55 protein-coding genes (1 of these 55 only partly in view) are annotated in these 57,319 nt (G+C 44.2%); 37 read left to right on the forward strand and 18 right to left on the reverse strand.

Going from position 1 to position 57,319, the window contains the following annotated elements:
• A protein-coding gene (locus L1D15_RS01810; protein WP_239874478.1) for a DMT family transporter crosses the window boundary here: on the forward strand, positions 1 to 119 show its 3' end. Its footprint begins 793 nt before the window's first position; the window shows 119 of its 912 coding nt (coding positions 794-912); the start codon falls outside the window, past its left edge; it ends in the stop codon at positions 117 to 119.
• Positions 120 to 127: 8 nt separating this feature from the next.
• Here the strand turns inward: L1D15_RS01810 and L1D15_RS01815 are convergent, their stop codons facing one another.
• Positions 128 to 727: an alpha-ketoglutarate-dependent dioxygenase AlkB gene (locus L1D15_RS01815; RefSeq protein ID WP_239863807.1), complete on the reverse strand. Its 600-nt coding sequence runs from the start codon at positions 725 to 727 to the stop codon at positions 128 to 130.
• Between the two features lie 197 nt (positions 728 to 924).
• Here L1D15_RS01815 and L1D15_RS01820 point away from each other — a divergent pair, with 197 nt between their 5' ends.
• The 8 genes from L1D15_RS01820 to gntR all read left to right on the forward strand — a co-directional run bounded on the left by L1D15_RS01820 (position 925) and on the right by gntR (position 9,227).
• Positions 925 to 2,298 carry a diguanylate cyclase gene (locus L1D15_RS01820; RefSeq protein WP_239874479.1) on the forward strand — a complete coding sequence of 458 codons (1,374 nt, stop codon included), beginning with the start codon at positions 925 to 927 and terminating at the stop codon, positions 2,296 to 2,298.
• A gap of 85 nt (positions 2,299 to 2,383) precedes the next feature.
• Positions 2,384 to 2,818, forward strand: coding sequence for an Mpo1-like protein (locus tag L1D15_RS01825; protein WP_239863809.1), 435 nt, complete (start codon positions 2,384 to 2,386; stop codon positions 2,816 to 2,818).
• A 267-nt stretch (positions 2,819 to 3,085) separates the two neighbouring features.
• Complete coding sequence (locus tag L1D15_RS01830; RefSeq protein WP_239875102.1) at positions 3,086 to 4,102, forward strand: TRAP transporter substrate-binding protein; 1,017 nt, start codon at positions 3,086 to 3,088, stop codon at positions 4,100 to 4,102.
• Positions 4,103 to 4,167: 65 nt separating this feature from the next.
• The gene (locus L1D15_RS01835; RefSeq protein WP_019274236.1) at positions 4,168 to 4,725 is read left to right on the forward strand and encodes a TRAP transporter small permease subunit; all 558 of its coding nucleotides are present in this window, start codon (positions 4,168 to 4,170) and stop codon (positions 4,723 to 4,725) included.
• On the forward strand, positions 4,718 to 6,034 hold the full coding sequence (locus L1D15_RS01840) for a TRAP transporter large permease subunit (protein WP_019274237.1): 1,317 nt from the start codon (positions 4,718 to 4,720) through the stop codon (positions 6,032 to 6,034). The genes L1D15_RS01835 and L1D15_RS01840 overlap by 8 nt, the downstream gene beginning before the upstream one ends.
• 85 nt (positions 6,035 to 6,119) lie before the next feature.
• Positions 6,120 to 6,620, forward strand: a complete 501-nt coding sequence (locus tag L1D15_RS01845; protein ID WP_239874480.1) for a gluconokinase — start codon at positions 6,120 to 6,122, stop codon at positions 6,618 to 6,620.
• The gene (gene gndA / locus L1D15_RS01850; RefSeq protein WP_239874481.1) at positions 6,617 to 8,110 is read left to right on the forward strand and encodes an NADP-dependent phosphogluconate dehydrogenase; all 1,494 of its coding nucleotides are present in this window, start codon (positions 6,617 to 6,619) and stop codon (positions 8,108 to 8,110) included. The genes L1D15_RS01845 and gndA overlap by 4 nt, the downstream gene beginning before the upstream one ends.
• 115 nt (positions 8,111 to 8,225) lie before the next feature.
• Positions 8,226 to 9,227 (forward strand): gluconate operon transcriptional repressor GntR, encoded by a 1,002-nt coding sequence (gene gntR / locus L1D15_RS01855; protein WP_239874482.1) that lies wholly within the window; start codon positions 8,226 to 8,228, stop codon positions 9,225 to 9,227.
• Positions 9,228 to 9,512: 285 nt separating this feature from the next.
• Here the strand turns inward: gntR and L1D15_RS01860 are convergent, their stop codons facing one another.
• Positions 9,513 to 11,042, reverse strand: coding sequence for a DUF3612 domain-containing protein (locus L1D15_RS01860; protein ID WP_038158333.1), 1,530 nt, complete (start codon positions 11,040 to 11,042; stop codon positions 9,513 to 9,515).
• A gap of 161 nt (positions 11,043 to 11,203) precedes the next feature.
• On the opposite strand from L1D15_RS01860, the gene L1D15_RS01865 reads away from it, so the two are divergent.
• The gene (locus L1D15_RS01865) at positions 11,204 to 11,779 is read left to right on the forward strand and encodes a hypothetical protein (RefSeq protein ID WP_239863814.1); all 576 of its coding nucleotides are present in this window, start codon (positions 11,204 to 11,206) and stop codon (positions 11,777 to 11,779) included.
• A 392-nt stretch (positions 11,780 to 12,171) separates the two neighbouring features.
• A complete protein-coding gene (locus L1D15_RS01870; protein ID WP_239863816.1) occupies positions 12,172 to 13,986 on the forward strand; it encodes a M4 family metallopeptidase in 1,815 nt (604 codons plus the stop codon).
• Positions 13,987 to 14,092: 106 nt separating this feature from the next.
• Here the strand turns inward: L1D15_RS01870 and L1D15_RS01875 are convergent, their stop codons facing one another.
• The 7 genes from L1D15_RS01875 to L1D15_RS01905 form a co-directional block, all read right to left on the reverse strand.
• Complete coding sequence (locus L1D15_RS01875; protein WP_239874483.1) at positions 14,093 to 14,344, reverse strand: DUF2999 family protein; 252 nt, start codon at positions 14,342 to 14,344, stop codon at positions 14,093 to 14,095.
• 72 nt (positions 14,345 to 14,416) lie between these two features.
• Positions 14,417 to 14,671: a Rho-binding antiterminator gene (locus tag L1D15_RS01880; protein ID WP_239863818.1), complete on the reverse strand. Its 255-nt coding sequence runs from the start codon at positions 14,669 to 14,671 to the stop codon at positions 14,417 to 14,419.
• A gap of 2 nt (positions 14,672 to 14,673) precedes the next feature.
• Positions 14,674 to 14,988 (reverse strand): cupin domain-containing protein, encoded by a 315-nt coding sequence (locus L1D15_RS01885; RefSeq protein WP_239874484.1) that lies wholly within the window; start codon positions 14,986 to 14,988, stop codon positions 14,674 to 14,676.
• Between the two features lie 4 nt (positions 14,989 to 14,992).
• On the reverse strand, positions 14,993 to 15,289 hold the full coding sequence (locus tag L1D15_RS01890; RefSeq protein ID WP_239874485.1) for a Dabb family protein: 297 nt from the start codon (positions 15,287 to 15,289) through the stop codon (positions 14,993 to 14,995).
• A 119-nt stretch (positions 15,290 to 15,408) separates the two neighbouring features.
• A complete protein-coding gene (locus L1D15_RS01895) occupies positions 15,409 to 15,816 on the reverse strand; it encodes a VOC family protein (RefSeq protein WP_239863820.1) in 408 nt (135 codons plus the stop codon).
• Positions 15,817 to 15,979: 163 nt separating this feature from the next.
• A complete protein-coding gene (locus L1D15_RS01900; RefSeq protein WP_239863822.1) occupies positions 15,980 to 16,528 on the reverse strand; it encodes a DUF924 family protein in 549 nt (182 codons plus the stop codon).
• A gap of 76 nt (positions 16,529 to 16,604) precedes the next feature.
• Positions 16,605 to 18,065 (reverse strand): PLP-dependent aminotransferase family protein, encoded by a 1,461-nt coding sequence (locus tag L1D15_RS01905; protein ID WP_239874486.1) that lies wholly within the window; start codon positions 18,063 to 18,065, stop codon positions 16,605 to 16,607.
• 86 nt (positions 18,066 to 18,151) lie between these two features.
• Between L1D15_RS01905 and L1D15_RS01910 the strand changes: the two genes are divergently transcribed.
• The 3 genes from L1D15_RS01910 to L1D15_RS01920 all read left to right on the forward strand — a co-directional run bounded on the left by L1D15_RS01910 (position 18,152) and on the right by L1D15_RS01920 (position 20,259).
• On the forward strand, positions 18,152 to 19,063 hold the full coding sequence (locus tag L1D15_RS01910; RefSeq protein WP_239874487.1) for a DMT family transporter: 912 nt from the start codon (positions 18,152 to 18,154) through the stop codon (positions 19,061 to 19,063).
• Between the two features lie 65 nt (positions 19,064 to 19,128).
• Complete coding sequence (locus tag L1D15_RS01915) at positions 19,129 to 19,404, forward strand: hypothetical protein (RefSeq protein WP_239863827.1); 276 nt, start codon at positions 19,129 to 19,131, stop codon at positions 19,402 to 19,404.
• Positions 19,405 to 19,476: 72 nt separating this feature from the next.
• Positions 19,477 to 20,259 carry a transporter substrate-binding domain-containing protein gene (locus L1D15_RS01920; protein WP_239874488.1) on the forward strand — a complete coding sequence of 261 codons (783 nt, stop codon included), beginning with the start codon at positions 19,477 to 19,479 and terminating at the stop codon, positions 20,257 to 20,259.
• A 34-nt stretch (positions 20,260 to 20,293) separates the two neighbouring features.
• Here L1D15_RS01920 and L1D15_RS01925 read toward each other — a convergent pair whose 3' ends face one another.
• Entirely contained in the window at positions 20,294 to 20,842 is a 549-nt protein-coding gene (locus tag L1D15_RS01925; RefSeq protein WP_239874489.1) for a hypothetical protein, read from the reverse strand.
• 288 nt (positions 20,843 to 21,130) lie between these two features.
• On the opposite strand from L1D15_RS01925, the gene L1D15_RS01930 reads away from it, so the two are divergent.
• On the forward strand, positions 21,131 to 23,413 hold the full coding sequence (locus L1D15_RS01930) for an ATP-binding protein (RefSeq protein ID WP_239874490.1): 2,283 nt from the start codon (positions 21,131 to 21,133) through the stop codon (positions 23,411 to 23,413).
• A 52-nt stretch (positions 23,414 to 23,465) separates the two neighbouring features.
• Entirely contained in the window at positions 23,466 to 24,095 is a 630-nt protein-coding gene (locus L1D15_RS01935) for a UDP binding domain-containing protein (protein WP_275658272.1), read from the forward strand.
• Positions 24,096 to 24,126: 31 nt separating this feature from the next.
• Here the strand turns inward: L1D15_RS01935 and L1D15_RS01940 are convergent, their stop codons facing one another.
• Both L1D15_RS01940 and L1D15_RS01945 read right to left on the reverse strand, forming a co-directional pair.
• On the reverse strand, positions 24,127 to 24,588 hold the full coding sequence (locus L1D15_RS01940) for an RDD family protein (protein ID WP_239863834.1): 462 nt from the start codon (positions 24,586 to 24,588) through the stop codon (positions 24,127 to 24,129).
• Between the two features lie 217 nt (positions 24,589 to 24,805).
• Positions 24,806 to 25,069, reverse strand: a complete 264-nt coding sequence (locus L1D15_RS01945) for a DUF3012 domain-containing protein (RefSeq protein WP_239874491.1) — start codon at positions 25,067 to 25,069, stop codon at positions 24,806 to 24,808.
• A 294-nt stretch (positions 25,070 to 25,363) separates the two neighbouring features.
• Between L1D15_RS01945 and rbsD the strand changes: the two genes are divergently transcribed.
• The 7 genes from rbsD (at position 25,364) to L1D15_RS01980 (ending at position 33,032) form a co-directional block, all read left to right on the forward strand.
• Entirely contained in the window at positions 25,364 to 25,783 is a 420-nt protein-coding gene (gene rbsD / locus L1D15_RS01950) for a D-ribose pyranase (protein ID WP_239863835.1), read from the forward strand.
• 24 nt (positions 25,784 to 25,807) lie between these two features.
• Positions 25,808 to 27,313 carry a ribose ABC transporter ATP-binding protein RbsA gene (gene rbsA / locus L1D15_RS01955; RefSeq protein WP_239863836.1) on the forward strand — a complete coding sequence of 502 codons (1,506 nt, stop codon included), beginning with the start codon at positions 25,808 to 25,810 and terminating at the stop codon, positions 27,311 to 27,313.
• Positions 27,310 to 28,293 (forward strand): ribose ABC transporter permease, encoded by a 984-nt coding sequence (gene rbsC / locus L1D15_RS01960; RefSeq protein WP_239874492.1) that lies wholly within the window; start codon positions 27,310 to 27,312, stop codon positions 28,291 to 28,293. Before rbsA ends, rbsC begins: the two co-directional genes overlap by 4 nt.
• Before the next feature lie 58 nt (positions 28,294 to 28,351).
• Positions 28,352 to 29,230, forward strand: coding sequence for a ribose ABC transporter substrate-binding protein RbsB (gene rbsB, locus L1D15_RS01965; RefSeq protein WP_239835369.1), 879 nt, complete (start codon positions 28,352 to 28,354; stop codon positions 29,228 to 29,230).
• Between the two features lie 136 nt (positions 29,231 to 29,366).
• Positions 29,367 to 30,287: a ribokinase gene (gene rbsK, locus L1D15_RS01970; RefSeq protein ID WP_239874493.1), complete on the forward strand. Its 921-nt coding sequence runs from the start codon at positions 29,367 to 29,369 to the stop codon at positions 30,285 to 30,287.
• A 22-nt stretch (positions 30,288 to 30,309) separates the two neighbouring features.
• Positions 30,310 to 31,314 carry a substrate-binding domain-containing protein gene (locus L1D15_RS01975; protein WP_239874494.1) on the forward strand — a complete coding sequence of 335 codons (1,005 nt, stop codon included), beginning with the start codon at positions 30,310 to 30,312 and terminating at the stop codon, positions 31,312 to 31,314.
• A 167-nt stretch (positions 31,315 to 31,481) separates the two neighbouring features.
• On the forward strand, positions 31,482 to 33,032 hold the full coding sequence (locus L1D15_RS01980; protein WP_239874495.1) for a response regulator: 1,551 nt from the start codon (positions 31,482 to 31,484) through the stop codon (positions 33,030 to 33,032).
• A 10-nt stretch (positions 33,033 to 33,042) separates the two neighbouring features.
• On the opposite strand, the gene L1D15_RS01985 is transcribed toward L1D15_RS01980, so the two are convergent.
• Positions 33,043 to 34,974 (reverse strand): ATP-binding protein, encoded by a 1,932-nt coding sequence (locus L1D15_RS01985; RefSeq protein ID WP_239874496.1) that lies wholly within the window; start codon positions 34,972 to 34,974, stop codon positions 33,043 to 33,045.
• 128 nt (positions 34,975 to 35,102) lie between these two features.
• Between L1D15_RS01985 and L1D15_RS01990 the strand changes: the two genes are divergently transcribed.
• A complete protein-coding gene (locus tag L1D15_RS01990) occupies positions 35,103 to 36,071 on the forward strand; it encodes an ABC transporter substrate binding protein (protein ID WP_239835364.1) in 969 nt (322 codons plus the stop codon).
• Positions 36,072 to 36,127: 56 nt separating this feature from the next.
• Here the strand turns inward: L1D15_RS01990 and L1D15_RS01995 are convergent, their stop codons facing one another.
• The gene (locus L1D15_RS01995; protein WP_239874497.1) at positions 36,128 to 38,050 is read right to left on the reverse strand and encodes a DEAD/DEAH box helicase; all 1,923 of its coding nucleotides are present in this window, start codon (positions 38,048 to 38,050) and stop codon (positions 36,128 to 36,130) included.
• 552 nt (positions 38,051 to 38,602) lie between these two features.
• Between L1D15_RS01995 and rnb the strand changes: the two genes are divergently transcribed.
• Positions 38,603 to 40,600 (forward strand): exoribonuclease II, encoded by a 1,998-nt coding sequence (gene rnb, locus L1D15_RS02000; RefSeq protein WP_239874498.1) that lies wholly within the window; start codon positions 38,603 to 38,605, stop codon positions 40,598 to 40,600.
• A 125-nt stretch (positions 40,601 to 40,725) separates the two neighbouring features.
• On the opposite strand, the gene L1D15_RS02005 is transcribed toward rnb, so the two are convergent.
• Complete coding sequence (locus L1D15_RS02005; RefSeq protein WP_239874499.1) at positions 40,726 to 41,325, reverse strand: hypothetical protein; 600 nt, start codon at positions 41,323 to 41,325, stop codon at positions 40,726 to 40,728.
• Positions 41,326 to 41,439: 114 nt separating this feature from the next.
• Positions 41,440 to 41,739, reverse strand: coding sequence for a YfcZ/YiiS family protein (locus L1D15_RS02010; protein ID WP_239835360.1), 300 nt, complete (start codon positions 41,737 to 41,739; stop codon positions 41,440 to 41,442).
• 508 nt (positions 41,740 to 42,247) lie between these two features.
• Here L1D15_RS02010 and L1D15_RS02015 point away from each other — a divergent pair.
• Positions 42,248 to 42,709, forward strand: a complete 462-nt coding sequence (locus L1D15_RS02015; protein WP_239835359.1) for a TetR/AcrR family transcriptional regulator — start codon at positions 42,248 to 42,250, stop codon at positions 42,707 to 42,709.
• Between the two features lie 54 nt (positions 42,710 to 42,763).
• Here L1D15_RS02015 and L1D15_RS02020 read toward each other — a convergent pair whose 3' ends face one another.
• Positions 42,764 to 44,320 carry a PAS domain-containing methyl-accepting chemotaxis protein gene (locus L1D15_RS02020; RefSeq protein ID WP_239874500.1) on the reverse strand — a complete coding sequence of 519 codons (1,557 nt, stop codon included), beginning with the start codon at positions 44,318 to 44,320 and terminating at the stop codon, positions 42,764 to 42,766.
• Positions 44,321 to 44,557: 237 nt separating this feature from the next.
• Between L1D15_RS02020 and L1D15_RS02025 the strand changes: the two genes are divergently transcribed.
• The 10 genes from L1D15_RS02025 to L1D15_RS02070 all read left to right on the forward strand — a co-directional run bounded on the left by L1D15_RS02025 (position 44,558) and on the right by L1D15_RS02070 (position 55,708).
• Positions 44,558 to 45,481 (forward strand): protoglobin domain-containing protein, encoded by a 924-nt coding sequence (locus L1D15_RS02025; RefSeq protein ID WP_239863846.1) that lies wholly within the window; start codon positions 44,558 to 44,560, stop codon positions 45,479 to 45,481.
• A 15-nt stretch (positions 45,482 to 45,496) separates the two neighbouring features.
• On the forward strand, positions 45,497 to 45,850 hold the full coding sequence (locus tag L1D15_RS02030; RefSeq protein WP_239835356.1) for an STAS domain-containing protein: 354 nt from the start codon (positions 45,497 to 45,499) through the stop codon (positions 45,848 to 45,850).
• Positions 45,851 to 45,853: 3 nt separating this feature from the next.
• Positions 45,854 to 46,276: an ATP-binding protein gene (locus L1D15_RS02035; protein ID WP_239863848.1), complete on the forward strand. Its 423-nt coding sequence runs from the start codon at positions 45,854 to 45,856 to the stop codon at positions 46,274 to 46,276.
• On the forward strand, positions 46,277 to 46,861 hold the full coding sequence (locus L1D15_RS02040; protein ID WP_239874501.1) for a SpoIIE family protein phosphatase: 585 nt from the start codon (positions 46,277 to 46,279) through the stop codon (positions 46,859 to 46,861). It abuts the gene before it with no gap.
• Positions 46,854 to 50,021: a response regulator gene (locus L1D15_RS02045; protein ID WP_239874502.1), complete on the forward strand. Its 3,168-nt coding sequence runs from the start codon at positions 46,854 to 46,856 to the stop codon at positions 50,019 to 50,021. The genes L1D15_RS02040 and L1D15_RS02045 overlap by 8 nt, the downstream gene beginning before the upstream one ends.
• On the forward strand, positions 50,014 to 51,144 hold the full coding sequence (locus tag L1D15_RS02050; RefSeq protein ID WP_239874503.1) for a two-component system response regulator: 1,131 nt from the start codon (positions 50,014 to 50,016) through the stop codon (positions 51,142 to 51,144). Before L1D15_RS02045 ends, L1D15_RS02050 begins: the two co-directional genes overlap by 8 nt.
• Positions 51,145 to 51,321: 177 nt before the next feature.
• The gene (locus L1D15_RS02055; RefSeq protein ID WP_239874504.1) at positions 51,322 to 52,326 is read left to right on the forward strand and encodes a response regulator; all 1,005 of its coding nucleotides are present in this window, start codon (positions 51,322 to 51,324) and stop codon (positions 52,324 to 52,326) included.
• Positions 52,326 to 52,769 carry a PAS domain-containing protein gene (locus L1D15_RS02060; protein ID WP_239863853.1) on the forward strand — a complete coding sequence of 148 codons (444 nt, stop codon included), beginning with the start codon at positions 52,326 to 52,328 and terminating at the stop codon, positions 52,767 to 52,769. Before L1D15_RS02055 ends, L1D15_RS02060 begins: the two co-directional genes overlap by 1 nt.
• Positions 52,770 to 52,839: 70 nt before the next feature.
• Positions 52,840 to 54,318 carry an NAD(P)H-hydrate dehydratase gene (locus L1D15_RS02065; RefSeq protein ID WP_239874505.1) on the forward strand — a complete coding sequence of 493 codons (1,479 nt, stop codon included), beginning with the start codon at positions 52,840 to 52,842 and terminating at the stop codon, positions 54,316 to 54,318.
• Positions 54,319 to 54,661: 343 nt separating this feature from the next.
• A complete protein-coding gene (locus tag L1D15_RS02070) occupies positions 54,662 to 55,708 on the forward strand; it encodes a GMP reductase (RefSeq protein WP_239863856.1) in 1,047 nt (348 codons plus the stop codon).
• 418 nt (positions 55,709 to 56,126) lie between these two features.
• On the opposite strand, the gene L1D15_RS02075 is transcribed toward L1D15_RS02070, so the two are convergent.
• Entirely contained in the window at positions 56,127 to 56,465 is a 339-nt protein-coding gene (locus L1D15_RS02075) for a hypothetical protein (protein WP_239874506.1), read from the reverse strand.
• Between the two features lie 318 nt (positions 56,466 to 56,783).
• On the opposite strand from L1D15_RS02075, the gene L1D15_RS02080 reads away from it, so the two are divergent.
• Positions 56,784 to 57,254 (forward strand): GNAT family N-acetyltransferase, encoded by a 471-nt coding sequence (locus L1D15_RS02080; RefSeq protein WP_239874507.1) that lies wholly within the window; start codon positions 56,784 to 56,786, stop codon positions 57,252 to 57,254.
• Positions 57,255 to 57,319: the final 65 nt, after the last annotated feature.

Consider the following 57,319-nt stretch of genomic DNA (forward strand, 5'->3'; position numbering starts at 1 on the left):
TTTATAACGAGCGTTATAACTCGTACCAAGTATTGGGGCTAACTCTGATTATTGCAGCCAACATTGCCTGTGTTGTGTTACCTAAGTGGCTAAAAAGTAAAAGTTTAAAAGCCGCATAAAGCAAGGGCTAGTAGATCATCCTGAAAGTCAGGTTTATTCTTTCTCCAATCTGTTGATTGGTTTTCGGTAAGCTGTGTTTCCAGAAGTGTTGCATTTCACCTGCCATGATTAATAGGCTGCCGTGAGACAACTCTAAACGGTAAGTTTGTCCTGTGTGAATGTGTTTCAGTACGAAGCGACGCGTGGCTCCTAGACTAAGTGATGCGATGGTCGGATTGCTTCCAAGCTCTGGTTCATTATCCTGGTGTGCTCCCATCGAGTCCTGGCCGTCTCGGTATAAATTGAGTAATACCGAGTTAAAAGGTTGACTCGCAACGTCTTCACATCGTAATTTGATCGAGTCTAGTGTTTCTGTCATGGGTATCGCTGGCATGGTTAAGCCGGAGTAAGTGTAAGCTTTATCGCCGTACCAAGCTTGCAAACGGGGTTGTTTGACCATACGTCCAAACAGCTGTATTTCTTCTTGTGACCAAGGTGTGACCTGCTTAAGGCAGGACATCAAACTATTGGCTTCATTGGGTGGCATAAAGTCGTTAATCCACAACAAACGGCCATTGGGCAGTTCTATCCACCTTTGTTCATAAGGTAGAGCATTAAACAAATCCAAAATTCACTCTCTTATCAATAATTTTATCTTTAATCGATGAAAACTTACCCAAGTTCATGTAGTTTTTATGTAAGTGCTAAAACAATAGCCATAATAATAATTATATACCTCTAACAGGTTAGGACTAGAAGCAGTACTTTCATTAGTATTGAAATCTGGTTCAACCAATGTGTTAGAGAGCTTGATCTGGGGGTGGAATGAAGTATCGATTTAGCAGTCGTGGGTCCGTTTTTTTGATGGCACTGACACTGCTTTGTTTTGCAACAGGACTGATAGAGTGGGCTGACCGTAGCCAAAAAAACTTCCTAAGAGGTAGCCTGCTCGATAAAGCAAAAGAGGAGCTGTCTATTGTTCGCTCAGAATTAGAGTCAGCTATTGTGTACGATATTTTTGCTGTGAATGATCTCACAGCATTGGTTGCAGGTCACCCTAGCTTCGAGTATTCAGGGTGGGATTTACTCGCTTCCAGTATTATGCGTAAGGCCAGTCACATCACGATTATTGGTTTAGCACCAGATGATGTTATTAAATACATTTACCCGTTAGAAGGAAACGAAAAAGCATTAGGACTTGATTATCGGACCGTGCCAAGCCAATGGCGGACAATAAACAAAGCCCGTGAAATTCAAGAAATCTTCATTGCTGGCCCCGTCAATCTGGTACAGGGAGGGAGGGCTTTGATAGCGCGTATTCCTATTTTTACCGATCCGCTTTATAACCGTGACTATTGGGGGGTATGCAGCGTTGTTATTTCCCTCGAGACTTTGTTTATTGATGTCGGCGTGGAAGAGTTATCCTTCAAATACAATATAGCGATGCGCGGAGTGGATAGCTCTGGGCAGGATGGGGAAGTTTTCTATGGTTCGCAGAGTACTTTTAATAATGCTTTTGCGACTGAAACTGTTCATTTCCCCTATGGTAGCTGGACGATTGGAGCCTCGACGAAGGACGATTTGCTGCAACAGAGTGAATGGTACCGAGTACATGTTGTTCGTCTGCTAGGTTACCCAATGGTCCTAGTTCTTTTGATTGCTTTTGTCGCAATTTATCGCCTTTACCAAGCTGCAGATCAGCGTTCCTTGCATGATGAGTTAACATCTCTACCTAATCGAAGGTATTTCATGTACACCCTTGAAAGTCATTTTGAGGCTGTGTCTCACTCTGAGAAAGGCGAGACGTTTGCCATCCTCAATGTAGACCTTGATAAATTTAAGCTGATTAACGATACCTATGGCCATGTGGCAGGAGATAAGGTGTTGATTGCCGTAGCAGAAAGGATTAAGAGCGTGCTTAGATCTTCAGATGTGGTAGCCAGAATCGGAGGGGATGAGTTTTTGATCATGTTGCCTCGGATGTCTGTCGCTAGTGATGTAGATGTTCTTAATATTGAGCTACAGAGAGCCATTTGCCATACACCTGTTATCTATGAGCAACACCTTATTAATATCCACGTCAGTGTCGGTTATGCGATGTATGTTCCTGAGTTTAAAAATGTAGATGATATGTTGAAAGTCGCTGATGCCAGAATGTATGAGGAAAAACGCCGTCAAGCTCAGCGTAGCGGAATGTAATCACGAATCTCTCAGTATAGGTCAGCAGAACCTCTGAATTCGTGCTATAGACAATACTATAAGATCATGATTTAGAGAGATAAGAATGCGAGATCTGACCCAGTGGCTAAGTGATTATGGTGAGAGCCATCAAAATCCAGTGAACCAGAAAATCCACAAAGTAGCAGTGCCAGGGATTTTCTTATCCATTGTTGGCTTAATCTGGTCAATTCCATCGATTTCGTTTTTTGGTTTTACCTTAAACTGGGTTTGGGTTGCGATGCTACCTGTCATGATTTTCTACTTTAAGCTGTCGCTGAGCGTATTTCTTATGATGCTTGGTTTTACATTGGCGTGTATTTCTTTGATCTGGTCTCTGGAAATTCTTCAGGTGCCCGTGCTCCTCGTTTCGCTGATCTTATTTGCCGTATTGTGGATGTTGCAGTTCATTGGACATAAAATTGAGGGTAAGAAGCCTTCATTCTTTGAAGATCTTCTTTTTCTTCTTATCGGTCCTGTCTGGGTATTTCGCCAGAAATAGCACACCCTTTTTTAACAAAACGTTTGTCTCTAACAGTCCCTCAACTGTTGGAGCGTCGTATGTGTTTTAGCTCACACTTCTTCTGCTCTTAAGCCATCTTACTATTAACAAAATTGAAATTTGTGACTTTTGTCATGGAAAACGTTTTCTTGTTACCGGTAACATTGGTGTTAAAGTTACCGGTAACATAAAATAATAAGCCGGTTTCATACCGACAGCTTAAAAGCTGTATTGGAATAAATGAAACAATCTAAGGACACCCCTACTATGAAAGCGATGACAAAACCTTTGCTTGCTGCCACTTTGACAGGACTTTTTGCGACTTCGGCCTTGGCCGCTGACTTTAAACTGAAGATTCAGTCTTCTGACCCATCTGGTGATTTGAACTTTAAAGTTCAACAAAAATGGGCAGAGCGCGTAGAGAAAATGTCGAATGGCCGAATTGACATCGACCTTCTACCAGTAGGGGCAGTGGTGAAACACACTGAAACTTTAGGCGCGATCAAAATGGGTATTCTAGATGGGCAAGTGACAGCAACGGGTTACTTCTCGGGTAAGGATCCTGCTTTTGGCCTAATTGGTAACATGGTCGGTGCATGGTCAGATACGACCCAGCTTCTGCAGTACATGAACTACGGTGGCGGTAATGAACTGATGACTGAGCTTTATGCACCGTATGGTGTGAAGTTTGTTGGTGCTTCAACAACGGGCGTTGAATCTTTTATCTCGAAAAAGCCGCTCAACGGTGTCAATGATTTGAAAGGTTTGAAATTACGTGCGCCAGAAGGTTTGGTTCAGCAAGTGTTCGCCGCTGCCGGTGCAACACCTGTAAACCTACCTGGCTCTGAAGTCTTCACTGGTTTGAGTAAAGGTGTTATTGATGCAGCGGACTATACGGTATTTTCAACCAACCAAAAAGCGGGCATGAATGATATTGCTACGCACCCAGTTCAACCGGGTTTCCACTCATTACCACTTATCGATATTTCTGTATCTCAGAAGAAATGGGACAAGATGCCTGAAGACTTACAAACTATTCTTCAAACTTCAGTCCGTGATTTTTCTTACGACATGACAACTCAGTTGAAAATGGCGGATCAGGCTGCAGTGAAAGAAGCACAAGCGAACCCATCCATCACTATCCATAATTGGTCTGACGAAGAGCGTAAGAAATTCCGTGAAATTGCTAAGTCTCAATGGAAAGTGTTTGCTGAGCGTTCACCAAATGCGAAAAAAGTGTATGACTCAGTGACTGGTTTCCTAGAAGAAAACGGCCTTCTTTAAGCTGAACATGTGTTCTAGCTTCTCTCTGGAGGGCGTAGCCCTCCTTCTTTTTGGAATTGATTGGTATGAATGACAACGTCCCACATCCACCTCAACAGCAGGATGAGCAACCGAGAAACTTTCTCGACAGAGCCATTATAAAAATCAGTAATTTGCTCAGCTGGTTATTCATCTTCACTGTATTTATTTCGTTTTATGAAGTTCTGATGCGTTATGCCTTTAACGCGCCAACAACTTGGGTTCACGAAACGGCGTCCTTCATTGGTGGTTCACTGTTTATTGTTGGAGGTATCTATGCCTTTGCCGCTAATAAGCATGTGCGAGTGGTATTAATTTACGATTCTGTGTCCGAACAGACACGTAAATACCTCAATATTGTTCACCATCTCGTGGGGCTGGCATTTGCTGGCATGCTGGCTTACGCGTCTTTTGCGATGGCGAAAGAATCTTGGTATGCCCCGTGGGGTGAGCTTCGCCTTGAAACATCGGGTTCTGTACTGAATGCACCTTACCCAGCTTTACTCAAGGGCCTGATTTTTGTCGTCCTTTGTATTCTTGTTATCCAGTTTGTCTTACACCTCATTCAGGAAGTTATGGGGCTAAGGAAGAATAACGATGTTTGATTTATCTTCTATTGGCATCGCATGGGGTAGTGTACTCATGCTGGTGATGATGATTGCCTTGCTGCTCACAGGTATGCAGTTGGCCTTTGTCACAGGCTTTGTCGCCATTTTCTTCACTCTTTGCTGGTTTGGACCAGATGCACTGCCTTTGATCGCGAGTCGCACTTACAGTTTTGCCTCAGGTTATGTGTTCCTTGCGGTGCCTATGTTTGTTCTCATGGCGGCGCTGCTTGATCGATCAGGCATTGCCAGAGACTTGTTTGACGCGATGAAATCTGTCGGCCGTAAAGTACGCGGTGGTGTGGCTGTGCAAACCTTGCTGGTGGCGGTTCTTCTAGCCTCAATGTCAGGCGTGATTGGTGGAGAAACGGTCCTGCTTGGTATTCTTGCTTTACCGCAGATGCTACGTCTTGGTTATGATCGAAAATTAGCGATTGGTACCACCTGTGCAGGCGGCGCACTGGGCACTATGCTTCCACCAAGTATTGTTCTGATTATCTATGGTATGACGGCGAGTGTATCAATCGGTGATTTGTTCAAGGCTTCTTTCTTACCTGCATTTATTCTTGCTGGCTGTTACATCGCTTACGTATTAGTACGCTGTAAGCTCAATCCTTCATTAGCCCCTATTCCAAGTGATGGTGATGAAGAAGATGAAAGGCAAGTTAGCTACTTCAAGGCTCTGTTTTTCCCGCTGTTGTCTGTAGCGGTTGTCCTTGGGAGCATTTACACCGGTGTCGCCTCTGTAACTGAAGCTTCTGCACTGGGCGTTGTGGGTATTATGATTTCAGCAATCATTCGTGGTGAAATGAATATCAACATGCTCAAAGAGAGTGCAATCGCAACCATGCGCACTTGCGGCATGATCATGTGGATTGGTATTGGGGCGAGCGCATTAGTTGGAATCTACAACTTAATGGGCGGTATCGACTTTGTTGAAGAAGTCATTCTTGGCCTAAGTGGCGGTAGCCCTCTCGCGACATTGTTGATCATGATGGTAGTTCTACTGGTTCTTGGTATGTTCCTTGACTGGGTTGGCGTTGCACTGCTGACTATGCCGATTTTTGTGCCGATTATTACCAGTTTGGGTTATGACCCAGTTTGGTTTGGTGTGGTGTTCTGCCTCAATATGCAGGTTTCATTCTTATCGCCTCCGTTTGGGCCGGCAGCATTCTATCTTAAGTCCGTCGCACCAAAAGACATCAGTTTAGGGGAAATCTTCAGCTCACTATTGCCATTTATTGGCCTGCAGATCTTCGTATTAAGCCTAGTGATTATGTTCCCAGATCTCGCTATGTGGTGGAAATAACCGCAAAGCATTTTGAATTAGTAAAGTATTGAAATTGGTATTCACAGCCTTCTGATAATTGGAAGGCTAAGGATAGTATTACCCAATGAAAGTGAAGAAAATATTAGTAATGGGCGTTTCGGGTTGTGGTAAAAGCCTGATTGGTAAAGAGATTGCCGATAAGTTATCTCTGCCTTTTTATGATGGTGATGATTACCATCCAAAAGCCAATGTGGAGAAAATGGCGCAAGGAATTCCACTGGATGATTGCGACCGCCTAGGCTGGCTAGAAACGCTAAACCGAATTTACGTAGAGAATGATGCTGCGGTGATTGCCTGTTCTGCACTCAAACCAGCTTACAGAGATATTCTTCGTCGTAACAACCCGCAACTGGCTATCGTCTATTTGAAAGGTGACTTCGATACTATATGGTCTCGACACAAGCAACGTGCTAACCATTATTTTAATGGCGAAGCGATGCTCAAAAGTCAGTTTGAAGCCTTAGTTGAACCAAGCGACGATGAAGCTTTGTTTGTCGATATTGCGTCGGATGTCGATACCGTAGTGAAATCAGCGCTTATTGCGCTGAAGGAGCGAGCGTTATGAGCCAGTCAAACATTGCGATGATTGGACTTGGTGTGATGGGTAAAAGCCTTGCGTTGAATCTACTTGATCATGGCTTTAATGTCACTGGGTTTGATATTGATGAAGCTAACCGTCAACGGGCTGTATCCGAAGCGGATCTCGTTTCATGCATTGCCAGCAAAGGTCAATTTGTTGCGGCGTCGAATCTCTCTGAGTTACTGAAGACTTTGGAAAAACCACGTGTGATTGCCTTGTCTGTTCCAGCCGGAGAGATTGTTGATAAGGTGATTGATGATTTACTCATTGCTGGTATCGATAGCGAAGATATTGTGATTGATACCGGTAACAGCCTTTGGACGGATTCTGAGCGCCGAGAGACTCACTACCAGGGCAAATTGCGTTTCTTTAGTACTGCGGTTTCTGGCGGTGAAGTCGGGGCTCGAACAGGGCCGGCTCTTATGGCTAGTGGTGACCCAGCAGCTTGGGAATATGTGCGTCCGATGTGGGAAGCGATTGCCGCCAAAGTGGATGAAAAAGGTCTGCCAGTCGAACAATTTGGACAAGGTGAATCATGTGCAGCATACCTAGGGCCTGCGGGAGCTGGGCACTACGTTAAAATGGTTCACAATGGTATTGAATACGCTGATATGCAGCTTATCTGTGAAGCGTTTCATTTCATGTCCGATGTTCTTGAGATGTCTGCAAAAGAAATCAGTGCAGTATTTTCAAGTTGGAACAAAGGTGTCCTCAATAGTTACTTGATGGAAATCAGCGCAGAGATATTGCAGACAGAAGATCCAGTAACAGGAAAACCGTTTGTTGACGTGGTGCTTGATAAAGCGGGCCAGAAGGGGACTGGGCTGTGGACGGCGTTGAACAGCCTACAAATGGGCGCTCCTGCACCGACCATTGCTCAAGCGGTATTTGCCCGAGCGCAAAGTGCACAAAAACAACTAAGAGTGAATGCGGCAGCAGTACTAAAAACGCACACCAAACCTGCGGGTGGCTTCGACAAGCAACCTATGCTCAATGAGCTACACGACGCATTATACTGCGCCAAACTCGTGGTATACGCTCAGGGTTTTGACCTGCTGAAGACAACCTCTGTTGAAGAAGGCTGGAATCTAGATTTTGGTGATATTGCTAAAATTTGGCGAGCAGGGTGTATCATCCGCGCCATCTTTTTACAGGACATCACCAAGGCCTACCAAAATGAACCTGAGTTGGAACACCTTCTATTCGCCGATGTTTTTATCGAGCAAATCGCGCTGAGATCATGTGGCTGGCGAAGCAGTGTGTCTAATGCGGCTATTCATGGCGTACCAGTGCCGGCTATCTCTTCTGCATTGAGCTATTTCGACTCGCTCCGTTGCGGTGTTTTACCGGCGAATTTGCTTCAGGCTCAGCGAGACTACTTTGGAGCGCATACCTATTCCAGAGTGGATAAACCAGAAGATGAAAAGTTTCATTTAACTTGGAGTGAGCCAAACAAAACGCAACTCACGGTGTAAAAACAGAGCGTTCGCTGCAAAGCGAGCGCTTTTTTGTTATCTGAACCAATAAATTCGTTTTGTTTTATGAGTAAAATGTTACCAGTAACATTAAAAGCAGAAAGAAACATCATCAATGGCCAATAAGAAAAAACGCCCTACGTTGCAAGATATTGCAGATAAAGTTGGGGTGACAAAAATGACTGTCAGTCGTTGTTTGCGCGACCCTTCTCTTGTCTCTCAAGCAATACAAGAAAAGGTTAATCAGGCGGCGGAAGAGTTGGGATATATTCCCAACCGCGCACCGGATATTCTGTCCAATGCGAAGTCGAATGCTATCGGTGTGCTGGTTCCTTCTTTAACTAACCAGGTTTTTGCTGAAGTGATACGTGGTATTGAATCGGTGACCACACCAGCAGGTTACCAAACGATGATCGCACACTACGGCTACAGTGAAGAGCTTGAAGAAAAGAGCATTGCTTCTCTGCTGTCGTATAACGTTGATGCCATTATCCTCTCAGAGAATATCCATACCGACAAGGCCCGCAAGATGCTGGAAACCGCATCAATCCCTGTGGTAGAAATCATGGATTCATTCTCGCCTCGCATTGAGCAGGCTGTTGGGTTTGACAACAGGCTTGCGGCTCGAGACATGACAAAAGCCATGTTAGCGCAGGGAAGAGAGAACATTGCGTATTTTGCTGCGCGGATGGATGAACGGACCCGACTAAAGATGGACGGTTATCAGCTGGCACTTCAAGAGCAGGGAAAAGTGCCAGTTACTCTCCAGACGGAGGAAGCTTCGTCGTTTACCTTGGGCGCTAAACTATTAGGTGAGCTTTTACAAAAGCACCCTGAGGTAGACGGTATCTTCTGTACTAATGACGATTTAGCTATTGGTGCTTTGTTTGAATGCCAGAGACGTGGAATAAAGATCCCAGAACAAATGGCGATTGCTGGATTTCATGGTCATGACATCAGTCAGGCAATGACGCCAAAACTAGCGACAGTGATTACGCCACGTGAAGAGATCGGCCAAGTTGCAGCACAGCAATTAATTCAACGCCTTAAAGGTGTTGAAAGCTGGAAAGCGAGTATTGATTTGGGATATCAAATCGAATTAGGAGAAAGCGTGTAATTTGCAAAATGCATTTGTTTGATATTTGCATTTTGCAATTAAGTGCAATTTAGAAATGGATTATGCGTATGGTTTTCATGCATCTGATGCAGAAGTGAACAAAAACAATGGTTTTTATTGATAATTAAAGTTGGCACGCTTCATGCTTTAGTAGTGATGACCCTTATTAAGCCGAGGGTCACCTAGCCAACTGACGTTGTTAGTGAACCTTATTTTTTGTTCACATTCATATATAGCCAATCACGATTATTGTGATTGGCTTTTTTTCTTTTAGGCCCTTACAACTCACATCAGTACATTTTCCTGACATCCGTTATAGCAGCTTGGTTTTCGAGGGCACACAGCGCCTCTGGAACAGATCACCCTTGCGTCGGTCTGAATACCTCGCTCAATCCAGTTAATATTGAGAATCTTGGCAATCGTGGTGAATTCTCTCTGGATATGGCGAGGAATCGAAGCACTACCGCCGTTATCAACACACAAAGATTTCAGTTCTTCGGCGATACTGCGTGAATCACCACCTTGAGCATCTATCGCTGGGTTCAAATCGATACCCGCGCAGAGAACTCGATTGTTGCCCGCAGGATCTGTCATGTTGACTGACTCACAGCAGTAGATTCTTGGCTCGTCACCAACATTGAGAATAGAGATTTGCGCTGAGCTGCCGTTTTGAGGCTCAGAAAGCCTTCTGAATACCGCCCAGTGCTGACAAGGGTCGTTAACCTTACGCATGTTTCCCCAAGGAAGTGGGATGCCATTACCGCGATAAACCGCTTTTAGTTTGTTCTGGCCATAGGCATCAAAGTAATGCCAGTGTGGATAAGGTGACACCACCGTCATTCGGCGCATTGCTACAGAAGGGGAAACCCCTGCTTTGAGGTGAACATCAATCTCGTAACCGCTACGGTCGAGCAACTGGCGGAAAGGCACCTTTGGACATAACAGAGCACCAGCAAAAAAGCTCGATTCAAAATCTCGCCATGCTTGTAAAATATCCTGAGAGTTGAGATCTGAGGTTGGTGCGGCTTGGTTGTGTTCTTCCCAGCTATTGGCGTGACCAACAGACAAGACGCTCTTTAATCCCTCTTTACTATGCAGGACACAATGGCCGATGTAGACGGCCAAATCGTATTTCAGGCGAGTCGGGTATTGTTTCAGAATCTCGTTTAAATAGATAAAACCAGGCGGTTCAAAGAAAGAGGTCACGACCTGCTTTGCGCTGACTCCAAGCTCATCGACGATATCTTGCGGTGGGCGTGACACCCAGCGTATCGTTAGCCCCATACTACGAGCAATATCCATTAGATCTTCTGCAGACAAATTAAGGCGTTTCAATCCGACTTCTTCCGCAGCACGTTCTAGATCAGGAAAGTGGTTTTGGTTGCTTTCCTGATGGGCACGGATCAATAAGTGAGCAAACTGGCGGCCAGTAATACCGGTTTGAGAGAGCATTTCTGGAATAGCAATTTGTAGAATCTCATTAGAGAAGAGGAAGCTTGGCTCAAGTGCCATTCCACTAATGCCACCTCTATTACCTTTATCAGGTGTGATGTCGGCCTGCTCAGGTTCATCATCCAGAAACCAGGTCGGATCTTTTTGGAAGACTTCAGCGATGACCTCCAACATATCAATACTAGGGACACGCTTCCCACGCTCAATCATTGATAGATAGGAGACAGAAGGGGCGTATTCTGGATTAACCCGTATACAGCGAGCCGAGAGATCTTCCATGGTTAAATGGTTGCGTTTACGTAGGTTTCGAATCTTGGTCCCTAAAAAGTGGGACTGACGAATTAGACTTTTTGACAGCATCATTTTGTAAAATTCACATTGTAAAATTTTTGTTGTGAAATTGTAGTCAAAATTTCACTAGTATACAAAGTAAGCAAAGTCACAAATCTGCAAACAGTTAAACGCAAGTTTGAAATATTTGCTCTAGGACAGAAAAGTTGTGAAATATCCGCGAGGGAAACACTATGAATATGCTTACTTTCGATAAAACAGAAATCCAAAAACAAGACAAGCCATTTATCGCTGAAGCAGTCTTCGCGGTAGAAAAGATGAATTCAAATCAAACCACCGAGAAGCAAGTAAAAGCAAAACAACTGCTAGATCGTTTATTTCCACTTGAGAGTGGATCACATAAAGATGTTACTGCATATGTTATCGACTATCGCCATGTAATGGCTTATTTCAAAGATGGTAGTCACAGTGGTTTGAAGCACTCTAAACACTTTGTTGCTTACACTGGTGAGAAAGAAGACCCTGAATCTATCTTGTTTAGAGATGGTACAGGAAGCCATGTTGAACTGACATTCGGCAATCAAAAAGGCACAGGCTGTGTCGAGTTGGTTGAAATTGATGACATCCAACTAGAGACCTGCACTATGTTTCCTCAGGAAAGCAGTGAAATTTCCGCGATGCGCCATTGGATCAGCTTGGTGAAAGGGGATGAGAAAGGCAAACCACGTGCATGTACTGAAGCAAAAGAGTATACGGCAAAGAATGGTGACGACTATGATTTGGAGTGCTGCTACACACTAAGTCGCTAATCTAACTACAATTTGTTATGTCATTAAGGCTCTACAGCGTGTAGGGCCTTTATTATATCTGATGTTCTGTAAATTTATGAAATGAAAAGGAAAAAAGTGACTGAGCATCACGTGTCACTAATGATAAAAATATGTCCTCTTTTGATTGCATAAAATTATCATTAGTTGGTATCTGTTTGTTTTTATGATCACTTTCTGATCGAATTTTCTTTAATTAAAATTTTAATGAGTAATTGGTGTGGATTTTTGTTGCCACCTAATAAATTATTTTTCTGTATGTAACTTGCTTGAATGTGTGGCTATCACTCATGTTATTGGTGCGATTTATCGCAGAGATACTTCCTATTGAGCCGTTGGGGAGAAGGATTTTATACCAATAACAGGAAAGTAAAATGAAACAACGTCAAATGCTTTATCTGATTGCTGCTGGATTAGGAGCTAGCCTACCAGCAACAGCCGCAGAGATGGTTAAAGTTGAAAATGATGCATTACTACAGCAAGTGTTAAACGCTCAATCAAACAGCGTCGTCCCATTGGAAACCGGCTTCGCTGAAGTGAAACGAGTTGTTTTGCCGAATGGTAAAGTGAAGGTTCGTTATCAACAAACCCACATGGGTCTTCCGGTGTTCAACACCTCAGTGGTCGCCACTCAGACAAAAAGCAGCCAGAGTGAAGTTTACGGCGTCATGGCACAGGGAATCAGTGGTGACTTGGCAACTGTTGCCCCCACTCTGGATGAGAAACAAGCGCTCGCAGCAGCGAAAAACGCATTTAAGAAGCACTCTCTCGGGGCTTCTGATGCTCCGTTCGAAAACTCCCAATCGAAGCTGATGGTGTGGCTTGATGACTCTCAAACCGCAAAAGTCGTTTACATGGTAGACTTTTTTGTTGCGGCAAAGGTACCAAGACGCCCATTCTACTTGGTTGATGCTACAACTGGCGAAGTGCTGAAACATTGGGAAGGCATAAACCACGCTCAAGCGACAGGTACAGGCCCTGGTGGTAACGAAAAGACAGGTCAATACAACTACGGTACGGACTATCCGGGTTTTATTGTCGATAAAACAGGTACAACCTGTACGATGAATACCCCAGCGGTAAAAACGGTGGACTTGAATGGCGGTAAGTCAGGCAGCTCAGCATTTAGTTACCCATGTAGTGATGATACCAACTACAACGACCACAAATATGTGAATGGTGCGTATTCGCCTCTCAATGATGCGCATTACTTTGGTAAAGTTGTTTTTGATATGTATCAAGACTGGATGAATACATCACCGTTAACTTTCCAGTTAACCATGCGTGTTCATTATGGAACTGACTACGAAAATGCTTTCTGGAATGGTTCATCCATGACATTTGGTGATGGCAAGAACACATTCTACCCGCTGGTTGATATTAACGTAAGTGCACACGAAGTGAGCCACGGTTTTACAGAGCAAAACTCAGGGTTAGTGTATTCCAACATGTCAGGTGGTATGAACGAAGCTTTCTCTGATATCGCAGGTGAAGCAGCGGAATTCTACATGAAAGGCTCGGTTGACTGGATTGTAGGTGCGGACATTTTTAAGTCTGAAGGTGGTCTACGTTACTTCGATCTGCCATCAAAAGACGGTCGCTCTATTGACCACGCTTCTCAGTACTACGATGGCCTAAATGTTCACTATTCAAGTGGTGTGTATAACCGAGCATTCTACTTGTTGGCGAACAAAGCGGGTTGGGACGTACGTAAAGGTTTTGAGATCTTTACATTGGCTAACCAGCTTTACTGGACGGCGAACAGCACATTCGACGCAGGTGCATGTGGTGTAGCAAAAGCAGCAGCCGATATGGGTTACAACGTGTCTGATGTTGAAGAGGCATTTACTACAGTAGGCGTAAACGCATCTTGTGGTACACCTTCTCCAAACGTTCTGGTAAAAGGCACTCCAGTGACTAACCTATCAGGCTCTAGTTCTTCTGAAACGTTTTACACGTTTACGGTAGATTCTGCGTCAAGTGTTGTTGTTTCTATCTCTGGTGGTACTGGTGATGCGGACCTTTATGTTAAAGCAGGTAGTCAACCTACAACTGGCAACTATGACTGTCGCCCATACCGTTACGGTAACAGCGAACAGTGTAGCTTATCAGCAACACCGGGTACGACTTACCATGTAATGCTAAGAGGCTACTCTAGCTACTCAGGCGTGACATTAAGATTAGATTAAAAACACAACTTCTTAAGTGAAAGGGCCTGCGATTGCAGGCCCTTTGTTTTTATTTAGGCTTTATTCCCATAAACCGAGAACATGAAGCCGACTATTTAGTCTTAGTCTAGTTCTGAAGTTTTGCTTTTGCTTCTTCGACTTTAGAGAAGTCTAACCCAAGCTCTTCAACGGCTTCCTTGATGAGAGCAGGGTTTTGCATCACTTGGCCCATAAGAAGTTGTAGCTTCTCTTGTGGCAGACCAAGTTGGCTGAGGGTGGCCATTGCTGCTAGAGGGTTTTGGGTCAATGTCTGAAACAGTTCGTTGATTTGCTCGTCGCTGATGTCGTTCTCTTTCAGCGTCTCTAAAATTGGGTTCATCGAAATACCTTTTAACCACTAATTGAATAGAAGGGCAGTTTAACATCAAGCCGGTTGGCGTTGTAGAGTCAGCTAACTGACTTGAGTGAATATTACCTCTGTGAAATGTGGGTTCTCTATGAGAGCTGTCATGGATACCAAACTTTCAGTAGGTACGTGACGATCGCCTGTAGAGGATACTATAACGATACACTCTCTGCGGTGTTCATCGTAGCTAGTGGTTTTTGCTTTGCCTTCAACAATCTGGCCTGACTCCATTACCAACCGAACAGGGATATGGTAAAGACAAGCTATTTCGATGTAATCGTATTGGTTACAAGAGATCATGCTCAGTCCTTATAAAAGATGGCAAGCCAGATCGTTTCTTCATCTGGCGTGGTGTAGCTGACTCTATGCTTAGTATGGGCCGGGATCTTGAGATGGTCACCGGCCCTCAGCTCAACTTCCTCTCCGTCAAGGTACTGGAGGCGAGCATAGCCTGTTAGCACCACGACCCATTCATGTTCGTCTTGATCATACCAAAAATCTGGCTGGGAACTTTGCCCCTTCGAGACGATGCGCTCAAGACGAAAAGAATGACCAGACAGAAGGTCTTCAAAAACTTCTTCTGATAGATCGTCAGGGATGGATTGCAGAAGGTTCATTGCGCTATACGGTGTAATCAAATACAACAATGTCTTCTAGGATAGGCCTGAAGATGTCTTTCAAAGCCTCATGTTCAGGATGTGGCAAGTAATGGTTGCGACCATCTTCATCAGAAAATGTCATCATTACACAGTGTGTGTAATGCTTGTTTTTTCCTTCTGGGCTGTCGTTGAGCCCCCACTCTACGCTATCGACACCTTCGACTTTGGTTGTCATAGATAGGAAAGACGCCTTCAGATCTTCCACCTGTTGTGGTGTAGTATCGGGTTTAAACTGAATGAGAAGAATATGTCTGATCATGATTATTCCTGAAGTAAGTGTGCTCTATATTTTTTGAAGAGTTTGCCACTTTGCGATTAGCAAAATGGCAAAACTGAAAGTTAGTTTGGTGATTGGAGCATAGTAGTTATTCTATACTGCTATGGCGTTAGTTTTGCCTTGAGCTCGACCACATTGCCTTCTGGGTCATAGACATAGATTGAACGACTGAAGCCTTGTGCCCCATAACGCTCGGCAAACGGTTCGTAATTTAGACCACATTGATCGAGGTAGCTCAGCAGTTCATCTTCTTCGAACGGGGCAATTTGTAGGCAGAAGTGATCGACATTACGGCCATTCTGGCTGGGGGCCTTGCCTCCTAGTTTACCCAGCTCACTATTAACACGAACAAGATCGATGAGGGCGTCACCAGCTCGGAGCTGTGTTAGGCCCAGTTCTGGAAGTTCCCGTTCAATAGGGCAATGAAAGATGTCTTGGTAGAAGTGGAGCATATCTTTAATCTTGTTTGTTCGTAGGACGACGTGATCTAATCCTTTTACTTCAATCATATTTGGCTACTCCATAGCAATCAGAATAATCATTCATACGCTAACACAAATTAAGCTGGTCAGAAAATAGAGCCCTGTTAATGACTTGCTTTATAAAAAAGGGCTTTACTGCCCATCATTAAGCGCTGTGATGGGCAAAATGCAAGTTGAAAAACCAATAGGATCAAAAGCTAGAGTCTGGCTGAGTTAGAAACTCAATTTCTTCTTCAGTACTTTCGCGACCTAGTATTTTATTTCGATGTGGGTAGCGGCCAAATCGGTCAATGATGACTTTATGCTTGATTTCGAACTCGTAGTTGTTTTCCATTCCTGGCGCTTGAAATAATTCCACCGCACGTTCGTGGATTAAGGCAGATTCACTGTGCATGAAAGGCATGTAAAGAAAAGCGCGCTGCTGGGGCGTTAATTCAGCGTCTTTTCCTAAAGCGATAGCTTCTTGTGCTAATGAAAGAGCAAGAGGATCTTGCGCGAAAGCACTCGGAGTCCCTCGGTAAATATTACGTGAAAATTGGTCGAGTACTATTACTTCAGCTAGGCGACCTAAAGCATTGGTTCGCCAGCTGTACAGTTCGCATTGGGCTGCACGCTTTATAAGATCGCCGAAGCGTTGTTGAATCTTATTGTCTATAGTTTCACTACTAATGAACCAATCTTTTGGCTCTAATTCCTCAAACCAAAATGACAGTACTTCCTCTGCGGTGATTGGAGTCATAGTGTTTGTCCTTGTGATGAATAGGCTTGTATGTCGTTTCAATATACGAGAGAGATAACTAAATTTAAATGTTTGATCAGAGGTTTATTGCTGTTTCTTTTTCACTGTGACGGGTGAACTGTTGATAGACCAGCTTTGCGAAAAGTTCGAGACCTCGCTGCCATACTAAGTTATCTTCAAAATTGGCGCAGCTTAAGCGAATGCAATGGCTAAACTGACCTTCCGTGGCAAAGACCGTGCCGGGTAAGATGCTGATTCGGTGCTTCTTACATTGCTGATAAAGTTCAAAACTGTTTACCGACTTTGGTAAAGCCAACCAAACTAGAAAAGAGCCTTGAGGCTGGGAAAGATGATAGTGGTTTTTCAGTTCAGAGTATTGATTTAATGCCTCTGTAAGCTGCTGGCTGAAACGCCGTGTGTTGTGTTGATAGATGCGTTTCATTTTATTAGTGTGCTGACGATATTTACCACTAGAGAGAAATTCTCCTACCGCGGATTGCATCAAATTAAGGCTACCCATGTTATCGCAGATCAGATACTTCTCAATTGCAGAGTGATATTGACCCGCAAGAATCCAGCCAATTCGCAAGCGAGAATCTAATACTTTCGATAGTGAATTTACGTAGATGACACGATCTTGAGTATCGAGTGTCTTTAAAGGGGGGATTCCATCATCGAAGGTAAGTGCGCCAAACACATCGTCCTCGATAATTGGAATATCCCGAGAAACTTTGAGTAGCTCTAATCGTCTTTCTTCTGGGATCCGAGAGCCAGTTGGGTTAGCAAAGTTGGGGGTGATAAGAATCACTGCGATAGGCCATTCTTGTATTGCATTGGCTAACGCTTGTGGATCCATTCCGTGGCGGATACAGCTAGGAACTTCAACGACTTGCAACCCAAGAGATTCCATTAAAAGTAAGTTGCCAAAATAGCAGGGAGACTCTACAGCTACAATATCTCCAGGTTTAGTCAAGGCTCGTAGAGCAAGGCTGATAGCTTGCTGGGCACCGTGCGTAATGGCAATGTCATCCAAGCTGGTTTCTACTCCGAGGTCGCGGCTGATTCTAGATAGTTGTTTAATCAGTTTCTTGTTGCCCGGCGGTAATTGATAGTGGCTGGGCATATGGCTCTGTATTCGGCTGTGGCGACCGATTTCGGCATAAAGTGTTTTGATCGCTGGCGCGTTAATGTTTGGATGAGCTGAGCCCGTTGGTAAAAGTTCTTTTTCCTCCGGATAGCTAAGTATCTCTCTGGAAACGGACAGTAAGTCGACTGATTGCGGTTGGTGTCGCTGTGTTTGCGTTGAGCGCAAGGCTTTAACACGATAACCAGACTTTGGTACAGCATAAATGAGTTCAGCGGCTTCCATCTCCTGATAAGCACGAATCACGGTATTTTTGCTGACATTGAGATCTGCACCCAACTGTCGGATAGAGGGAAGCTTGTCATCGGGTTGATATACACCTTTGCTAATTGCCAGCCGTATATGCTGTTCCACTTGTGTGAACTTCTTGTCGGTTTGAAAATCTGTACCCATTTAAAATTCCTAATCTGTGTCTTTTTGTATTTTCTGTCCCTTATTAAAGTAGCGCTAATTAAAGTGTAAGAGCCAGAGGAAATCACATGTTGGTGAAGTTGATCCCGTTTGTATTTGTCGTGCTTTGGGCATCGGGCTTTGTTGGAGCAAGATTTGGCTTGCAGTACGCAGAACCGGCGACATTATTGACGCTACGTATGTTGGCAAATGTTGGATTCTTTTGGTTACTGGTTACCTTGCTTCGACGGTCCATACCGAAGGGAAAGTTATTCTGGCACAGCTGTATGGTCGGTGTTTTGATTCATGGTTTTTATTTGGGTGGCACTTATATAGCAATAAAACTCGGTATGCCGGCTGGTTTGAGTTCATTGTTAGTAGGAATACAACCCATATTAACTGCGGTATTACTGGTCGTCTTCCAGCGGGAGTACTTCAAGCTTTCGCAGTGGTTTGGTTTAGCCTTGGGATTCGTTGGTATTAGCCTTGTACTGATAGGCAAAACCCAATGGCAAGATGAAACCCATAAGGTGGTGGCAATTGGCTTGTGTATTCTCTCTTTAGTTGGTATTACGCTAGGTACTCTTTATCAGAAGCGTTTCTGTCAAGGTGTCGATATGGTGGGTAGCGCTTTGATTCAGTATTTAGCAGCGGGATGTGTATTTCTGCCTTATGCGATGAGCTTTGAAACTATGCAGGTTAACTGGACGCTTGAATTCATTCTAACGTTAGTATGGTTGGTGGTCGTACTCTCTTGCGTCGCCATATTATTGTTGCTCTATATGGTGGAAAATGGCGCATCTTCAAAGGTTGCATCGGTGTTTTACCTTGTACCACCGATGACAGCAATACAAGCATGGTTCATTTTTGATGAGTCGTTTGATCGCTTGGCCATGTTAGGGTTTGCGCTAGCAGCTCTCGCTGTTTATCTCGTTGTTAAAGTGCCCAAACATCAATGCCCGAGTAAGCCGCGTTCAAATATGGCAACCAGTAATTCTTAGTGGGTATTGGCAGCCCTTTCTCGAACTTTATAATGCCTGTTTCAGAATGACCACCATGACAAGCTATGAATCAAAAGCCAGATAGAGTGAGTGCTATGCTTGCTATCATAGAACAAGTGAAGCAGGAACTACCCATTTACGCTCCAGAGACATTTATTTGCGGCTCAAAGGGGAATTGTGTGGGTTGCCCTAAAAAATTGTTAGAGTTGCTAGATTCCGAACTGTGTTATTGGGAGTCTGCGATAGCCCGAGGTATTATTCCACAATTCGATGAAATTCGTCGTTTCGGCAAAATGTGTACTGGCGTTCGTCGCGGGTTGAAGCGTAGCGGCTTACTTTAATTGCTCTATTTTCTTTAGAACTCCCATTTGGTGGACTAAATTTATAAAGTACTCACTAGCGGGAAGTTTGTCATGAAGCGAATAATTTCTCTTCAGTCACTAATTATTGCGTGGTCAATATTCTTTTCTTCGGTCTCTGTCTCCGGTTCAACAGATGACCTACGCGAGCTTTCTTATTTCACCGAATCTTATCCTCCTGCAAACTATATTGAAAATGATCAGATTACAGGATATGCGGTCGAAATTCTGCGTGCAGCAAGCAAAATGGTAGGCGAAGAAGTTGAGTTGTCACAAGTGACTTTACAGCCTTGGGCTCGTTCCTATAGAACTGTCCTAACGCGGGATGATTCAGTGTTATTTTCTACCACTCGCTCCGAGCATCGAGAGCCTTTATTTCATTGGGTTGGACCAATAGCAGAGATACAGATTGTCGTGATGGCTCGTAAAGACGCCGGTATTAGCATCGATAAACCGATGGATATGGCGAATTATCGCATTGGCGTTATTAGGGATGATATTGGGGAGCAGACATTGCTAGCCATGGGGCTACCTAGAAATTCGATGCAAGAAGCCAATTATGTCACCACCTTAGCAGAACAACTGATGAAAAAGCGGATTGATCTTTTCGTATATGCGCATCGTGCAGCCATATGGTGGGCTAAGCAGGCAAATGTGGATCCTGATCTCTTTGAGTCAGTGTATGTGGTCAGAGAGGGGCAGGTCTATTTCGCATTTAATGTAGATGTAAAGCCAGAAGTCATTGCTAAATTGCAGAAGGGTATGGATATGCTCAAAAGCACGAAAGGAGAGTCTGGTCAGTCTTTGTATCGAGAAATTATGGAAAAATATGAATAACAAAAATGCAGCTATTTAGCTGCATTTTGAGATTTTAGACTTTAGCTTTTTTTACGAAATACGGATTGTCGAATTTCTTTTCCGGGCCAAGCTCTGATTTGACCAATCGGTTCCAAAGTGCTTTATCGAAGCCACCTTTAGGGATGGACGGATATAATGTTTCTTCCTCTTCACGAGCGTAGCGTAGAAATTCCTTTTTCTTAATTTGGTTGTATTTGCGTGCCACGTGGTTATGTTTAGAAATCCATTCGAGTTTAAATTGGAGTAATGCAGGCTCGGCTTCTTCGATAGGCATACGTGTTAAATAAATACGTTTGTAGGAAACTTTCCTGTCCACCATGGTTCTCATCGCTGTCTGGATATACTTGCCATGATTGGTAATCGAAATGTCTTCTTTGTCGAACAGACTTACACTCCAGCCTGTCGGAAAAAAATTAGGCTTACGATATTGCTTATTCCGTGTTTCTATCGCCTGATGTAGCACCAAATCCGAAGTGCCATTAAATGTTTGCTGCCATTTGGCTATGCGAATTTGAGTCGCGGTCGGCAAACGATAGATATGAGTAAACTTATCTTGGTCCATAAATGAATACACTAATTGCTTCTAGTTTATGAGAAAGCCTATTTCAAAGGTAAATGAACTGAGTGGAGCTTCGAAATAGGGAAGAGTGAGATGAGGTATGCACCCACAACAGCGATAGTTTAGTGAAATCTTAAACAGGCTGCCACACTTTATTGGTCAATTTTTGGTAAAGACCTGTTACGGCTTAAATGTGCGTTTTGAAAATTATAACCCTTAGGTATCAGTGTGGAACGTCATTGACTACGCTACGCTTACTGGTAAGTAGGGAATATAACTCTAAAGGTAAGTATGGCTGGGACAGACTTTATGTCTCTTCTGTGGTTGCTAGTTTGCACGTGTATCGCCTTTTTCATGCAAGCTGGTTTTACTCTGATAGAAACAGGCTGTGTTCGTGCGAAAAACTCTGTTAATGTCGCAATGAAGAACATGGCTGACTTCCTAGTCGTGTCTGTGGTTTATGTGCTGGTCGGTTTTCATTTAGCTCAAGGTCGCTCACTACTGTCATTCGATACTTTCCCACTTGCGGCTGATGATTTACCTGTTGTGATGTTTAATCTGATGTTTGTTGCAACAGCGGCCACTATTGTCTCTGGTTGTGTTGCGGAGCGGATGAGTTTTCGCGGCTACATTTATGCTTCTGCGTTTATAGGTATTCTCACTTATCCGGTAGTGTCGTATTGGACGTGGAATCCAAACTCTTGGCTTTATACATTAGGTTTTCAGGACTTTGCTGGCGGTGCTACTGTTCACGTTGTGGGTGGAATGATTGGTTTAGTCGGTACTATGATCATTGGCCCTCGTAAAGACCGGTTTATTAGCCCTCAACAAGTCAATGAAATCCCATCCTATAACCATACGTTAGTCACAATAGGCGTATTTCTTATGGTATTTGCATGGTTAGGGTTCAATGGAGGAAGTTTCTACCAGTTTGACGCCCGTGTGCCAGTGGTACTGTTTAACACCCTGCTATGCGGTGCCGTTGCAGGGTTTGTGACGCTTATGCTTGTTCATCGGTCTCAGCATGTCCCTGTTTTTGTTACTTTGAATAGTGTTTTAGGCGGCTTAGTCATCGTGACAGCAGGCGCAAATATCTTAAGTACTTTCGAGGTGGTTCTGCTCGGAATATTGGCATCCTTCACCGTTTATTACGGAGAAAGAATACTTGTCGCCTTGCGTATTGACGATCCCGTTGGTGCTATTCCTGTCCACCTTTTCTGTGGCATGTTAGGTGTCCTTTATACAGGGTACTCATTGAGCCTAACTCAAAATGGTGATCTATTGTGGGATGTGGCGGTGCAAGTTATTGGTCTATTGGCCATTTTGCTTTGGGCTGGTGCGAATTCCTATTTATGCTTCCGGCTATTGAAATGCTTCCATCTTGATAGAGTCTCTCCTGAAGATGAACAGTTGGGTTTGAATGTCACTGAACACGGGGTTCAAATGAGTTGGCTGGAGACCTTAAGAGTGATTGAAGACATTAGCCGAGATGGTGATTACTCTAAGCGTGTCCCTGTTGAGTTTGGTACGGAAGCTGGAGATGTTGCCATTTCCTTTAATCGCTTGATGGACAGACTGGAAGCGAATATTGAAGTTTTACACCACGTAGCAAAAGGAAATCTTGATGATGTTGCCGTGGTTCCAAGTAGCGATAAAGATGTCATGGCTAATTCACTTCATTCGATGATCGTCAGCTTACGCTCTTTAATAGATGAAGTCGAAGATGAAATCGAAAATCAGGCGATGCAAATTGAAACCAGTGAACACTCCATTCAGACGCTGATTGAGAAGTTTAAGCGCACTCAAGACCAGCTGATGGAAGCGGAGAAAATGTCTGCTTTGACAGGAATGGTTGTCGGTGTTGCTCACGAGCTCAATACGCCGTTGGGTATTTCAGTCACAAGCCTTTCGGTACTCAGTGAGCAACTTGATGAAGTGGCCAAGAAGTTTGTTCAAAAAACCATCACGACGGAGGATTTGAATCGGTTCCTGACTGTGGCGAATGAGTGTGTTGAAATGGTTGTGAATAATGTCGAACGTTCTGTCGATTTGGTCAGCAAGCTGAAACAGATCAACCAAAAAATGACCACAGAGGAACCAAAACTGGTCGATTTAAAGCAGATGATTATCGATGCTGTACTCCATGTGAATGAGACACTCTTGGATAAATCCATTGACGTCGATATACAATGTGACGAGTCACTTCAGGTCTTTTTGCCGCCGATATCACTTCAGTGTGTGATTGAAGAGCTACTCAACAACAGTGCACTTCATGGCTTTAATGGTGAAGGGCTAAGTCATGAGCGGGTTATCATCGTTAATGCCAAAGAAATCAATGGCAAAATTAATATTGTAATTGAAGACAATGGCGTTGGGATCACACCCGAAAATCAAAAGAAAATCTTCCAACCTTTCTTTACTACGTTGAGAGCTAGAGGAGGGACTGGACTCGGTCTACACATGGTTTATAACATTTGTACACAAAAATTAGCGGGTGCGATTAATGTTCAAAGTGAAGTGAATAAAGGCACTCGGATTGCCCTTTCTCTGGATCCTCTGTCTGCTACTCAGTGAGTCAACGAACTATCATCAACTGTAAAAATACTGCCGCAAAACCTTAAGCGTCATGTCACGTTTGCTCAACAAACTGAACATCAGTGTGATAAACATTGGTGTGATGATGAAAGTAGCAATTTTTGGTTGTGGTTATGGCGGTTCATGTTTCCCGAAAGACATTCAGGCATTGATCAAAACCTCTGAAAGCTTTGGTTACAGTAGTGAGATTCTAAAAGCTGTAGAGAATGTGAATTTCTATCAGAAACGCAAGTTGTTTGATTTAGTGCAGGCCCATTTTGGTGGTAGAGAATATCTACGCAACAAGACATTCGCCTTGTGGGGGCTGGCTTTTAAGCCGCGTACCAATGATATGCGTGAAGCGCCTAGCCGTGTTTTGATGGAATCATTATGGGAAGCGGGCGCCAAGATTCAAGCTTTTGATCCCAAAGCAATGGAAGAGGCGCAACGAATTTATGGCACTCGCTCAGATTTGAGCTTGATGGGAACCAAAGAAGCGGCTTTGAGTGGGGCTGATGGGCTTATCATTTGCACCGAATGGCAGAATTTTAAAGCGCCGGACTTCGATTTCATTAAACAGGTGCTTAAGCAAGCAGTGATCTTTGATGGCCGAAACCTGTATGAGCCAGAACGCCTTTCGAGTCGAGGAATTCAATATTACTCTATAGGTCGTCCTGCGTAGCCAATGACAGAAGGGGGATTCCCCCTTCTGTTTAGCCAAGAAATTGTGTTTGTTTTACAGGTTCGGTTACTTTGCGCACGACAACCGTTTTGGCGATCAAGTCATGCCAACCTTGTTTCTTTCCATTAAAAGCAATCCAAATAAAACCGAGACAGAGTGGAATTGCACTGACGTAGTAAGCGAGATAACGAAGGAGTGACTTAGACAATGTCAGTCGGTGGCCTGTTTCTTCATCCAATACCTCCAGCTTGAGTGCCATTTTTCCCGGAGTTGCGGAGCGGTAGACCCAAAATGCGACAGTCGCAATGAGAGGGCAAACCCAATTGAGCACCAGATCCCAACCACCCAGCAGGAAATCATCTGAGCTCCAATAGAGTTCCCCATAAACCCAGTGCATAAGTGGTGTAATGAGGAGTAACAGTAGTATCGTGTCGATGATTGATGCCGCTAAGCGGATCCAAAAACCTGCGTATACCATGGATGTATTGTTCATTTTTTACCTTCTAGCCAGTTGCCGAGCCTAACGATAGATAGACTTGATGGTTTTATTGTCATTAATAGCAAAGGGAATGTATCAGAAGTTGAGGGAGAAGTATTCTCCCTACAATTAATCAGATACCCGCTGATAAACCTGTCTATTGAGCTATTGAGCTATTGAGCTATTGAGCTATTGAGTGGTCAAATACTCAGAAACAGATCGGTGAGTTCTGCTAAAGGATACAGTGCTTGGCGTAGCTGGTGGCTTCATTTGCAGTCCAGTCGCCTTTTGGTTTGTCTGATACGCTCTGACACCAAGCTTCACTGCCAACTGTATTCTGAAATACACAGTGCTTGGCAAAATCTAATGCCCCTTGTGCATTCCACTCACTTTTGGGCTTTTCTTGCATATTGTCACACCAATCTTGTGTGCCGACTTCGGCTTTGCAGGCGTTCAAAGCGAAACCAGTAGCAAGGATGACAATTAGTCTCTTCATTGTTTTTCTCTGTAATTTTGTTTGCGACACTATACCTAAAATCATAAACCAAGTGTGTAAATTACGAGTGATAAGTCGCACTTTAGATGCTTTCTAAACGTTAAATTCGGTGAATTAGGTCACTGTTTGGTGCTGTCAGAAACATCAATTAAAGATCCGTTTCACACTCTATGAATGAGACTCTCGCAAAAATGCCGGTAGAGCTTATGATTTCATCGAAACGTTTCGATGAGTTTTTTGTTAATAAAAGTTAAGGTTATTGCAGTTTGAACGTGCATTCGATAGGTCAATGAAATGAAAAAAAGTACCCTGATAAATTCTGAACTTTCCTACTTGGTCGCATCACTAGGCCATACTGATGAAATCACGATATGTGATGCTGGCCTGCCAATCCCAGAGCAAGTTCAGCGTCTAGACCTAGCCTTGACCCATGGGGTTCCGAGTTTTCTAGAAACGGTTCGAGTAATTCTTTCAGAATCACAGATTGAAGGGGTAGTGATTGCAGAAGAGTTTGCGTCTGTTAGTCCAACACACCATGAAGCTTTGATTTCGGAACTGCGTGTTGAAGAGGAAACGACAGGAAAAGCAATCACAGTGACTTATGTATCACATGAAGAATTCAAAACACGCACGCAACATAGCCGTGCTGTTGTCCGAACTGGTGAATGTACACCTTATGCGAACGTTATTTTTCAAGCGGGCGTTGTGTTTTAAGCCGTTTGAGACTGAGGACCAATTATGACTCAAGCTATCCTACAACTGAGCGAAATTGAGAAGGCATTTCCCGGTGTGAAAGCTCTGGATAAAGCCAGCCTGAACGTTTACTCCGGAAAAGTTATGGCTTTGATGGGAGAAAATGGCGCGGGTAAATCCACTTTGATGAAGGTGCTAACTGGGATCTACAGTAAAGATTCAGGCAGCATTCATTACCAAGGTCAACCAGCTGCGTTTAATGGCCCACGCGATTCACAGGAAGCTGGCATCAGTATCATTCACCAAGAGCTTAACCTGATCCCTGAATTGACCATCGCTGAAAACATTTTCCTTGGCCGAGAATGTACAGGCGTAATGGGGCGTATTCTGTGGGATAGGATGTACGCCGAAGCCGACAAGCTTTTAGCGAGGCTCAATGTTAAGCACAGCTCTAAACAATTGTTGGGTGAGCTCAGTCTCGGTGAGCAGCAAATGGTAGAAATTGCCAAAGCGCTGTCATTTGAATCTAAAGTCATCATTATGGATGAGCCAACGGATGCGCTAACCGATACAGAAACAGAGTCTCTGTTTAGCGTGATTCGCGAACTGCGTGAACAAGGCTGCGGCATTGTTTACATCTCTCACCGTTTGAAAGAGATCTTTGAAATCTGCGATGACATCACAGTGCTTCGTGACGGAAAGTTCATTGGAGAGTGCTCTGTAGCGTCTACCAACGAAGATGGACTGATTGAAATGATGGTTGGTCGTAAGCTAGATGAGCAATATCCACGTATTGACGTTCAACACGGTGACATCTGCCTTGAAGTGATTGGGCTAACGGGATCTGGCGTTCACGATGTCAGTTTTAAACTCCAGCGTGGTGAGATACTCGGTGTCTCGGGTTTGATGGGGGCTGGACGGACTGAGTTGATGAAAGTTATCTATGGCGCTCTACCCAGTGAACGCGGGGTAATCAATCTGAATAACAAAACCATCAACCCAGTGAGCCCACAAGATGGCCTTGCTAACGGTATCGCTTATATCTCTGAAGACCGTAAGGGTGACGGCTTAGTCTTAGGCTTGTCAGTAAAAGAGAACATGTCGCTTTGCTCTCTGGATAAGTTAACCAAAGGTGGTCGAATTCAGCATAGCGATGAAGTGGTTGCCGTAGAAGACTTCATCAAACTCTTCAACATCAAGACCCCAACTCGCGATCAGATCATTGGCAATCTATCTGGTGGTAACCAGCAGAAGGTGGCGATAGCGAAAGGTCTGATGACTAAACCTAAAGTACTGATCCTTGATGAGCCCACCCGTGGTGTCGATGTCGGTGCAAAGAAAGAAATTTACCAGCTCATCAACAAATTCAAAGCCGATGGCATGAGTATCATTCTGGTTTCTTCAGAAATGACGGAAGTCTTGGGAATGAGCGACCGCATCATCGTGATGCATGAAGGCCGCATTAGTGGTGAGTTTGATGCCAAAGACGCCGATCAGGAGAAGTTGTTGGCGTGTGCAGTAGGCAAAGAAATAAATGAGGAAGCAGCATGAGTACTAATACCATGAGCAAACCAAACGAAGCGGGCAGCAAGAAGCTGTTCAGCAAAGAGTGGCTGATTGAACAAAAGTCGCTCATTGCACTTATCTTCCTGATTGTTGTTGTATCGTTCCTTAACCCCAATTTTTTTACGGTCGATAACATTCTTAATATTCTGCGTCAGACCTCCGTAAACGCAATTATTGCAGTAGGTATGACGTTGGTTATCTTGACCGCAGGGATTGATCTGAGTGTCGGCTCGGTTCTGGCCTTATGTGGTGCCTTTGCCGCCAGTTTGATCGCTTTGGAAGTGCCTGTATTGGTCGCGGTTCCAACAGCCTTGTTTGCTGGAGCGGCACTGGGTGCGATCAGCGGTATCATCATCGCCAAAGGCAAGGTGCAAGCGTTTATCGCAACACTGGTAACCATGACCTTGTTGCGTGGCGTCACTATGGTTTACACCGATGGTCGTCCAATTTCGACAGGCTTTACCGATACCGCTGATGCTTTCGCATGGTTTGGTACAGGTTACGCTTTGGGCATTCCGGTTCCAGTATGGTTGATGGTCATCGTTTTCGCTGCGGCCTGGTACCTACTTAACCACACGCGCTTTGGCCGCTATGTGTATGCATTAGGTGGTAACGAATCTGCGACACGCCTATCTGGCATCAACGTTGATCGCGTTAAGGTTGGTGTTTACGCTATATGTGGCCTGTTGTCTGCACTGGCAGGCATCATTATCACATCTCGTCTTTCTTCTGCTCAGCCGACGGCTGGTATGGGCTATGAACTGGATGCCATCGCAGCCGTTGTACTCGGTGGTACTAGTCTGATGGGCGGTAAGGGCCGAATCATGGGTACATTAATTGGTGCGCTCATCATCGGCTTCCTCAACAACGCTCTGAACTTGCTCGACGTTTCATCTTACTACCAGATGATCGCTAAAGCTGTGGTTATTCTGCTGGCTGTACTGGTCGACAACAAGAACAAGTAATTCATAAAAAGGCTTGGAGGTAAGTACTCCGAGCCACCCTACACAAGGACTAAACACAATGAAAAAACTCGCAACTCTTATCTCTGCTGCACTTCTTTCATCCACCGTTTCTGTTTCGGCGCAAGCGCAGGATACGATGGCTATCGTACTGTCAACGCTAAATAACCCTTTCTTCGTTACGATGAAAGATGGTGCTGAAGCGAAAGCGAAAGAGCTGGGCTATGACCTGATTGTTCTTGATTCACAAAATGACCCAAGCAAAGAGCTATCAAATGTGGAAGATCTCACGGTACGTGGCGTGAAGGCAATTCTGATTAACCCGACAGACTCTGATGCCGTTTCCAATGCAATTCGCATGGCTAACCGCTCAAAGATCCCTGTATTGACACTAGACCGTGGTGCAAGTCGTGGTGATGTCGTTAGCCATATTGCTTCTGATAATGTGATTGGTGGTGAAATGGCAGGTCACTTCATCATGGAAAAAGTGGGTGAAAAAGCAAAAGTGATCCAGTTAGAAGGTATTGCGGGTACATCAGCTGCGCGTGAACGTGGTGAAGGCTTTATGAACGCAGTGAAAGGCAGTGAGATGGAGCTGCTGGCCAGCCAGCCTGCTGACTTTGACCGCACCAAAGGCCTAAATGTAATGGAAAACCTCTTGGCTGCTAACCCAAATGTGCAAGCTGTTTTTGCTCAGAACGATGAAATGGCACTGGGTGCTTTACGTGCTGTTCAAGCATCAGGTAAAGACGTGATGATTGTTGGTTTTGATGGCACTGAAGATGGTATTGCAGCAGTGAATCGCGGCAAACTGGCGGCAACAGTCGCACAACAGCCAGATCTGATTGGCTCACTGGGGATCGAAGCTGCAGACAAAGTACTGAAAGGTCAGGCTGTAGAAGAGTACATCCCAGTACCACTTAAAGTGATTGCCAAGTAATCGTTATTTTGCCCTTTTCTCCATTTTCAACCTGTCGTTTCGGGGAAGAGGGTAAATAAGCTTGCGCTTTTGCGAGAGTGCAAACTTATTATTCCCGTTCCAAATTATAAGGTTCAATTGAACCGAGGATAACCGTATGAATAAGTTAGTGGTATTAGGTAGTGTTAACGCTGACCATGTTCTCCAAGTGCCTTCTTTTCCTCGCCCGGGCGAGACGTTACATGGTCGCAATTATCAAGTTATCCCTGGTGGTAAAGGGGCAAACCAAGCCGTAGCGGCTGCCCGATTAAACGCAGATACTGGATTTATCGCCTGTGTTGGTGATGATGCGTTTGGTATCAACATTCGTGAAAACTTCAAAATGGACAACATCAACATTGCTGGCGTCAAAATGCAGCCAAATTGTCCGACTGGAATTGCCATGATTCAGGTAGCTGAAAGCGGTGAGAACAGTATTTGTATTTCTGCAGAGGCGAATGCGAAGTTGACTGACGACGTGATTGAAGTTGATCTAGAGCGAATCCGTCAGGCCAACTATCTTCTTATGCAGTTGGAAACGCCGATGTGTGGCATTGAAAAAGCCGCGAAAGTCGCGAAAGCGTCTAGAACTAACGTCATCCTTAACCCAGCGCCTGCGCGTGAGTTATCGGATGAGCTGCTTGCTTGTATTGATGTGATTACCCCAAATGAGACTGAAGCAGAAGTGCTTACTGGTGTGACGGTTATCGATAACGAGTCAGCCCAAGAAGCAGCAAATGCACTTCACCGTAAAGGTATAGAAATCGTATTGATCACGCTCGGGGCTAAAGGAGTATGGCTAAGTCAGAATGGCAGTGGTGAACTAATCCTAGGCTTCAGAGTTGAAGCAACAGACACAACCGCTGCAGGCGATACCTTTAATGGGGCCTTAGTCACTGGTTTATTGGAAGATTTACCACTAGAATCGGCGATAAAGTTTGCTCACGCTGCTGCGGCCATTTCCGTCACACGTTTTGGCGCACAGACTTCAATCCCTAGTCGAGCTGAAGTTGACGCTTTTCTGGAGCAATACAGTTAGTCAAAGATAAGGAGATAATTACATGGCTACAATGAAAGATATTGCCCGGCTCGCCGGTGTTTCCACTTCAACTGTCAGTCATGTCATTAATAAATCTCGTTATGTGAGTGAAGAAATCTCTGAGCGGGTGAACAAAGCTGCTCAGGAACTCAACTATACGCCTTCCGCGCTTGCACGTAGCCTTAAGATGAATCGTACCAAAACCATTGGTATGCTCGTGACCACTTCGACGAACCCCTTCTTTGGTGAGGTCGTGAAAGGGGTTGAACGTAGTTGCTATCAGCAAGGGTATAATTTGATCCTTTGTAATACTGAAGGGGATAACGAACGCATGCGTGAGTCGATCAACACCTTATTACAAAAGCGTGTAGATGGCTTAATTTTGATGTGTTCATCATTGGAAGGTGAACGTATCGATGTCTTCGAAAAGTACCCTGATATTCCTGTTGTTGTCATGGACTGGGGACCGATGTTATTTACCAGTGATAAAATTCAGGACAACTCGCTACGCGGTGGCTACATGGCTGCTAAGCATTTGATTGAAGCTGGTCATAAAGAAATAGGTTGTATAACCGGTCCTTTGGTTAAACACCAAGCACAAATGCGTTACGAAGGTTATAAACGTGCGTTAATTGAAGCGAGCTTAGAATTTAATCCAAATTGGATTATTGAAGCTGACTTTGAATGTGAAGGCGGCCATGAGGCCTTTATTAAAATGCATGCCAAAGGCCCGCTTCCAAGCTCTATATTTGTGTGTAATGACATGATGGCAATGGGGGTGATCAATGCGGCTAATGAAAAGGGGATTCGTATTCCTCAAGACCTTTCTATTGTCGGTTACGACGACATTCAAATTTCTAAGTTCATGACACCAGCGTTAACTACCATCCATCAACCTAAATATCGATTAGGTAAAGCAGCCGTTGAAGCATTGCTTAAAAAACTCGATGGTGGCGAAACAGAGCCACAAGTCGTTCAACTAGAACCTACACTCATTGAGCGTAAAACTGTATATCAAATTCAGTAAATGAAAATAGTGGCCACCCGAGCTATCTGATGTTCAAATTTGCTGAGTTATCAAAAACCTGAGCCTACCAACAAAAAAGCAACGGTTTGATTTACTAGGTAAGCCTTTTCTATAAGTTTGTGCTAAACCTTAAGTTAGAGAAATGTAATTAAGGGGTTAGACAAGAAATGGAATTGTTTGCGGACCATCGACAGTCAGAACAGCCTGAAATCAGTGAAGATAACCGTGCTGCTGAGCGTTTGGCTCCACCGTGGAAAGTGCTTCTCATTGATGATGATGAGCAAATGCATCAGGTGACGAAACTGGCTCTGTCAGATTTTGAGTTTGAGGGCAGGTATCTCGATCTCATCTCTGCCTATTCCGCAGCAGAAGCGAAAGACATTTTCCGAGAATCTGATGATATCGCACTTGCTCTTGTCGACGTGGTGATGGAAACAGAACATGCGGGCTTGGAATTAGTCAAATATGTTCGTGAAGAGCTAGGTAATGGCTTGGTTCGCCTTGTTTTGCGAACAGGGCAGGCAGGGCAAGCACCGGAAGATACGGTGATTCGTGAATATGAAATCGATGATTACAAAGAAAAAACCGAACTGACGACACAAAAGCTGAAGACCTTACTTTACTCTATGCTTCGCTCTTATCGGGATTTGTGTCTGATTGAGCAGCAAAAAAAAGGCTTAAGCAAGGTGATAGAAGCTTCAGCCTATGTTCAAAACACCAATACTTTGCAAGCTTATGCGACTTCAGTGTTGGAGCAACTGACCTCATTACTCAAGCTGGATCAATCTGCTCTTTACTGCATTGTGCAACCAAGACCGAATGGTGAAGAATCACGTGCTTTAACACTTGCTGCCACGGGGAGTTTCGTCGATTACTACAGTGAATGCGCCTTTGAAAAGTTACCAGAAGTAGTGGCAGAACGATGCAAGCGGGTTTTTGAGGGGCAGAAGTCTGAGAATTTTGGTGATGCCTATGTGCTCTATACGCATGACGATCAGGGTGTCGATTGCATCTTATATGTGAATGTCAGCAGAGAGTTGACCGAGCTGGATATGCAGTTGCTTGAAATCTACATGCAGAACATAGGGCTGACTTTTGAGAATCTCAGTTTGATGCTTGATATCCGTGAAACGTCCAAAGAGTTGGTTTACAACTTAGCAAATGCGGTGGAAGCGCGCAGTAAAGAGACAGGTGCCCACGTGCAACGTGTTTCTCTTTTCAGTGAAAAGTTGGCCTTGCTATATGGTTTAAGTGAGTATGATGCTTCAATGATTAAACATGCCTCACCTCTGCATGATGTGGGTAAAGTTGCGGTTCCGGATTCTATTCTGCATAAGCCCGGAAAACTTAATGCAGAAGAGTGGGAGATCATGAAAAAGCACGTCGATTATGGTGTGGATATTCTCAGTAAGTCAAAGCGTCGACTGATTACTGTTGCTAAGGAAATTGCAGGCTATCACCATGAAAAGTGGGATGGCACTGGGTACCCAAATGGTTTGTCTGGCTTAGATATCCCGGTCACCGGAAGAATTACGGCATTAGCTGACGTGTTTGATGCATTAGGGTCTAAACGCAGCTACAAAGAACCATGGAGTGATGAAGATATTATGGTCGAACTGGTGGCGCAAAAGGGCAAGCATTTCGAACCAGAGCTGGTTGAATTACTTGTTCAGCACTGGGATGAATTCATCGAAATCCGTAATTCGCTTCCTGACTAAAGCGCTACTTTTATTCGGATTCTGAAGGTAAGTTCATTGGCAAAATGAGCTTGAACATTACACCTTCTCCTGGTTGAGAGCTGAATTCCAGCTCTCCTTTTAATTTTTGTTTGACTAAGTTGAACACCAAGTTTAACCCGAGTCCTGAGCCACCCAGCCCTCGTTTGCTTGTATAGAAAGGTTCAAATATTTTTTGATGGAGTGACTCTTCAACCCCACTGCCGTTATCACGATATTCAAACAAGACCATGTCATCAACTTGATAGAAATGAATTCTGATCGCCGCATTAGGCTGCTGCTCAAAGGCATGATTGATACTGTTCATCACTAAGTTGGAAATAATCTGCGTTAGTACACCGGGTAAGCTATTCATTAAAATGGTGTTATCTCCTGTCAAAAGAGGTTCGACAGGGATCTTGCGAGTTTCAGGGTGTAAGCTGGCTAATAGAGCTTCCAATACTTGCTGTACATTAAATTGAGAACGTGCTTCGGAGACCTGATCTACGGCGGTTTGTTTGAAGTCCTTAACCAGTTTGGCAGCGCGGCTTAAGTTGTGTTCCAACATTTGGCTGCTGTCTGACATCCGTTTCATTAATATTTCAAACTGACTGCTGGTCAAAGTTTGTGCGGCAAACGCGGCGTTGAGTTGACGTGTCGCGTCTCGTATTACTGATGTTGCAGTTACAGCGATGCCGAGTGGCGTATTCACTTCATGTGCGACCCCTGCAACTAACCCACCGAGTGCAGCTAACTTCTCTGATTCAACTAACTTGTTTTGCGCCTCTTGTAACTGCTCCATACTTTGTTTGAGGTCCAAGGTTCTGGAAGCCACCATACGCTCAAGGTTTTGGTTGAGTTCTTCTAGCTCAATCTGGGTTAATTTAAGCTCGGTGATATTGATTGCCGTGCCTCGAAAACCTAAGAAATGACTATTCTCATAGCGGGCTTTGGCTTGGAATAGAAGGTGTCGAGTGATGCTGTGGATCGTGACACTTTCTTCAACTTGAGTGAAGTCATTGCGCTTTGCAATGGCTTTATGGAGTTTTGTCGCTTCTTGCAAATCAGGAATATCAGAGAAGCTAAGTCTATGAACCGTCGTCAGCCCGAGGACTTCTTTCATTGGCTCGGAACAGTAGGTGAGTTGTCCAAGCTCATTGGTTTCCCACAGCCAGTCTGAAGAGACATGAGTAAAATCGGCCAAACGTTCTTGCTCTTCTTTGATGTTGTTGTAGAGAAGGGTGATATTGCTACTGATCTTGTTTGCACCTTCGCCAAGCCAGTCGAGCTCATCGTTTTTCTCGGTTATCCAACGCTTGTGTTTTAAAACTAAAGGTGGGCTAGGATGACGAGGGTTAAAGGCTCTCAAATATTGTGCGATCTGAAAAACTCGACGATTAACACTGGCGTGGAAGATGAACATCATCACTGAGCACACGAGTAAGGTTTTGAAGGCATTTAGAAGCAGTGTAGAAATGAATTGCTGAATAAGGTAGTCATAGATTTCTTGAGCATTTGACTCAACATAAATGGTGCCGATATCCTCGGTATGGCCATCATCAAGATCGTGGTAGGTCAGTAAATAGGTGGCCTTCACCACATTGCCTGTGACTTTTTTTCCTGAGTTGAATGTGTAATTGCCCGAGTTCACTTCAAGGTAGTCAATTTTAGGTAAGTTAACTAATCCATCCAACCTCTCCTGCAGAACCACCAAGTCAAACGACCATAAAGAAGAAGCTAACAAATTCGCATGAACATCCCGTATTTCGACGTGCCTTTGGTCTACATCATCGAACTCTTTGTCATAGTCCCATGACAGCTGAAGCAGTGTAGTAAGCAGTGTTACTACACTGCTTAATGTCACCATGAGTAAAATGATGCGACGACCAATTCGGCTATATAACGGGTTGTTGATACTTTCTTCTACTTTTTTGCTGCGGCTCATAGGGCTCTAAAGTCGTGTTTTTACTTGAGTATAGCTTGCGCTGATTAAGTTTTATAATGACCTATTCACACTAAAGATGGTTTCTGCTTCTAAACTAAAGTGTGAGGTGTCAGTTTCAGGAGGTGCCCATGAGGGTACTTGTTTTGTGTTTATTGTTTTATGCCAGTGTGTCACAAGCGGAAAAAGTCCTGCTGATAGAAAGTTACCATGCGGAATACCCATGGGATGTAAGCTACGTGAAGGGGATTGAAGAGGCCTTAACACAATCTGCGGTGTTGTACCGATTCCAAATGGATACCAAAAGGTTACCTAAGGAGGAGTTTGAAGCTAGAGCGGATCAAGCCCTGTCTTATTATTATAGTTTGCAACCTGATGTAGTGATTCTGGGCGATGATAATGCTCTGAGCTACATGCTCCCTAGATTGTATAAAGAGTCTATTCCTATTGTGTTTTTAGGTGTGAACGCCAATCCTCGTTATCTACTCTATCAGTATCGAGGCAGTGCTAAAGTGACAGGGGTCCTAGAGCTTCCTCTTTATATTAAAACTCTTGGCGACCTGAGCGTAATATATCCGGAGCGGTATTTTAAAGTACGGGTCATGTTTGATTCTGGAATTACTTCCAAGATTGCTGCCAAATACATAGAGCGACAACATGACATGATCAAAGATAACTTAGGTATTGAAACTGAAATTTTACTTCTTTCTACACAGCATGAATGGGAAAACGCCATTAAAAGTGCTGCTGCCGACAATGTATCCATCATCATTATTGGTCTTTACCATACCTTGAAAGATGAGCATGGAGAAAGCGTTCCTTCAGAGCAGATATTACAATGGACCAATGAAAATTCGACGATTCCTTTATTTGCTTTTTGGGACTTTGCTGTCGGTGAGGGGAAAGCAAGTGGCGGTGTTGTGCTTTTTGGAGAAAGCCAAGGTAAGCAAGCAGCAAACTTAGTGAATAAAATATTAGACGGAGAAAGTGCCGATCAAATCCCTATAATCATCGGAGAGCAGGGACGAGCGATTTATTCAGCTACAGAAATGCAGCGTTGGGGGTTAGCTCCTCCTTCACATTGGCAGGCTATCGATTGACAAGATATAAAAATCCCCACGAGCTTGCGCTGGTGGGGATTTTAAAAATCAGCTAATTAAGCTTCGGTGCGACGGTCACGGCTATGACCACGTTCACCACGGTAGTTGCCACGGTGATCGCCACCACGGTTGCGGTCGAAGCGACGTTCACCATCACGACGGCCGCCTTCTCGATTGCCACGACCACCTTCGCGGTTACCACGATAGCCACCTTCACGATTGCCGTCACGGTTACCACGGTAACCACCATCACGACGGCTGCCATCGCGACTTCCACGACCGCCATCACGGCCACCACTACGACGTGGTTCGCGGAAATCATTGAAGTCACACACTACAGCGTCAACTTGCTTCTGACGGATACGCAGTTTGCGTAGCTTACCTGCAGTGTCTGAAGACATAGCTTTTGGTAGCTGAACGTAAGTTTCACCTTGTGCAAGTTTGATTGCACCGATAGACCCTTTCGTCAGGCCAAGTTCGTTTGCAAGCGCACCAACGATATCTTTAACTTGTACGCCTTGCTCACGACCCACTTGAAGTTGGTAAGTATCCCAATCTTGAGTATTGAAGCTACGGCCACCGTCACGGCCATCGCGACCATTTTCACGACGTTCTTTACGGCGTTTCTTGTCACGCTCAATCGCTTCAATCATTGGGTCTTCGCCAATGTAGAATAGCGGGCGCTTACCTTGCTGACGCTTAAGAAGAATCGCAGCCAGTGTTGCTGCATCTAGCTCTAGAGATTCTTGCAGTTTTTCAACTAGCTCAGAGAACTTCTCTAGTGCTTTGTGTTCTTTATCTGCTTCAAGTTCTGCCCCCAGTTTTGCAACGCGAGCTTCTGCAACTTTGTCACGATGTGGAAGTTGGATCTCTTCCATTGATGACTTAGTTACGCGCTCAATAGTGCGAAGCATACGTAGTTGGTTAGTACGAACTAGAAGGATCGCTTTACCTTTACGCCCAGCACGACCTGTACGGCCGATACGGTGGATGTAAGACTCAACATCGAATGGAATGTCGTAGTTGAATACGTGCGTGATACGTGGAACGTCAAGACCACGTGCTACAACGTCAGTTGCAACTAGAATGTCGATAACACCTTGTTTGATGTGATCAACAGTACGTTCGCGTAGAGACTGAGGAATGTCACCATGTAGGGCAGATGCTTTGAAGCCACGTGCACATAGCCAATCCGCTAGACGTTCAGTGTCTTGACGAGTACGTACGAATACGATGGATGCGTCAGTCTCTTCAGTTTCTAGAAGACGAGACATTGCTTCGTCTTTTTCTACGCCTTTAACAACCCAGAACTGTTGCTCTACTTTGTCTACTGTGTGGTTTTTACCCGCAACGTCTACTGTTTCTGGATCACGCAGGAAACGTTCAACAATGCTCTTAAGCATAGGAGGCATAGTCGCAGAGAAAAGTACACGTTGTGCTGATTCAGGCGCGTGCTCCATGATTTCAGTCACGTCATCAACGAAGCCCATGTTTAGCATCTCATCCGCTTCATCAAGAACGAATGTGTGTACTTCGTCTAGGTGTAGACGGTCACGGTTGATAAGGTCTTGAACACGGCCAGGTGTGCCGACAACAATGTGAGCACCGTTTTTAAGGGCACGCATTTGATCGACGATAGACGCACCACCGTAGATCTCAAGTACTTTAAGGCCAGAGATGTTTTTGCCTAGGTTCTTAATTTCAGCTGCAACCTGAATCGCAAGTTCACGCGTTGGTGCAAGCACAATGGCTTGAGGCTTACGTTGTGTCAGGTCTAGCTTGTTAAGAAGAGGGAGAGAGAAAGCTGCTGTTTTACCAGTACCAGTCTGAGCTTTACCTAGTGCGTCTTTACCAGCCAATAGGTGCGGAATGGCCGCTGCCTGAATTGGCGTTGGTGAAACAAAACCCATACCGTCAAGAGCTGAAAGGATAGAGTCGTTAAGCGCTAGATCGCTAAACTGAATTACAGAATCTGTCATTGGGATCCTACTATATTATGTCAACAAAAGGTCCCATGAGCTCTACCAATTCCAATACCAATCCAGTTGAGAGCTGATTCCATTCAGATGCGGAAAAGTCGTAAATCGCATCAAGCCACTAGGGACATAAATTCTCTCGATGCCGCTCACTACTTTGCATTGTGTCACGTGGTCACTTTGCCATAAAAGTAGTCGCATCGATTTGAGGGAGCGAATTATTCCCTAAAAGCATAAAAAAAGCCAGAAAAAATTGAATTACATCACATATTTTTCTCACTATGGACAAAAATGAGTGCTCAGTGAGCGAAAGTTGGGGGCATGTGAAACTATTTGTGTGCAAAGTAGCCATCAAACGTTTCCTTGGTAGAAGCAGCTAGTGATAAAACAGTTCTGCAATATACATTGATCACATTACCTAGTACCATGTGCGGCAACAAGTGGACTCCAAAAAATGAGTGGTCATTGCGAAGTGCTGATGACTCGTTGACTAGGAAGAATATAGCGTCGAATGCGACTGCATTCGGGATATGAACGAATTAGTTAGAAGTTAAAATGTTCCAAGACAATCCTCTACTGGCTCAACTCAAGCAGCAAATCCAAGAAAACCTTCCTAAAAAGGAAGGCACAATCAAGGCGACTGAAAAAGGCTTTGGCTTCCTAGAAGTCGATAGCAAGACAAGCTTCTTTATCCCGCCTCCGTACATGAAAAAATGTATGCATGGTGACAAAGTGAAGGCGATTATTCGTACAGAGAAAGAGCGTGAAGTGGCTGAGCCAGAAGAGCTTTTGGAGCAGGGCATCAATCGTTTTATTGGTCGAGTAAAGTTATTCAAAGGTAAGTTGAACGTTGCTCCTGACCATCCTCAGCTTAAAAAACTATCTTTGAAAGCAAAAGTTCAGAAAGGCTTGAAAAGCGACGACTTTAATGATGGCGATTGGGTTGTCGCTCATTTGACTCGTCACCCTTTAAAAGGGGATAACGGCTTCTTTGTAGAAATTTCACAGAAGATTACTGACGCTGACGACAAGATCGCGCCTTGGTGGGTAACATTAGCTGAAAACGACTTACCAAACACCGAACCGGCCGGTATCGATAATTGGGAAATCAAAGATGACGCAGAGTTAGAGCGTATCGATATGACGCACGTCCCTTTTGTCACTATTGATGGTGAATCAACCAAAGATATGGATGATGCGTTGTACGCTAAGAAAACGGAAACCGGCGATTTTGAGCTGACGATTGCGATCGCTGATCCAACGGCTTATATCACACCGGATAGTGATATGGACAAAGTGGCGCGTGAGCGTGGCTTCACGATTTATTTGCCTGGCCGTAATATTCCTATGCTGCCGCGAGATCTTGCCGATGAGCTATGTTCTCTGATTGAAAACGAACAGCGCCCAGCTTTGTGCTGTACTGTTACGGTGAGTAAAGATGGGGTGATTGGTGATGATGTTAAGTTCTTTGCTGCAAATATCAAATCTCATGCTCGTCTGGTTTACGACCATGTTTCAGATTGGCTTGAAAACGGCCATTGCGATGCCTGGCAACCAAATGATGAGATAGCTGAGGTCGTCCGAGATCTTTACGCGTTTTCTCAAGCTCGAGCAGAATGGCGTGAAACTCATGCCGTTGTATTCCCTGATCGACCAGATTATCGTTTTGAACTGAGTGAAGATAACGATGTGGTTGCAATTCACGCGGATATGCGACGTTCTGCAAACCGCCTTGTTGAAGAGTCGATGATCACTGCTAACATCTGTGCGGGTAAAGTACTAAAAGCGAGCTTTGATTCTGGCGTGTTCAATACCCACGCGGGTTTTAAACCTGAGAAAGTAGCTGACGTTATTACATTGATTAACCCAGAAGGCGACTTACCATTTACGGTAGAAAGTGTTACTACTCTCGAAGGTTTCGCTCAATTACGTCGTTGGTTAGCAAAGCAAGAGACGAGTTACCTTGATAACCGAATTCGTAAGTATCAAGCGTATAGCGAAATTGGTAATCAGCCATTGCCTCATTACGCGATGGGGCTAGAGTTATATGCGACTTGGACATCCCCAATTCGTAAGTATGGCGACATGATTAACCATCGTATGCTTAAAGCACACATTCTGGGTAAAGAGCCGGTTCAAACGGCAGATGAAACCGTGGGTGAAGAGCTAGCTTTACATCGTAAGCATCATAAAATTGCTGAGCGTAGTGTTGGGGATTGGTTGTATGCTCGAACTCTCGCAGAAGAACCAACAAAAGGCACCATCTATAATGGTGAAATTTTTGATGTCTCACGTGCAGGTGTTCGGGTTCGCTTAATTGAGAATGGCGCGGCGGCATTTATTCCGGGCTCTTTAATTTTGGCGAACAAAGAGCGCTTGGAGTGCAATGGTGAGGCTGGCACTGTTTCTATCGATAAAGAAGTGATCTATCGTCTAGGGGATGTGCTTGAGCTAGTGCTGAATGATGTTAATCAAGAAACACGCAGTATTGTGGCAAAACCAACTCAGGTGTTTGAAGATGTGAAAACATCCGAACCTCAAGTTGAGTCCTAGTCCAAGCGAAAGTTGCAGCTGAGCGATGACTTTTAGACTACCGATCCCCAAGCGTTTAGCTTGGGGATTTTTTTCGGGTCAGGGAAGGTGAACTTTAGTCAATGCATAGGGATGAGAGGTTTATGCTACGGCGCGACTGCCCCACCTAAATCTAGAGAGGTTGGCCATTTAGTGATCCGATTCCCACCTAAGAAGATATTGCCTTTCACAGTCATCTTATCTGGGAATTCAGTAATGTTTGACCCTCCAATATAAAGATTACCTTCGACGACTAATCCTTCTGGGAGCTTCTCAAGCGGGGTTCTTATCACGCTCAAGTCACCTTTGACTTTGAAGCGCGGAGGGAGCTTAGTAAGAGGCGTGTCTGTCAGATTGACATAGCCTCCGACTTTAATGCCTGATGGCCAGCGAGTGATTTGTGAGGCAAGTAAATTCGCGTAACCTCTGATGTTCACGCCTTTAGCTATCTTTTTGAGCTGGCTGTTTGAAGCATCCAAGCTACCCTGTATCTCAACGCCTTGGGGAATTTCTTTGATGCTGGTTTTGGCAATGTTGAGATTGCCTTTAATCACTAAGCCTGATGGAAGTGCTTGATAAGGTTTATTGCGAAGGTCAAGATTGCCATAGTTATCAAGGTGATTGAGGATACGATAATGATCTATCGGCTCACCAAGTGTAGGCGCAGACAGTAGAGCGATAAGTGAAGGCAGAAGCCAATGCTTCATAAGACAGTCCAGGCGATAATTTGCCCTAAGTATTAATGAGGAGTCTGGCCTGGGTCAATATTGAGAGAGTAACGGCGCCAAAAAAGCGGACTAGATGTCCGCTTTTTACATATCTTAGCGTGTCAGTGAACGCGTTTTTAACTCAAAAATAAGCTTTTCTGCGCTGACTTCGAACTTGAATCGAGCGGTTAGCTCTTTGGACGTCTCTTCAATTGCTGTGACTTCATACTCTACATTCTCAGAAACTTGTTTTGCTAACTCTATATATTTATTCAGCTCCGCTTCGAGTAGGGCTTTTCCCTCGGAAAAAATCGTGACTTCTGCGACGTCATCCCCTTCTTTGATAATAAAGCCCATCTCACCAGCGCAACCACATGCTTCACATACGTCAGCTTGTTCTAGTTCTGTGCTCATTACGACAATCCTCTTACAAAAATTATGGATATTTTATCGAGTTATTTGATGGTAATCCACAAAAATGAGCAAGAGTCCAGAAGGTATAGATAAACGAAATGTTATCTTATAAATATATTGTGGAAACAGCTGAGAATTGATAAACCTGTCAAATAGTGTGACATTAGTCATGTTGTTGCGAAATATCATGTCATTATCGAGTCAGGATGGTGTGCAGTTAGTTGTAAGCGAGTTCGATTTGTATGATTATCGTGAGCCAAATTATATAAATGAAAGATAATGCCTGTTTCTTTTATAAATTGCACGGATGTGGTGATTTATAAAAAGTATATCTTACACGACATTGTGTACCTATTTAAGACGCCGTTTGTATTATATGGTACGATGGTTTTATTAGGTTCCCTATAGGGATCTGCTGAGACTATAACGGGTGTCTTGTAAGATATCTAATAGGCGACATTATTGACTCGTTTGAGTTAGATGGATTTACAGAGAGAAGAGCCTGAACATGCCAAAGCGTAGTAAAGAAGATACTGAAATCACGATTCAGAAGATTATGGACGCAGTAGTGGATCAACTTTTGCGTCTGGGCTATGACAAGATGTCGTACACAACCCTAAGTCAACAGACAGGTGTATCGCGAACAGGTATCAGTCACCACTTTCCGAAGAAGACAGACTTCACGGCAGCGCTAGACGGTCGAATTTTCAAAATGTTTGTTGAGCATTTGAATTTTGACGGCAGCTTGCAAGAATTCTCAGACAGTTGGGTGAAAGCGTTAGACAACGCAGAGTTTCTAGCGATTTTACGCCTACTATTCCACCATATCGTAACCTCTCAAAGCACACATGAGTTTGCAATGAATGGAATTGAGCGTCTATACAAAACGACAGAAGCACAATACGGCGCAGAGAGCGCTAAAGAATTAGAGTGGCTAATTGGTAAGTCACTGGTTCGCATGGCTAAGTAAACGCGTTGTAGACGACGATAATAAGCCTTCTAAGATTTGAAGGCTTTTTTGTGCCTAGAGCTTCCTGAACTGATTCACCAGTTTCCCTTGTGAATTTAGGTTTTTAACTAACCCTTCACATTCATCTCGCGTATCGCTGGCCAGAATATTTGTGGCTGAGCAGACTTCACTAATTGATTGCACGCTGGCGTTCATGTCTTCTGTTACTCGCGCCATCTCTTCAATCGCCGCCGCGATTTGATTGTTGCGATCTGAAATATCCGTCACTTGCCCAAATAGAGCATCCAGTTTCTCGCCAGATGTGCTAGCGCAATCTACGCAGATATCAGAGAGTTTGCTACCTTCGTCCATGGCTTGTACGGCTTTGTCAGTGCTGGTTTGAATGAGGGTGATAATATTTTGTATTTCTTCTGTAGATTCATGGCTTCGTTGGGCGAGTTTTCGCACTTCATCAGCGACGACTGCGAACCCACGTCCTTGATCCCCGGCTCGTGCTGCCTCTATAGCAGCGTTTAAAGCAAGTAAGTTGGTTTGTTCAGCAACGCCTTGAATGACAACTAATACTTCTCCGATGGTACGACCATGCTCTGCGAGTTGTTGAACCACATCTGCTGCTACGCCAAGTTGTTGTGAAAGCTCGTTCATCGAAGTGACGGTTTGTTCAACAGAGGTTTTCCCTTCACCTAAAGCAGAATTAGCACGCTCGGTTGCTTCCGAAGCACTTTGAGCATTTTGCGCAATTTCATTTGCGGTGGAGTGCATTTCATTGATCGCAGCAGCGACTTGTTCCGTTTCCGCTGTCTGGCCAATCAAGTTGTCTGCTGTTGTTTCACAGTTTTGTGCTGATGACTGAGCGGCGTCTGCAATTTGCTCGTTTGAGTTTTGGATTCGCCCCACTACAGCGTTGAGCTCTGATTGTCTCATTTTTAACGCTAAAGAAATTTCAGAAAGGTCATCAACGTGCCCGTTATAAACCAGCTCCATTAGGGGGTTATCGAACACTTTACGTGCCTCTGCTGAAAGAGCCTCTAATCGTCTGGTAAATAAGAGACCAGTACCGGTTGCTAGGAGGAAAAATAACCAGATTGCTGCAATAGGAGAGGCAGACGCAACTAATGTGGAAATTATAGCAGCAGCAAAAAATGCGGCACAGAGCCTTTGCCATAGACGGGTGCGAGGCATTTTGAGCTGAAAAGGTGTTTGACCTGCTTTGAGTTGAGCGTAAATTTTTTCGGCGTTTTTGACATGTTTACGGTTGGGACTGAGACGAACGGATTGATACTCAACGATTTTGCCATTTTCCTTTATCGGCGATGCAAAAGCATCAACCCAATAGTGATCGCCATTTTTACATCGGTTTTTTACTATCCCCATCCAGGATTTGCCAGACTTTAGAAACTCCCACATATCCTTAAATGCCTCAGGTGGCATGTCAGGATGGCGAACGATGTTGTGTGGTTGCCCAACAAGTTCATCCAAACTATATCCAGCAACATCGCAAAACTCTTTACTGGCATAGCTGATGTGACTACTGGTCTTGGTGACGGACAACAAATTGTATTCAGGAGGATAAGTGACTTCTTTCTGGGTCACAGGTTCGTTTATGCGCATCGAGCAACCTCGTACAAAATAATAGAAATGACTGGGTACTTCTCAAACAGTATAAGTACAAATTTTTAAACGTGAGAGAATTGTCTGGTTTTTATTGATATTAAAGTAATTTACTTTTAAATATTCAACTTATTGCTCACAGTCTTATTTTATTGACTATCCTGATACTAATGAGCTGTGCAGGAAGGAATCAGCTCGACTAAGGCCTTGAATACAATAATCATGGAGGTTATTGGTATGTCTCTTACTTCTTCGACAGGAAACTATAACAGTGCTCAAAGTTTACTAGAGCTTCACGATCTGAATGAGGCTGACTTAGCGCTGATCAGAAAGTTCGGCAGCATGATGGTACCGAAGCTCGATGATTATGTTAGGCACTTTTATGATTGGCTCGACAAGCTACCAGAATATAAACAATTTTTTGGTGATGAAAAGAAACTCGTACGAGTGCAGGACTCCCAAGTGCGTTATTGGACCGTATTCTTTGAAGCGAAAGTCGATGAAGCTTATGTAAAGCAGAGAAGAGATGTTGGAGAGGTACACGCTCGCGTTGGATTGCCCTTACCTACGTACTTTGCTGGCATGAATATCTCAATGGTGATTTTTACTAAGCGAATGTATGACGGCAGTTTATACAGCGATGAATACAGTTCCTTGGTCACTGCATTCACTAAATTACTTCATCTTGATACGACGATTGTCGTGGATACCTACTCGCGCTTAATTAATAAAAGGATCGCTGAGCAAAGCGAAGCTCTGCTAGCGATGTCGACACCGGTTACCATGATCTGGCGCGACATCTTAATGCTTCCCATAGTGGGGATTATAGATTCTAAGCGTGCGCAAGACATCATGACTGCGGTATTGAATAAAATCTCTGAGCATAGAGCTAAGATTTTCATCATGGATATTTCTGGTGTAGCAGTGGTGGATACTGCGGTAGCTAATCACTTCATTAAAATAACCAAAGCAACCAAACTGATGGGCTGTGATTGCTTGGTTTCAGGTGTTTCTCCTTCTATCGCTCAAACCATGGTTCAGTTGGGAATCAATGTAGGCGAAGTTTGTACCAACGCGACTCTTCGTGATGCGCTAGAGAATGCCTTCAAAATGGTTGGGCTCAATGTTGATGCTTTAAAACAGCTCTCTGATGAGTCGTGATAGGCAGGTCAGAAGATGCATAAATCGATTTCCATCAACCGAATGAAGCAAGCGCTTATTGCCAATATCCAAGTGGATTTAAGTAAAGCGGTGTTGGATGAGTTTAGGCAAGAGCTGTTGAATATGGTGATGAACTCAACCTCGATCAAAGGAGTGCTTATTGATCTATCTGGTGTCAAAACATTAGACAGGCAAGACATGGACTCGCTTATGCAGGTTGTTAGTGCCGTCGAAGTCATGGGGCGTATTTGTCTCTTTGTAGGAATTCGTCCGGGCATTGCCATGGCATTAGTCAACATATCTTACCAGACAGAGTCTTTGCGCTGCGTAAGCAGCATAGATGATGGTCTGGCGATAATAGGGAGTTAGTGAATGACGGCGTCGAGCATAGTGGAAGACATAATTGAAACATACGAAATTCGCTCGGAATCCGATGTGATGAGCTCAGTGATCGCCACGTATACCTTAGCTGCACAATTTGGATTCAGCACTCCAGCCGTCAGTGAATTATCAACCGTTGTGTCGGAACTGGGGATGAACATCGTCAAATATGCTGAGTCTGGGGTTATCTCTGTATGGAAGCTAGAAAGGGAAGAAGGGCGAGGAATGAAGGTGGTTGCTCAGGATAGTGGCCCCGGAATAGAAGATGTCGATAAAGCGTTAGAAGAAAATTATTCAACTGGACGCTCGCTTGGTTTGGGGTTACCTGGTGTTCAGAGAATGGTGGATGAGTTTGAAATCGACACCTGTATTGGTCAAGGAACCCAAATTCAGGTAGTGAAATGGAGAGAGTAGATGGGATTTTCATACAGCTCTCGCGCTGTTCCCTACTTTGGTGAGTTAGAAACGGGAGACGGCTTCTTTATCCAGGAGTTCAGCGAGGCTCTTCTCGTCGTGATTATTGATGCCCTTGGGCATGGGAGTAAAGCTGCAAAGCTGGCGCGTGAGATTGAGCACTTTCTCGAAGAGCATGGATGTGAAGACGTGGAGTGGTTGATGACGGAGCTACACCGAGTCTTCCTTGGTTCAATAGGCGCGGCAGTAACGATCGTCTTTTTTGATGCTGCTCATAAGTCTGCCAATGGTATTGGGATTGGAAATACGCTTGTACGTCAGCTTGCCAGCGAGAAAAGGTCCTTTCCTGCACAGCCTGGCATTGTTGGTGAAATGTTGCCTACTCTGCGTCCGTTTCAGTTTACTTTTGCTGATGGGGATGTATTTATGTTCACCACTGATGGCATTAAAGAAAATATCAACGGTGATTTACTGCCTAATGCGAATTACGAAACTGTCGAATCACTTTCTTCCAAGTTTATTGAATCTTTTAGCAAACCTTATGACGATGCGACCGCTATCGCAGTGAGGTATACCGATGGATAGGCCGCATGTATACCGCTTAACGAACGATGATGAATCTCGAATTGTGCTGCGCAGAAAACTCATTGCTGTGCTTGATTTGATGGGTTATGAAAGGCATTACAGAGATCAAGTTATTTTCCTATGTGGCGAGATACTTTTCCAGTTATTCGCAGCCTTACCCTCTATACAACTTAAAGTTAGGGTTCATGACAACGGCATTCAAACGTTGTGGTGCTCAACGGACGGTGAAAGCTTACCTAATGTCTCTATTCCTCTTTTGACGCTTACACAGACCAGTCATGAGTTGGCTTGGACGCTCAATGCGAATAAGCCACTTACCCCATCAGATTTTGCTGAAATCAAAAACGTGCTGTCTGAAAAAACACGTGATGATCTCATGCACGAACTCCAAGTTAAAAATCGAGAGCTGGCGACTCATCAAGAGGGATTGGAAGCAGAAATTGAACGGCGAACTAGAGACTTGCAGGCGAGTGAAGCATTGTCTCGAACGATTATTGAAGGAGCGCCGTCCAGTGTCGTCATCGTCGATAAGCACAAAAATATTGTTCTGTGGAATAAAACCGCTATCGAGACCTATGGCTATAGCGTGGAAGAAGCTGATGGAAAAAACCTATTTGATTTATTAAATGCAGAACTGCCAGAGGATTTAATAGAGCTGATTTCAAGAGAGATAAGTCTTGATGATCAGGACAAGGTGAGTGGCTCGTTTTTTGAAGTACAGACCTATACTCGCGATGGAAAACTAATTCCCGTTGATCTCGGAATGACGATATTTTTGTTCGATGACGAATACCGTATAGCAATGTTTCTTCGCGATGTGACGTCGAGAAAGCAAGTAGAAAATGAGCTAAATGAAGCGAGAGCAAAGGCTGAAGAAGCCGTTGAAATCAAATCCATGTTTTTGGCTAATATGAGCCATGAAATTCGAACACCGATGAACGCCATTATTGGCATGTCTCATCTTGCTTTGAAAACAGACTTAACCCCTAAACAACATGACTACATCTCCAAAATACACAATTCAGCTTCGCTTTTATTAGGCATCATTAATGACATATTGGATTTCAGTAAAATTGAAGCGGGTAAGTTATCTATAGAGGAAATTGAGTTTTATCTCGACGATGTTCTGCATAACGTTTCTATGGTGACTGGTCAGAAAGCGTTCGAAAAAGGTTTAGAACTGCTCTTCGATATTCCTAGAGGCGTTCCTAAGATGCTTTATGGTGATCCACTTCGGCTTGGGCAAATCATTATCAACCTAGTTAACAATGCGGTGAAATTTACCGAACAAGGGGAAATTTCTGTTGCTGTTAAAGTGCTCAGAACCCTAGACGACAAGATTGATCTGGGATTTGTAGTAAAAGATACGGGGATTGGGATGAGTGATGAGCAGTCTAGCAAGCTCTTTAATGCTTTCACTCAAGCTGATGGCAGCACGACGAGAAAATATGGTGGTACGGGTTTAGGTCTATCTATTTGTAGGCGATTAGTCGAATTAATGGGGGGAAGGATTTCCGTTGAAAGTGAACTGAATGTGGGGAGTAGCTTTCATTTTAATATTTTGGTCGGTGCGTCGACTGAGGGGGCATATACGCCTGTCGTTGTGCCGGATTTGCTCAATCATGTCAATGCGTTAGTTGTAGATGACAATGAGCACGCGCTTATGATTATGGAAGACTTGCTCGATATGTTCCTTTGTAAGCCTAAGTTTGTCAGTAGTGGTGAACAGGCCTTGGATGAATTGAAACGTGCTTCAGCCTCTGGGAAGCCCTACGATTTAGTCTTTATGGACTGGAAGATGCCGACAATGAGCGGCATTGAAGCTAGCCAGCATATTAGGCAGCAGATCAGTGCTGCGCACCAGCCCAAGATAGTTATCGTCACGGCCTACGATAAAGATGATATCTCTGATGAGGTGTCAGCATTGGACATTGCAGGTTTCCTCTCTAAGCCTGTGGGACAGTCGTATCTATTTGATCTCATCATGGATCTCTTTGGTCCTCAAAGTGGTAACGAAAGGCCAGCCAGTCCTTCTCGTCGGCATTATAAGGACAAAGACCTTGAAGGCTTGTCCGTTCTTTTAGTGGAAGATAATGAGATCAATCAACAGATTGCAGTTGAACTGATGGAAGAAAAAGGCATCGTGGTTACGGTCGCAAACAACGGTGCTGAAGCGTTGGAGTGTTTGGAACAAAGAATAGGCACGCCCGATATGTTTGAGATAATCTTCATGGATCTTCAGATGCCCGTGATGGATGGCTATGAAGCGAGTAAGCGTATACGCAGTGATGCTCGCTATGACACGGTTCCACTGATTGCAATGACAGCCCATGCTATGGTTGAAGAGCGTGAACGTTGCATGAAAATTGGAATGAACGATCATGTCTCTAAGCCGATTGACCCTGAGCACCTATTCGCGACGATAAAACGTTGTTGTCCGCAAGGGGGGCAGGAAAAAACACAAGCGCGTCACAGTCACTCATTTCCTAGTCCGGTCGATAAAGCCGTTGAAGAAAATCAATCGACAGCATCACTACTTGAGGCAATTGAAGCCCTAGATACCCACAATGGTTTACTTAGAGTAGCCAGTAATGAAGCCCTTTATCACCGTCTTCTATCTCAACTTGTGGACAAAGAACACGACTTTGTAAAACGACTCGATGTTGCTTTGGATAAAGGGGACTTCGACTATGCAAAACTGAGCACCCACACCTTAAAAGGTTCATCAGCTAACCTTGGTGCTATTCGGTTATCTGATACGGCGGCCCGTCTTGAACAAGAGTTGGAAGGCGAGGAGTTATCTGAGCGGCTGGTGCAACTTAGAAATGAAATGTCAGATTATCTCGCGGTCTTTGTTCATGACGTATGCCAGGCACTACATCGACCACAACCCTCTGATTCAAAGGGAGATTTAGACGATGAAAGCGTGAAAATTATACACCATCTGGATGTGCTTCTTCAGGAGTTAGATGCGCAAGCACTCGATTACCTTGACGAGCATTATTTGTACCTCAATACTTTACTTGGGTCGGAAGAATTCGACACTTGCTGTAAGTGTATCAACGATTGTGATTTTTTGTCTGCAAGTGTTGCCCTAAGAAAAGCAGCCAGCATTTATCCCTTAGATGTGGATAAAGTGTTTGGGGGAAACCATGGATGACCATTTAACCAGCGTCTTAGTTGTCGATGATAATGCTGAGAACAGAGTGTTACTTAGCGGCTTACTGAAACCACACCATCGCGTTCTCGTAGCAACGGGTGGGATGCAAGCAATAAATATCTGCAAGCAAAGAAAACCAGATATTGTTCTTTTGGATATCATGATGCCAGAAATGGATGGCTATGAAGTATGTACACGTTTAGCGGCGGATCCGGATACTTGCGATATTCCCGTTATTTTTCTCACTGCGAAGTCACAAATTGAAGATGAACAGAGAGGCTTTGCCGCGGGTGCGGTGGATTACATACTCAAGCCCATCAGCCCACCAATACTAATTTCTCGGATTAATACTCACCTAAGATTGCGTGGTGCCATGGATGAGTTAGCTGAGCAAAATGAAGAGTTGGAGAGAAGAGTTAAAAAACGCACGAGAGAACTGGAAATGTTGCAAGACGCGACCATAGGTGCGATGGCCTCTCTTGCTGAAACTCGTGATAATGAAACGGGTAACCACATTCGACGTACACAGCATTACGTCAAAGCCTTAGCTGAAGAACTGGTACGTGAAGGTCATTATCTGGAGGACCTTACCCCAGAAGCGATTGAGTTACTTTACAAATCGGCGCCTTTGCATGATATCGGTAAAGTTGGCATACCTGACAGTGTGTTACTCAAGCCAGCTCGACTAACCGATGATGAGTTTGATGTCATGAAGTATCACACAACTCTTGGGCGAGCAGTGTTAATGACAGTAGAAGAGTCGATAGACTTCAAATGCGATTTTTTAACTGTTGCTAAAGAAATTGCATATAGTCATCAAGAAAAGTGGGATGGAAGTGGCTATCCAGAGGGACTGGCCGGATTAGACATTCCTCTCAGCGCAAGACTGATGGCATTAGCTGATGTATATGATGCATTAATTTCCGAGCGAGTCTACAAACCAGCATTTCCTCACGAAAAGGCTTTGGACATTATATCTGAAGGCTCAGGCAGCCACTTCGAGCCTTTAATCGTGGACGCGTTTTTGAACATTGAAAACACTTTTAAAGAAATTGCATCCACCTATCAAGATGAAGGGTTTGATGAAAGCACGTTTCAGTTAAAAGCGAGCGGTGAAGAATAACGGTTCGTGGTAAGTTGCTCTTTACTGCCTAGCTTGGCTTGTATCATTTGGCAACATCACACTGTCTGATCGGAGTTCTCATATCAGATGTGTTTTATCTCGTTGGATTCGTGTCTGATGAGTTAACTATCTGTTACACTTAAACTATTAGTAACAAGAATAGCAGTAGGTATATGCATGGCTTTTCCTGTCCTTATCTGTGACGACTCTGCGTTAGCCCGAAAGCAAATGGCGCGCTCATTACCTGCTTCTTTGAATGCAGAGATTACTTTTGCCGTCCATGGTCTGGATGCACTAGAACAACTAGAACAGAACGACTTTAAATTGATGTTTCTCGACTTAACCATGCCTGAGCTTGATGGCTTTGGTACGTTAGAAGAGATAGGCAATCGTGACATCAACATACAAGTTGTGGTGGTTTCCGGCGATATTCAGCCTAAAGCGAAAGAGCGGGTCATGGCTCTTGGGGCCAAAGCTTTTATACAAAAACCGATCGATAAAGACGCGTTAAACGCTGTATTAAAAGAGTTAGTTGAAAAGCCCACTCAGCCACAAATAGTCACGCCTGTGTCTGTTGATTTACCCGTTTTACGTCGACGCGATATTTATATGGAAGTGGCCAACGTCTCTATCGGTAGAGCGGCTGATGCCCTTGCTCGGCACTTTGATGTCTTCGTACACCTTCCTCTTCCTAATGTTAATATCTTCGAAGTTAGTGAATTGCATATGGCGCTGCGTGATTTGGCTGAGAACGATCAGGTGTCGGGAGTTTGCCAAGGCTTCAGTGGAGAAGGCATTGCCGGAGAAGCATTGGTCTTGCTCAGTGATTCCAGTGTTTGTGATTTAAAAAAATTAATGAAAGTCCCGGCTGATAGCGAAGAGCTGGAAGAGTTAGAGCTGTTGATGGATGTGTCAAATATTCTCGTCGGTTCTTTCTTGAATGGATTAGGTAAGCAGGCAGAGGTTCGTTTTTTCCAAAGTTCACCAGTATTGCTCGGTCAACATATTTCGATCGATTCAGTTATCCAATCGACAACGGGATCGTTTAAGAAAACCATGACGTTTGAGGTGAGTTACAACATCGATGGGACCTCCATCCGCTGTGATCTATTGTTTATGTTTGTTGATGAGTCTCTTCCATTGCTCGACAACAAGTTATCTTACTTGATGGAGGACTTTTGATGCTTAACCTTCCTGCCGAATTTGAGCAATTCCACTGGATGGTGGATATGGTGCAAAATGTCGATCTCGGGCTGATTGTGGTTGATCGTGAGTATAAAGTTCAAGTTTGGAATGGTTTTATGACTCACCATAGTGGAGTTCAGGCCCATGATGCGATAGATAAGTCATTGTTTGAACTGTTTTCTGAGATACCTGAAGACTGGTTTAAATTAAAGAGCAAACCTGTTTATGATTTAGGATGTCGGAGCTTCATTACATGGCAACAGCGTCCGTACTTATTCAAATGTCGAAACGTAAGACCTGTGACACAGCAAGCGGATTTTATGTACCAAAACATCACACTCAACCCGATGAGAACGCCGACAGGTGACATTCGCTCAATGTTCCTATCCATTCAAGATGCAACGGCTGAGGCTTTGGTTTCGCTGAATCAAGTTAAGTAGAGTGAATTTAGCCTAATGTATGTATAAAGCCAGAATCTGTCTGGCTTTATTTTTATCTTAAGGAGTCACCATGTCATCCCCCATTCCTCTTTATCGTGCAGAGCAGGTGAAAGCAGGTGAAGTGGTTGCCGCGAAAAGCCAATCAGTAACTTTATATCAACTAATGATTCGCGCTGGTCGTGCCGTTTTCGAATTGGTCCAAGAACAATACCCCACATGCCAAAGTATTCTGGTTGTGTGTGGAGGAGGAAACAATGGGGGAGACGGTTATGTGGTGGGTAGATTGGCGATTGAAGCTGGGTGGCGAGTGACGGTCTGGCAAAGTGTCGAGCAAAGCAAACTCAAAGGTGATGCTCTACAGGCATACCAAGACTTTAGTGCAGTTGGCGGGTGTGTTGAGGTGCCGGACCTAGATTCAAAGCTTAACTATGACTGCATTGTGGATGCTTTGCTTGGCACGGGCCTCTCTGGCTCTGTTAGAGCTCACCTTCTTTTGGTTATTAATAAACTCAATCAGAGCGATATCCCCATTGTCTCAGTGGATGTTCCTTCTGGCCTTTCCAGCAATACAGGGCAAGTGCTAGGAAACTGTCTTAAGGCCGATCATACGGTATCTTTTGTCGGGCTAAAGCAGGGGTTGTTTACAGGGCAAGCTCGGGATTATACGGGAATTGTGCATTTTCGAGGACTAGGAGTGGAAGGTGCATTTGAACAACAGAATGCTCCGTCTGCGCAGCTGCTTAATAGAGTAGAAGATTATGCACCAATGCTTTCTCGATCAAGAAGTGCGCACAAAGGTTTGCATGGCAAAGTGACGCTTGTGGGAGGCAATCAAGGAATGGGAGGAGCGGCGGTACTTTCTGCATTGGCATGTCAACGGGTCGGGGCAGGTTTAACTGCATTACTTACCCATCCGGATCATACACTACCTGCTTTAGTGTCATGTCCAGAGGTCATGGCATCATCATGGCTGGATAACAAGGTTAATGCGTTGAGGTTGAACCAGTGGTGTGACTGTTTTGCCATTGGCCCTGGTCTAGGTACGGATGTATCTGCAAAGAAGATGTATAAAGCCGTTGTTGATACCACATTGAATAAAGTGTTTGATGCAGATGCTCTTAACTTGCTTGTAGAAAAAGCAAATTATGACCCTAATCGAATCCTGACCCCCCATCCTGGTGAAGCCTCTCGGCTTTTAGGGTGCTCAGTTCAAGCTATAGAAAGTGATAGATTCAATGCAGTACGCAAGCTGCACAAGAAATATGGTGGTGTCATCGTTTTAAAGGGGGCAGGAACGCTCATTTGTGATGGACAAAAAACCTATATTTGCAATGCAGGCAATCCGGGAATGGCAACTGGAGGAATGGGGGATGTTCTTACTGGTGTGATTCTTGGTCTGTTAGCACAGGGAGAAAGTTTGATCAGTGCGGCAGTAAAAGGTGTGATGATACATAGCCAAGCTGCTGACAGAGAAGCTGAAATCAACGGTGAACGAGGCCTTTGTGCGAGCGATTTACTGCCTCATATTCGTCATTTGGTGAACACATAAACCCAATACAACCTTTTTCACCAAAAATAATGAAGTGAACGATTTCGGAAAACGATTGCGGGATGCGTGATGAATTTTTATCAGTAGACTCTAAGTCTTTGTTTATTTGAGTTTCTTTTGGAGAAAGGGATGGTGTGGGGGAATCGAATTTGCAAGATGACAAAATGGTATCACAAAAAAAATGCAAATATCAGTCTTGCGGGAAATAAATCCCAGCCTATAATGCTGAAAACCGGAGCGTCTGCCAACGCTCCGGTTTTTTTGTGTCCGAAACTCAGTAAAACGTCTGCCAACGTTTACCGAAAACGCACGACACGTAAATTTGCTTACAGGAAAATTTATCATGCGTATCGAACAAGAACTTAAGTTAGGCTTTAAAGATGTACTGTTCCGCCCGAAGCGTTCCACACTAAAAAGTCGTTCTCAAGTTGAATTAACCCGCGATTTTACATTCAAGCATAGTGGTCGTCAATGGTCTGGCACACCGGTAATTGCGGCAAACATGGACTCAGTGGGTAGCTTCGCGATGGCAGAAGCTCTAGCTGAACATGGTGTGATGACTGCAATTCATAAACACTACACTGTTGAGCAGTGGGCTGATTTCGTAGAATCAGCCGATCAGAGCACATTGAACAATGTATTTGTCTCAACTGGTACTTCTGAGGCTGACTTTCAAAAGACTCAAGACATCATGGCGTTAAGTGATGAGCTTATCTTCATTTGTATTGATATTGCTAACGGCTATTCAGAGCACTTAGTCGAGTACGTAGAAAAAGTGCGTGCAGCCTTTCCTGATAAAGTGATCTCCGCAGGTAACGTTGTGACTGGCGATATGTGTGAAGAACTTATCCTCGCAGGCGCGGATATAGTGAAAGTGGGTATTGGTCCAGGCTCTGTATGTACCACTCGCGTTAAGACAGGTGTGGGGTATCCTCAGCTTTCAGCCATCATCGAATGTGGTGATGCTGCGCATGGCCTAGGCGGCATGATCATCGGTGACGGTGGTTGTTCATGCGCAGGTGATGTAGCAAAAGCCTTCGGCGGCGGCGCTGATTTCGTTATGCTAGGTGGTATGCTTGCCGGCCACGAAGAGTCAGGCGGTGAACTTATTGAGAAAGACGGTGAGACTTTTATGAAGTTCTATGGCATGTCTTCTCAGTCTGCTATGGACAAGCATTCAGGCGGTGTTGCAAAGTACCGCGCAGCTGAAGGAAAAACCGTACTATTGCCATTCCGTGGCAGTGTTCACGGCACTATCTCAGACATCCTTGGTGGCGTGCGTTCTACGTGTACATACGTAGGCGCAGCAAAGCTTAAAGAGCTAACTAAGCGTACGACTTTCATCCGAGTTCAAGAGCAAGAGAACAACGTTTTCGGTAAAGAGAAGTAATCCTGCACTTCTGAAAACTCGAAATATTAAGAGCCGCATTTTGCGGCTCTTTTTTGCCTGAAAATTGTTAAGTGGCGATAACTATAAAGAGTAATATCTATATATGTTCACTCAGTTTCTCCGGCTCTGTCTATCTACTTACACTGTTTATTACGCTACCTAATCAAAAACAATTTGAATGGTATTAGGTTGCACATAAGGCTAAAAGATGGGAAGAACTTCACAAAGGTCTAATTGGAGTAGGTGAAAATAAGCGGTGGCTTTAATCCAGCTCCTCGAGATCGTCGAAAGTAGTTTGAAAATTAAACAAGATAAAGGAAGGCATCAGACAAGTAATCCCTTCTAAAGTAAACGCCAAGCTTAAGCTTGGCGTAGTGAATGTGGACTTTAGAAGATTAAACTTTAGGTGTGGTTCAAGTTATTCTCTTGCACTAAGATATCTTGCTTCGCATAATCCGCTGTTTTGTGTGACACCTATCCGAACGGGTTTCTGTGTAGAATAGGCAGTTAATGCTGTGGAGAGCATAGCTTTGGGACTAGGCTTGTTATTTGAGCTGAGCCACACAATGTCATGTCCACATTTCCATTCTGAAGATGCCGGATTTGGATTGGTATGGTCTTTGAGACCAATCCACACACTTTCGTTTTCCATAGCCGTTACCCTGTATACAGTAGCGGTCCAGTGAACCTCACCCTCAGATGCAACAGAAGGGATAGTGAATAGAGTTGTGGCTAATAGAGCTAATAGTTTTTTCATTAATTTTTCTCAGCTTAGTCTTTATTTGAGAAGGATATTAATGCATTACAGATTTAAATGTTAGGGTGATTTTTAATAGACTGGGTTAATGGAGGTACTTTGAGTAGGGAAGGTATGTGTTGGCTGTTGAGTTGTTTGGCTGGTTTTATCTGCCAGTTTCAAGCCTTTGGCTTTTTTAATTAGGCAGGGTAATAACTTACGTCTTACTTATCAAAGTTCATTGGTAGGCGGGTCACAGAATGAAAATCCAAAGTGGCCCACAGTAGATGAACATTAGCTCTTTTGTAATTATGCAGGTGCAGAATTATTGGAGGAGCTATGGATCTATTAGTTAAGTTGTATGATATGCCCCAGTTAGAACGAACTTGCCCAAGTGATGTACTGATTCGACCTGCTATGGTGCCGGAGAGGCATATAGTTGTCGATTTTGTTCGAAAACACTTTAGTGAATATTGGGTAAGTGAAGTCGAGTTTGCCTTATCACAACATCCTGTTCGTTGTTTAGTTGCCATTCAAAACGAAAATGTAGTGGGTTTTGCTTGTTACGACACCACTTTTAAAGGTTTTTTTGGCCCCACTGGCGTGAGTGAGGCGATGAGAGGTCGAGGCATTGGAGAGTTGCTTCTGCATAAAGCTCTCAATTGCATGAAGGATCAAGGCCATTGCTATGCATTTGTAGGAAAGGCTGGCCCAAAAGAATTTTATGAGCGCTCTGTTAATGCTATCGAAATTGAAGGTTCCGTTCCTGGTGCTTACAAAGGCATATTACGAAGAGAAAATCAAAATTAAGTGATATATTATCTAAGTGTGAGAGGGTGTGGTTTTATTGTTTTTGTAAATTATGATGAATAATA

Origin of the sequence: Vibrio sp. Isolate25, from assembly GCF_022398025.1 — a bacterium.
Lineage (GTDB): Bacteria > Pseudomonadota > Gammaproteobacteria > Enterobacterales > Vibrionaceae > Vibrio > Vibrio coralliilyticus_A.

Excerpts from the sequence above, each read along its gene's own strand:
- L1D15_RS01880 (WP_239863818.1), bottom strand. The coding sequence starts at position 14,671 with ATGATCTCTTGTAACCAATACGATTACATCGAAATAGCTTGTCTTTAC.
- L1D15_RS01885 (WP_239874484.1), bottom strand. The coding sequence starts at position 14,988 with ATGAACCTTCTGCAATCCATCCCTGACGATCTATCAGAAGAAGTTTTT.
- L1D15_RS01985 (WP_239874496.1), bottom strand. The coding sequence starts at position 34,974 with ATGAGCCGCAGCAAAAAAGTAGAAGAAAGTATCAACAACCCGTTATAT.
- L1D15_RS02005 (WP_239874499.1), bottom strand. The coding sequence starts at position 41,325 with ATGAAGCATTGGCTTCTGCCTTCACTTATCGCTCTACTGTCTGCGCCT.
- L1D15_RS01905 (WP_239874486.1), bottom strand. The coding sequence starts at position 18,065 with ATGGGTACAGATTTTCAAACCGACAAGAAGTTCACACAAGTGGAACAG.
- gndA (WP_239874481.1), top strand. The coding sequence starts at position 6,617 with ATGAGCCAGTCAAACATTGCGATGATTGGACTTGGTGTGATGGGTAAA.
- rbsK (WP_239874493.1), top strand. The coding sequence starts at position 29,367 with ATGAATAAGTTAGTGGTATTAGGTAGTGTTAACGCTGACCATGTTCTC.
- L1D15_RS01975 (WP_239874494.1), top strand. The coding sequence starts at position 30,310 with ATGGCTACAATGAAAGATATTGCCCGGCTCGCCGGTGTTTCCACTTCA.
- L1D15_RS01830 (WP_239875102.1), top strand. The coding sequence starts at position 3,086 with ATGAAAGCGATGACAAAACCTTTGCTTGCTGCCACTTTGACAGGACTT.
- L1D15_RS01900 (WP_239863822.1), bottom strand. The coding sequence starts at position 16,528 with ATGACTCCAATCACCGCAGAGGAAGTACTGTCATTTTGGTTTGAGGAA.
- L1D15_RS01870 (WP_239863816.1), top strand. The coding sequence starts at position 12,172 with ATGAAACAACGTCAAATGCTTTATCTGATTGCTGCTGGATTAGGAGCT.
- L1D15_RS02045 (WP_239874502.1), top strand. The coding sequence starts at position 46,854 with ATGGATAGGCCGCATGTATACCGCTTAACGAACGATGATGAATCTCGA.
- rbsA (WP_239863836.1), top strand. The coding sequence starts at position 25,808 with ATGACTCAAGCTATCCTACAACTGAGCGAAATTGAGAAGGCATTTCCC.
- L1D15_RS01890 (WP_239874485.1), bottom strand. The coding sequence starts at position 15,289 with ATGATCAGACATATTCTTCTCATTCAGTTTAAACCCGATACTACACCA.
- L1D15_RS01930 (WP_239874490.1), top strand. The coding sequence starts at position 21,131 with ATGGCTGGGACAGACTTTATGTCTCTTCTGTGGTTGCTAGTTTGCACG.
- L1D15_RS01825 (WP_239863809.1), top strand. The coding sequence starts at position 2,384 with ATGCGAGATCTGACCCAGTGGCTAAGTGATTATGGTGAGAGCCATCAA.
- L1D15_RS01910 (WP_239874487.1), top strand. The coding sequence starts at position 18,152 with ATGTTGGTGAAGTTGATCCCGTTTGTATTTGTCGTGCTTTGGGCATCG.
- rbsC (WP_239874492.1), top strand. The coding sequence starts at position 27,310 with ATGAGTACTAATACCATGAGCAAACCAAACGAAGCGGGCAGCAAGAAG.
- gntR (WP_239874482.1), top strand. The coding sequence starts at position 8,226 with ATGGCCAATAAGAAAAAACGCCCTACGTTGCAAGATATTGCAGATAAA.
- L1D15_RS01865 (WP_239863814.1), top strand. The coding sequence starts at position 11,204 with ATGAATATGCTTACTTTCGATAAAACAGAAATCCAAAAACAAGACAAG.
- L1D15_RS01845 (WP_239874480.1), top strand. The coding sequence starts at position 6,120 with ATGAAAGTGAAGAAAATATTAGTAATGGGCGTTTCGGGTTGTGGTAAA.
- L1D15_RS02070 (WP_239863856.1), top strand. The coding sequence starts at position 54,662 with ATGCGTATCGAACAAGAACTTAAGTTAGGCTTTAAAGATGTACTGTTC.
- L1D15_RS01875 (WP_239874483.1), bottom strand. The coding sequence starts at position 14,344 with ATGAACCCAATTTTAGAGACGCTGAAAGAGAACGACATCAGCGACGAG.
- L1D15_RS02065 (WP_239874505.1), top strand. The coding sequence starts at position 52,840 with ATGTCATCCCCCATTCCTCTTTATCGTGCAGAGCAGGTGAAAGCAGGT.
- rbsB (WP_239835369.1), top strand. The coding sequence starts at position 28,352 with ATGAAAAAACTCGCAACTCTTATCTCTGCTGCACTTCTTTCATCCACC.
- L1D15_RS01995 (WP_239874497.1), bottom strand. The coding sequence starts at position 38,050 with ATGACAGATTCTGTAATTCAGTTTAGCGATCTAGCGCTTAACGACTCT.
- L1D15_RS02035 (WP_239863848.1), top strand. The coding sequence starts at position 45,854 with ATGACGGCGTCGAGCATAGTGGAAGACATAATTGAAACATACGAAATT.
- L1D15_RS01980 (WP_239874495.1), top strand. The coding sequence starts at position 31,482 with ATGGAATTGTTTGCGGACCATCGACAGTCAGAACAGCCTGAAATCAGT.
- L1D15_RS01915 (WP_239863827.1), top strand. The coding sequence starts at position 19,129 with ATGAATCAAAAGCCAGATAGAGTGAGTGCTATGCTTGCTATCATAGAA.
- L1D15_RS02055 (WP_239874504.1), top strand. The coding sequence starts at position 51,322 with ATGGCTTTTCCTGTCCTTATCTGTGACGACTCTGCGTTAGCCCGAAAG.
- L1D15_RS02050 (WP_239874503.1), top strand. The coding sequence starts at position 50,014 with ATGGATGACCATTTAACCAGCGTCTTAGTTGTCGATGATAATGCTGAG.
- L1D15_RS02010 (WP_239835360.1), bottom strand. The coding sequence starts at position 41,739 with ATGAGCACAGAACTAGAACAAGCTGACGTATGTGAAGCATGTGGTTGC.
- L1D15_RS02040 (WP_239874501.1), top strand. The coding sequence starts at position 46,277 with ATGGGATTTTCATACAGCTCTCGCGCTGTTCCCTACTTTGGTGAGTTA.
- L1D15_RS02075 (WP_239874506.1), bottom strand. The coding sequence starts at position 56,465 with ATGAAAAAACTATTAGCTCTATTAGCCACAACTCTATTCACTATCCCT.
- L1D15_RS01920 (WP_239874488.1), top strand. The coding sequence starts at position 19,477 with ATGAAGCGAATAATTTCTCTTCAGTCACTAATTATTGCGTGGTCAATA.
- L1D15_RS01840 (WP_019274237.1), top strand. The coding sequence starts at position 4,718 with ATGTTTGATTTATCTTCTATTGGCATCGCATGGGGTAGTGTACTCATG.
- L1D15_RS02025 (WP_239863846.1), top strand. The coding sequence starts at position 44,558 with ATGTCTCTTACTTCTTCGACAGGAAACTATAACAGTGCTCAAAGTTTA.
- L1D15_RS01940 (WP_239863834.1), bottom strand. The coding sequence starts at position 24,588 with ATGAACAATACATCCATGGTATACGCAGGTTTTTGGATCCGCTTAGCG.
- L1D15_RS01945 (WP_239874491.1), bottom strand. The coding sequence starts at position 25,069 with ATGAAGAGACTAATTGTCATCCTTGCTACTGGTTTCGCTTTGAACGCC.
- rbsD (WP_239863835.1), top strand. The coding sequence starts at position 25,364 with ATGAAAAAAAGTACCCTGATAAATTCTGAACTTTCCTACTTGGTCGCA.
- L1D15_RS02030 (WP_239835356.1), top strand. The coding sequence starts at position 45,497 with ATGCATAAATCGATTTCCATCAACCGAATGAAGCAAGCGCTTATTGCC.
- L1D15_RS02060 (WP_239863853.1), top strand. The coding sequence starts at position 52,326 with ATGCTTAACCTTCCTGCCGAATTTGAGCAATTCCACTGGATGGTGGAT.
- L1D15_RS01835 (WP_019274236.1), top strand. The coding sequence starts at position 4,168 with ATGAATGACAACGTCCCACATCCACCTCAACAGCAGGATGAGCAACCG.
- L1D15_RS02080 (WP_239874507.1), top strand. The coding sequence starts at position 56,784 with ATGGATCTATTAGTTAAGTTGTATGATATGCCCCAGTTAGAACGAACT.
- L1D15_RS01925 (WP_239874489.1), bottom strand. The coding sequence starts at position 20,842 with ATGGACCAAGATAAGTTTACTCATATCTATCGTTTGCCGACCGCGACT.
- L1D15_RS01860 (WP_038158333.1), bottom strand. The coding sequence starts at position 11,042 with ATGATGCTGTCAAAAAGTCTAATTCGTCAGTCCCACTTTTTAGGGACC.
- L1D15_RS01895 (WP_239863820.1), bottom strand. The coding sequence starts at position 15,816 with ATGATTGAAGTAAAAGGATTAGATCACGTCGTCCTACGAACAAACAAG.
- L1D15_RS02015 (WP_239835359.1), top strand. The coding sequence starts at position 42,248 with ATGCCAAAGCGTAGTAAAGAAGATACTGAAATCACGATTCAGAAGATT.
- rnb (WP_239874498.1), top strand. The coding sequence starts at position 38,603 with ATGTTCCAAGACAATCCTCTACTGGCTCAACTCAAGCAGCAAATCCAA.
- L1D15_RS02020 (WP_239874500.1), bottom strand. The coding sequence starts at position 44,320 with ATGCGCATAAACGAACCTGTGACCCAGAAAGAAGTCACTTATCCTCCT.
- L1D15_RS01990 (WP_239835364.1), top strand. The coding sequence starts at position 35,103 with ATGAGGGTACTTGTTTTGTGTTTATTGTTTTATGCCAGTGTGTCACAA.
- L1D15_RS01935 (WP_275658272.1), top strand. The coding sequence starts at position 23,466 with ATGTCACGTTTGCTCAACAAACTGAACATCAGTGTGATAAACATTGGT.
- L1D15_RS01820 (WP_239874479.1), top strand. The coding sequence starts at position 925 with ATGAAGTATCGATTTAGCAGTCGTGGGTCCGTTTTTTTGATGGCACTG.